48 protein-coding genes (1 of these 48 only partly in view) are annotated in these 50,855 nt (G+C 35.9%); 46 read left to right on the top strand and 2 right to left on the bottom strand.

The window, feature by feature from the left end; translation table 11 throughout:
• The 3 genes from HMPREF1140_RS02780 to HMPREF1140_RS13385 form a co-directional block, all read left to right on the top strand.
• Positions 1-230, top strand: a 230-nt coding sequence (locus HMPREF1140_RS02780; RefSeq protein ID WP_051000432.1) for a transposase, incomplete at its 5' end; no start/stop codon positions are given.
• A 171-nt stretch (positions 231-401) separates the two neighbouring features.
• The gene (locus tag HMPREF1140_RS02775; protein WP_035619774.1) at positions 402-1,256 is read left to right on the top strand and encodes a hypothetical protein; all 855 of its coding nucleotides are present in this window, start codon (positions 402-404) and stop codon (positions 1,254-1,256) included.
• Between the two features lie 67 nt (positions 1,257-1,323).
• Positions 1,324-1,476 (top strand): hypothetical protein, encoded by a 153-nt coding sequence (locus tag HMPREF1140_RS13385; protein WP_009662329.1) that lies wholly within the window; start codon positions 1,324-1,326, stop codon positions 1,474-1,476.
• A gap of 246 nt (positions 1,477-1,722) precedes the next feature.
• Here the strand turns inward: HMPREF1140_RS13385 and HMPREF1140_RS02770 are convergent, their stop codons facing one another.
• Positions 1,723-2,970, bottom strand: coding sequence for an immunity 26/phosphotriesterase HocA family protein (locus HMPREF1140_RS02770; protein WP_009662390.1), 1,248 nt, complete (start codon positions 2,968-2,970; stop codon positions 1,723-1,725).
• A 379-nt stretch (positions 2,971-3,349) separates the two neighbouring features.
• Here HMPREF1140_RS02770 and HMPREF1140_RS02765 point away from each other — a divergent pair, with 379 nt between their 5' ends.
• From HMPREF1140_RS02765 to HMPREF1140_RS02610, 32 genes are all read left to right on the top strand, one after another.
• Positions 3,350-4,588, top strand: coding sequence for a CpaF family protein (locus HMPREF1140_RS02765; RefSeq protein ID WP_009662315.1), 1,239 nt, complete (start codon positions 3,350-3,352; stop codon positions 4,586-4,588).
• Complete coding sequence (locus tag HMPREF1140_RS02760) at positions 4,588-5,391, top strand: type II secretion system F family protein (RefSeq protein ID WP_009662311.1); 804 nt, start codon at positions 4,588-4,590, stop codon at positions 5,389-5,391. Before HMPREF1140_RS02765 ends, HMPREF1140_RS02760 begins: the two co-directional genes overlap by 1 nt.
• A gap of 4 nt (positions 5,392-5,395) precedes the next feature.
• The gene (locus tag HMPREF1140_RS02755; protein ID WP_009662341.1) at positions 5,396-6,250 is read left to right on the top strand and encodes a type II secretion system F family protein; all 855 of its coding nucleotides are present in this window, start codon (positions 5,396-5,398) and stop codon (positions 6,248-6,250) included.
• A 66-nt stretch (positions 6,251-6,316) separates the two neighbouring features.
• On the top strand, positions 6,317-6,553 hold the full coding sequence (locus HMPREF1140_RS02750) for a Flp1 family type IVb pilin (protein WP_007593238.1): 237 nt from the start codon (positions 6,317-6,319) through the stop codon (positions 6,551-6,553).
• A gap of 22 nt (positions 6,554-6,575) precedes the next feature.
• A complete protein-coding gene (locus HMPREF1140_RS02745) occupies positions 6,576-7,262 on the top strand; it encodes a TadE/TadG family type IV pilus assembly protein (RefSeq protein WP_009662357.1) in 687 nt (228 codons plus the stop codon).
• Positions 7,263-7,266: 4 nt separating this feature from the next.
• Positions 7,267-11,100, top strand: coding sequence for a DUF5702 domain-containing protein (locus HMPREF1140_RS13675; RefSeq protein ID WP_009662342.1), 3,834 nt, complete (start codon positions 7,267-7,269; stop codon positions 11,098-11,100).
• Between the two features lie 29 nt (positions 11,101-11,129).
• Positions 11,130-11,963 carry a hypothetical protein gene (locus HMPREF1140_RS02735; RefSeq protein WP_035619768.1) on the top strand — a complete coding sequence of 278 codons (834 nt, stop codon included), beginning with the start codon at positions 11,130-11,132 and terminating at the stop codon, positions 11,961-11,963.
• A gap of 45 nt (positions 11,964-12,008) precedes the next feature.
• Positions 12,009-13,322, top strand: coding sequence for a hypothetical protein (locus HMPREF1140_RS02730; RefSeq protein ID WP_009662316.1), 1,314 nt, complete (start codon positions 12,009-12,011; stop codon positions 13,320-13,322).
• A 12-nt stretch (positions 13,323-13,334) separates the two neighbouring features.
• The gene (locus HMPREF1140_RS02725) at positions 13,335-13,964 is read left to right on the top strand and encodes a prepilin peptidase (protein ID WP_009662361.1); all 630 of its coding nucleotides are present in this window, start codon (positions 13,335-13,337) and stop codon (positions 13,962-13,964) included.
• A 9-nt stretch (positions 13,965-13,973) separates the two neighbouring features.
• Positions 13,974-15,266 (top strand): WG repeat-containing protein, encoded by a 1,293-nt coding sequence (locus HMPREF1140_RS02720; RefSeq protein ID WP_009662379.1) that lies wholly within the window; start codon positions 13,974-13,976, stop codon positions 15,264-15,266.
• A 10-nt stretch (positions 15,267-15,276) separates the two neighbouring features.
• Positions 15,277-16,335 (top strand): ATPase AAA, encoded by a 1,059-nt coding sequence (locus tag HMPREF1140_RS02715; RefSeq protein WP_009662393.1) that lies wholly within the window; start codon positions 15,277-15,279, stop codon positions 16,333-16,335.
• A 9-nt stretch (positions 16,336-16,344) separates the two neighbouring features.
• Positions 16,345-17,736: a DUF6382 domain-containing protein gene (locus tag HMPREF1140_RS02710; RefSeq protein WP_009662389.1), complete on the top strand. Its 1,392-nt coding sequence runs from the start codon at positions 16,345-16,347 to the stop codon at positions 17,734-17,736.
• 3 nt (positions 17,737-17,739) lie between these two features.
• Positions 17,740-18,498: a PP2C family protein-serine/threonine phosphatase gene (locus tag HMPREF1140_RS02705; RefSeq protein WP_009662314.1), complete on the top strand. Its 759-nt coding sequence runs from the start codon at positions 17,740-17,742 to the stop codon at positions 18,496-18,498.
• Positions 18,499-18,508: 10 nt separating this feature from the next.
• Positions 18,509-20,488, top strand: coding sequence for a protein kinase domain-containing protein (locus HMPREF1140_RS02700; RefSeq protein ID WP_009662368.1), 1,980 nt, complete (start codon positions 18,509-18,511; stop codon positions 20,486-20,488).
• Positions 20,488-20,844: a hypothetical protein gene (locus HMPREF1140_RS02695; protein ID WP_009662334.1), complete on the top strand. Its 357-nt coding sequence runs from the start codon at positions 20,488-20,490 to the stop codon at positions 20,842-20,844. The genes HMPREF1140_RS02700 and HMPREF1140_RS02695 overlap by 1 nt, the downstream gene beginning before the upstream one ends.
• A gap of 4 nt (positions 20,845-20,848) precedes the next feature.
• Positions 20,849-23,155: an Ig-like domain-containing protein gene (locus tag HMPREF1140_RS02690; protein ID WP_009662336.1), complete on the top strand. Its 2,307-nt coding sequence runs from the start codon at positions 20,849-20,851 to the stop codon at positions 23,153-23,155.
• A gap of 108 nt (positions 23,156-23,263) precedes the next feature.
• A complete protein-coding gene (locus HMPREF1140_RS02685; RefSeq protein WP_009662344.1) occupies positions 23,264-24,187 on the top strand; it encodes an Rpn family recombination-promoting nuclease/putative transposase in 924 nt (307 codons plus the stop codon).
• 75 nt (positions 24,188-24,262) lie between these two features.
• Positions 24,263-24,409, top strand: a complete 147-nt coding sequence (scfA, locus tag HMPREF1140_RS02680; RefSeq protein WP_007593215.1) for a six-cysteine ranthipeptide SCIFF — start codon at positions 24,263-24,265, stop codon at positions 24,407-24,409.
• A 94-nt stretch (positions 24,410-24,503) separates the two neighbouring features.
• Positions 24,504-25,895 (top strand): thioether cross-link-forming SCIFF peptide maturase, encoded by a 1,392-nt coding sequence (gene scfB, locus HMPREF1140_RS02675; protein WP_009662350.1) that lies wholly within the window; start codon positions 24,504-24,506, stop codon positions 25,893-25,895.
• A 14-nt stretch (positions 25,896-25,909) separates the two neighbouring features.
• The gene (locus HMPREF1140_RS02670) at positions 25,910-28,264 is read left to right on the top strand and encodes a protein translocase subunit SecDF (protein WP_009662375.1); all 2,355 of its coding nucleotides are present in this window, start codon (positions 25,910-25,912) and stop codon (positions 28,262-28,264) included.
• 7 nt (positions 28,265-28,271) lie between these two features.
• Complete coding sequence (tgt, locus tag HMPREF1140_RS02665) at positions 28,272-29,408, top strand: tRNA guanosine(34) transglycosylase Tgt (protein ID WP_009662303.1); 1,137 nt, start codon at positions 28,272-28,274, stop codon at positions 29,406-29,408.
• A gap of 7 nt (positions 29,409-29,415) precedes the next feature.
• Positions 29,416-29,724: a preprotein translocase subunit YajC gene (gene yajC / locus HMPREF1140_RS02660; protein WP_007593197.1), complete on the top strand. Its 309-nt coding sequence runs from the start codon at positions 29,416-29,418 to the stop codon at positions 29,722-29,724.
• A gap of 53 nt (positions 29,725-29,777) precedes the next feature.
• Entirely contained in the window at positions 29,778-30,773 is a 996-nt protein-coding gene (locus HMPREF1140_RS02655) for a 3'-5' exonuclease (RefSeq protein WP_242822855.1), read from the top strand.
• Positions 30,774-31,871: an L-threonylcarbamoyladenylate synthase gene (locus HMPREF1140_RS02650; RefSeq protein WP_009662394.1), complete on the top strand. Its 1,098-nt coding sequence runs from the start codon at positions 30,774-30,776 to the stop codon at positions 31,869-31,871.
• 7 nt (positions 31,872-31,878) lie between these two features.
• A complete protein-coding gene (locus tag HMPREF1140_RS02645; protein ID WP_007593190.1) occupies positions 31,879-32,373 on the top strand; it encodes a deoxycytidylate deaminase in 495 nt (164 codons plus the stop codon).
• Positions 32,370-32,999, top strand: a complete 630-nt coding sequence (nth, locus tag HMPREF1140_RS02640; protein WP_009662363.1) for an endonuclease III — start codon at positions 32,370-32,372, stop codon at positions 32,997-32,999. The genes HMPREF1140_RS02645 and nth overlap by 4 nt, the downstream gene beginning before the upstream one ends.
• A complete protein-coding gene (locus tag HMPREF1140_RS02635) occupies positions 32,996-33,700 on the top strand; it encodes a 3'-5' exonuclease (RefSeq protein WP_035619766.1) in 705 nt (234 codons plus the stop codon). Before nth ends, HMPREF1140_RS02635 begins: the two co-directional genes overlap by 4 nt.
• Positions 33,701-33,924: 224 nt before the next feature.
• A complete protein-coding gene (locus HMPREF1140_RS02630; protein WP_009662387.1) occupies positions 33,925-35,547 on the top strand; it encodes a VanW family protein in 1,623 nt (540 codons plus the stop codon).
• On the top strand, positions 35,547-36,149 hold the full coding sequence (locus HMPREF1140_RS02625) for an AIR synthase-related protein (RefSeq protein WP_009662371.1): 603 nt from the start codon (positions 35,547-35,549) through the stop codon (positions 36,147-36,149). Before HMPREF1140_RS02630 ends, HMPREF1140_RS02625 begins: the two co-directional genes overlap by 1 nt.
• Positions 36,121-36,603 (top strand): Lrp/AsnC family transcriptional regulator, encoded by a 483-nt coding sequence (locus HMPREF1140_RS02620; protein ID WP_009662310.1) that lies wholly within the window; start codon positions 36,121-36,123, stop codon positions 36,601-36,603. The genes HMPREF1140_RS02625 and HMPREF1140_RS02620 overlap by 29 nt, the downstream gene beginning before the upstream one ends.
• Positions 36,600-37,760, top strand: coding sequence for an aminotransferase class I/II-fold pyridoxal phosphate-dependent enzyme (locus tag HMPREF1140_RS02615; RefSeq protein WP_009662380.1), 1,161 nt, complete (start codon positions 36,600-36,602; stop codon positions 37,758-37,760). The genes HMPREF1140_RS02620 and HMPREF1140_RS02615 overlap by 4 nt, the downstream gene beginning before the upstream one ends.
• Positions 37,757-38,254, top strand: coding sequence for a tRNA (cytidine(34)-2'-O)-methyltransferase (locus HMPREF1140_RS02610; protein ID WP_009662392.1), 498 nt, complete (start codon positions 37,757-37,759; stop codon positions 38,252-38,254). The genes HMPREF1140_RS02615 and HMPREF1140_RS02610 overlap by 4 nt, the downstream gene beginning before the upstream one ends.
• A gap of 53 nt (positions 38,255-38,307) precedes the next feature.
• On the opposite strand, the gene HMPREF1140_RS02605 is transcribed toward HMPREF1140_RS02610, so the two are convergent.
• Positions 38,308-39,087 (bottom strand): hypothetical protein, encoded by a 780-nt coding sequence (locus tag HMPREF1140_RS02605; protein WP_009662365.1) that lies wholly within the window; start codon positions 39,085-39,087, stop codon positions 38,308-38,310.
• Positions 39,088-39,201: 114 nt separating this feature from the next.
• Here HMPREF1140_RS02605 and HMPREF1140_RS02600 point away from each other — a divergent pair, with 114 nt between their 5' ends.
• The 11 genes from HMPREF1140_RS02600 to HMPREF1140_RS02550 form a co-directional block, all read left to right on the top strand.
• Positions 39,202-39,750 carry an HD domain-containing protein gene (locus HMPREF1140_RS02600; protein WP_009662358.1) on the top strand — a complete coding sequence of 183 codons (549 nt, stop codon included), beginning with the start codon at positions 39,202-39,204 and terminating at the stop codon, positions 39,748-39,750.
• Entirely contained in the window at positions 39,747-41,684 is a 1,938-nt protein-coding gene (locus HMPREF1140_RS02595; protein ID WP_009662377.1) for an NAD(+) synthase, read from the top strand. Before HMPREF1140_RS02600 ends, HMPREF1140_RS02595 begins: the two co-directional genes overlap by 4 nt.
• 14 nt (positions 41,685-41,698) lie before the next feature.
• On the top strand, positions 41,699-42,481 hold the full coding sequence (locus HMPREF1140_RS02590; protein ID WP_009662366.1) for a TrmH family RNA methyltransferase: 783 nt from the start codon (positions 41,699-41,701) through the stop codon (positions 42,479-42,481).
• 70 nt (positions 42,482-42,551) lie between these two features.
• Positions 42,552-43,499 carry an ornithine carbamoyltransferase gene (argF, locus tag HMPREF1140_RS02585; protein ID WP_009662383.1) on the top strand — a complete coding sequence of 316 codons (948 nt, stop codon included), beginning with the start codon at positions 42,552-42,554 and terminating at the stop codon, positions 43,497-43,499.
• Positions 43,489-43,776, top strand: coding sequence for a hypothetical protein (locus HMPREF1140_RS02580; protein ID WP_034242966.1), 288 nt, complete (start codon positions 43,489-43,491; stop codon positions 43,774-43,776). The genes argF and HMPREF1140_RS02580 overlap by 11 nt, the downstream gene beginning before the upstream one ends.
• Before the next feature lie 156 nt (positions 43,777-43,932).
• Positions 43,933-44,868: a 16S rRNA (cytosine(1402)-N(4))-methyltransferase RsmH gene (gene rsmH / locus HMPREF1140_RS02575; protein WP_035619772.1), complete on the top strand. Its 936-nt coding sequence runs from the start codon at positions 43,933-43,935 to the stop codon at positions 44,866-44,868.
• On the top strand, positions 44,869-45,375 hold the full coding sequence (locus HMPREF1140_RS02570) for a hypothetical protein (RefSeq protein WP_009662312.1): 507 nt from the start codon (positions 44,869-44,871) through the stop codon (positions 45,373-45,375). It abuts the gene before it with no gap.
• Positions 45,344-47,377, top strand: coding sequence for a peptidoglycan D,D-transpeptidase FtsI family protein (locus HMPREF1140_RS02565; RefSeq protein ID WP_009662385.1), 2,034 nt, complete (start codon positions 45,344-45,346; stop codon positions 47,375-47,377). Before HMPREF1140_RS02570 ends, HMPREF1140_RS02565 begins: the two co-directional genes overlap by 32 nt.
• A gap of 15 nt (positions 47,378-47,392) precedes the next feature.
• Positions 47,393-48,361, top strand: a complete 969-nt coding sequence (mraY, locus tag HMPREF1140_RS02560; RefSeq protein WP_009662343.1) for a phospho-N-acetylmuramoyl-pentapeptide-transferase — start codon at positions 47,393-47,395, stop codon at positions 48,359-48,361.
• Between the two features lie 8 nt (positions 48,362-48,369).
• Positions 48,370-49,716: a UDP-N-acetylmuramoyl-L-alanine--D-glutamate ligase gene (murD, locus tag HMPREF1140_RS02555; RefSeq protein WP_009662370.1), complete on the top strand. Its 1,347-nt coding sequence runs from the start codon at positions 48,370-48,372 to the stop codon at positions 49,714-49,716.
• Between the two features lies 1 nt (position 49,717).
• Positions 49,718-50,855, top strand: partial view of an FtsW/RodA/SpoVE family cell cycle protein gene (locus HMPREF1140_RS02550; RefSeq protein ID WP_009662354.1) — the 5' portion only. It continues 209 nt past the right edge of the window; the window shows 1,138 of its 1,347 coding nt (coding positions 1-1,138); the start codon lies at positions 49,718-49,720; its stop codon lies off the right edge, out of view.

Raw genomic sequence — 50,855 nt, 5'->3', positions numbered from 1 at the left:
TGCATCAGGAAGTAATTGAAAACCTAGAAAGTATCCATGGTGCGTTATTACGAATGAACCGTTCGATACAAGCAGAAGGCACTTACGGAATTATGAAAAACGACCGTTGGTACAAGAGAATTGTCCGAAGAGGTATTCATTCAGTCAAACTGGAAGTTTTACTCGTGGCGATAGGCCATAATTTATATAAATATCAGAAAAAAAAGATGAGAAACAGAACTGCCGCATAGATTCAAAAAAAGAATTTCTATGGGATAGGGGAACTGCGCTTTTTTTGCGTATGATTTCAGCCATTTATACAAAATAAAGGCAAAAAGGAAGATGCGAAAAAACTCAATCGAGTTTTTTCACATCCCCTTTTAATGTAATTGGGAGGATGCCTTTTGGGCGAAATTAAGAAAATGAAGAATGTAAAAAAAATGTTGCTTATTGGTGTATTGGCTACAGCAAGTATTATCGGAACCGGATGTGGTAAGTCTGATACAAGTACAGGAAGTACAGGAAGTACCGCAAATAGTGAAACTACTGCAAAAGAAAGTAAGGTGGAAGAAACCACACAAAAGTCTGCAAAGAAAAAAGAGTTTGAATATGGTAAGACGCTTGGGACTATAGGCGGAATAGATCTTATGGCAGACCGTGAGTTTCCTAAGGCGGGTTATTTTCCTGCAGGTGCCGGTAGTATATTAGGCTTTGAAGAGAATAAGGGTGAACTTGCTTCCTGTTCTTATCAACGTGAATGTACTGATAAAACATCTGCGGAAGAAATATGGCATGTAGAATACAGTGAGGATTTGGAAAAAATACCCGGAATCTTAAAAGGGTTGAAGGGTGTATGGGAGGATTTTTTAGCTAATGGAAGAATGTTTTACATGTACTCTGCACAGCAATATGAAGTGATTGTAGATAATACTGAAAAGGTTACCTATAACGGTGTAGATTTTATAAAGGAGGAAGGCCATATAGATGTAACAAAAAAGGATCCTTCCGATACTGATCACCCTGAACTGGTAAGGGGCAGATATATAGCATATTATTATTTCAGTCCTGAAGGAGCCGGTTCAAATCCTGCCGATGACCTTAATGGCTATGGAATGGGAATGGCAATATGGTGTTTAAGACCTGTAGATATGTCGGATGAAGCTGAAGCAAAGACTATGGAAGAAAACTATGAAAAGCTGAAAAAATCAACAAAAGCTTCTATGGAGACATTGATAAGCTTGGATGATTACTGGAAGATTCATAAAAAAGCCTATTAAAATATCCGGGATAAATAGTCTTGATTTAAACAGTTTTATCTGACCACACTAAGGAGCAAACATACTTATGATTTTTATTGCGGCGTATATAGCACTCCTAAGTATGATTAATGTATATAGGGCATATACTTGTATACAGAATGCTATAGACCAGACTGCAAAGCAGGTGTCCGAATATGCTTATATAGCAAAGAAACTTGGAGTATATAGTACAAAATAAAAATATCCTGACAAATACAAGGCGTTTTAGCTTTGTGGTTTTGTCAGGATATTTTTTAAATAACATTTTGTAATATTCTCATAAATTGATAGTTTAGATTATAATTCAAAACTTTTCTTTTGAAATCTATATTATAGGATTTAATATAAATAAACAAATCAGTGGGTAATTGTAAATCAAAAGCAATATACTCAAAGTTTTCTCTCAAATCTCTGTCAGACTGTTTAGATAATTTTATTTCATATATCATAGACCATAATCTTTTCGAATATCTGCAAAGACTTCATTCACATTTTTCGTTCTTCCGGCTTTCATATCCGCATATCCTTTTTCCAATTCATCTTTAAATTTAGCTTCTTTCAAATTCTCCTCATAACTCTTATCCGCATCAAGTCCGAAAGCTTTAAAAACTTTTCTTTTGAGTTCTATATGATCAGGATTTTTCAAATCAGGCACATTCTTTTTATTGTATTTCTCCCAAAACGGAGAATTGGATTTTGCTTCGATACATTCTTTTAATTTATAAGTATCTATTACAAAACCGATGCCTTCTCTTCTAAGAGTCTGAGGACCTATGTTTAATTCCTTGATAAGCTTCAGATAATCGGACAGAGGAATTTCTTTATAGATAAGTCCATACTGCAAATATGCAATATCGGGATCTGTAGCGCTTATACTTTCGCTGACTGAAATAAACATATCATTTTCTTCCGGCCTCAAAGGTAAATTTCCTAAAATAACGGCTTCACCATAGTAAAAAATATTATCCATAACAGCCTGTGGAGGCAAAGCATGGCACCTTGATAATTCTTCCAAATCAATATTTTTAGTATCACTTATGTTATGATAGACTTTGATTATTAAAGGCTTTCCCATAAGATGTGCTAAGCCGTAATTTTTATTTTTCTTGAAATTTTCATCCTTGTGCAGCTTGGCGACATCAAGTAAGATTCTGCCAAATCCCCACTCTCTTCTTGAGAGCTTAAAAGCAAAGAAATCACCTTCTTTGAATTTGCAATGTTTTCTTTTTGTGTTTTTAAATTCTTCTATTTCTTTTAAATCTTCTTCAGTAGTTTCCTCTATCCATTTATCCAGCCATTTCTTTAGTTTATCAATTGTTATATTTTCATTTTCCGGAAAGCTTTCCGAATAATAAGTCCTCTGTGTGGTATAATTTGCAATAATTACCTGAGCTGTAGAAAAGGTAAAATAAGTTCCAAAAGGTGAAAAAGATTGAACTGCGGTATAATTAAACTTTTTGATTTTACCTCTTTTAGTTTTTGGAAGTATCATTGTACGGTTTTCTGCCGTCTTTTCATTTAGTTCAGATTCATGATAATAGTTTTCACTGACTGTTATCTCTTTTTTAATAGTATCACCTTCAAAATAGTGATAAATATTGTCATCAAACTTTACAAGTTCCCAGTGCTCTTCTACAGGATTAAGCCCCAGATATTTTCTTTGCTCATTAGTAAGTTCAAATATTAAATTCATTTCATCCTCCCTGTTTATCTGTATTATAGCATATTAATAGTTTGTAGAATGCAAAATAGGCAATATAAAAACGCTCAACAATGTAATTGTATAGCATAATTTACTGTACTAATCTAGTGTTACATGTCAAAAATTATTAAGGTTTTCTTACGCCGGAGCGTAGTTTTTTAGAAGTTAGCACCAAAATTTACAATATGTTTTTATACAGTATAGACAATGAATTAAGGTATGAGAAAAAAATATTCACAAAGATGAGTAAGCTATATTGACACTAAACCGTTAGGTCGATATAATCGTGGCATAAAGTTTTTTTGCAAATTGTAGTTATTACGTAGAATGGATTAGATATAATTGTATATTATGTTTAAAGGAGAGCAGCATGAACGATTTGGAACGAAAAGCTTTTTTATATCAAGCGAGAGAATACATATCTAAATATTTCGATTTAAGCAGGTTAAAGGACGAAGAGCTTTATTCAAAAATAGAAAAGCTGGTCAGTGAGCAATTGGGCGATGTCTATATTTCAATCAGAGAAAGAGTAAATTTAACAGATGAGCTTTATTCATCAATAAGAGGTCTGGGGCTTCTTGATATGATCATAAAGGATGATGATATTACGGAGGTCATGATAAACGGTACAGACGAGATTTTCATTGAGAGAAACGGAAAGATTGAAAGACTGAAACAAAGTTTTGACAGCCAAAGAAAACTGGAAGATATAATACAGCGTATTGTAGGAAGAGCCGGTAGAGAGGTAAATCAATCAAATCCTATTGTAGATACAAGGCTTCCGGACGGATCAAGAGTGAGCGTGGTTTTACCTCCGGTAGCATTAAAAGGGCCTACTTTAACTATTCGTAAATTCTCAAAGACACCTATGACGGTGGAGCAACTCATAAAATATAAATCCATTACACCACAAATAGCCAAGGTTTTAGAAACATTGGTAAAAGCAAAATACAATATATTTATAAGCGGAGGCACAGGAAGCGGTAAAACCACTTTCTTAAATGCCTTATCAAACTATATCCCGAAGACGGAAAGAGTAATCACTATAGAAGACTCTGCGGAACTTCAAATAGTCGGTATAGAAAATCTTGTAAAGCTTGAGACGAGGAATTCAAACTCTTCAGGAAAGGGAATGATCACAATCAGAGATCTTATAAAGACATCTTTAAGAATGAGACCTGAAAGGATAATAGTCGGTGAGGTAAGAGGTGCCGAGACACTTGATATGTTGCAGGCAATGAATACAGGACATGACGGTTCACTTTCCACGGGACATGCCAATTCTACAAAAGATATGCTTAGCAGAATGGAGACTATGGTACTTATGGGTGCTGAAGGTCTACCTCTTGAAGCTATAAGGCAGCAGATATCTTCGGCGGTGGATATAATTATACATCTTTCAAGGCTTAGAGATCATAGTAGAAAGACTATGGAAATATCGGAGGTTATGGGATTAAAGGACGGTGAGATAGAACTAAATCCCCTGTATGTATTTGAGGAAAGTGAAGAAAGCACCATGGATAAGGTGGTAGGTGAGCTTAAGAGAACAAAGAATCCTTTAAAGAATACATTCAAACTGAGGCTCATGGGATATAAAGGAGTTATTTAATGATAAAAAGAATACTGAAAAGTAAGTCGGATACTTATATAGAAAATCACGGTCTTATGGGAAATGCCGATGACTATCATATATATCACATGAGATTGGTAGATTATCTTGTCGGATTTTCAATTGGTTTTGCACTTGGTTTTGTAGTAATAATGGTCTTCTTTAGAATATTCAGTGTTTCTTTAATATCGGGAATTATCTGTGGAATCCCTGCGATACATTTTTTTAGAAAATACAGAAAAGAAAAAAGGCAAAGAGACTTGCTTGTTGAGTTTAGAGATCTGCTTGAGGCACTTACAACATCTTATTCTTCCGGAAAGAATACTATGGAGGCATTTGCGGAAAGTTATCAAGATTTACTAAGTCTTTACGGTGAAAAATCCGATATTGTAAATGAAACCAGAATAATAATAGCCGGAATGACAAACAATATAATTATTGAGGATTTGTTAAAGGACTTTGCGGACAGATGCGGACTTGATGATGTTGCAAGCTTTGCGGCTACATTTGAGTCGGGACTCAGACAGGGCGGAGATATCAAGCAGGTTGTATGGGACAGCAGAAAGATAATCAATGACAAGATAGAAATAGAGATGGAAATAAAGACCATTCTTACTGAAAAGGAAAATGAATTAAACATTATGATGGTAATGCCTATTGTAATAATGATTGCACTTAGCGGAATGGGAACTATGTCTGCGGCGGCAAATACGGCTTTTACAGTGATGGTAAAGATATTTGCAATAGGATTGTTTGCAGGAGCCTATATGATGGGAAGAAGAATAGTGAATATAAGGATGTAAAAATATGATAGTAATGATATTGGTAACAATATTTGCATTGTTTGTACTTTACTTACATTTCAGATTCAGTAAAAAGTTTAAAGATGTATTATCGGGAATACCTGAGGGTGAGTATCCGTTGTCTGACATATATTATATCGGATTTGGACTTATGGAGCTGATACATTTTGATATGAACAGTAAAAATTCAAGAGGAAAGATCAAGCTTATTTCGGAAATATACGGAAAACAATACGGACCTTATTATTTTTATATACTGCGAGGCGGACAGATTACATTCGGAATAGTGCTAACTCTACTTATGTTTATGATAACGGGAATAAGCGGAAATTTTAAACTGGTAATAGCCGGAGTGGCGGTAAGCGCAATGATGATATGGTATTTGGATGAATTGTTAAATGACAAGATAAACTCAAGAAGGGATGAGCTTTTAAGGGATTATCCGGGAATGCTCTCAAAGCTTACATTGCTTGTAAATGCAGGTGTGCCTATAAGAGAGGCATGGATGAAGGTGGCAGCTACAAATGAAGGTATTTTATATCAGGAAATGCGAAACACCGCCTTGGAGCTGAGTAACGGAATTCAGGAGGTGGAAGCTTATAAGACTTTCGGAGAGAGATGCTCTATAAAGTCTCTTAGAAAGTTTTCAACAATGATGATACAGAATCTGCAAAAAGGAAGCGGTGAAGTGGTTGTTTTTCTTAGAGATATGAGCAATGAAGCTTGGGAAGAGAAAAAGCATGAAGTAAAAAGAAAGGGTGAAAAGGCAAGCAGTAAATTGATAATGCCGATAGGTCTTATATTTTTAGGAGTACTCATTTTGATAATGGTGCCTATGTTTGCCGGTCTCAGATTTTGATGTTTGAGCTGAAAGTCGACTAAAGCTTTTACATAACTAAAAACTTTCAAAGAGAGGAGAAACAAGATGGAAAAAATGTTTGAACTTATTGATCTGTTTTTTATTACACAGACAATGAAACTTAACGGAGCTGTTGAGGCTTTTAAGAAAGAAGAGCGTGGAGCATCCGATATGGTTGCGGTTATGGTACTTATAGTTATCATAATAGCACTTGCAACTTTATTTCACGACAGGCTAAAGGATATAGTCGGTCAAATACTGGATAAACTTAGCGGTTTCGTCAGTACTAACAGTACACCATAAAATATTGAGCCAAGGAGGAGATATGCGAGGTGAAAACAATCGTGGTACTTTGATGGTAGAAGCGGCAATAATATATCCTTTATTCATATTTACTATAATTGCAATGCTTATCTTGGGGCTTTTAAAGCTTGAGCAGACTTTGGTACAGTTTGCCGGTGCAAAGATTGCTTCGCAAGCCGCAAGAGACGGAGCATATCCCGGATACGAAAAATATCTCGCACCGATAAGTGGTGGTATAGATATAGACGTAATGAGTTTTCCGGGTACGGACGGAGTTGACAGTTATTATAAGGATAGGGAACTCTACGCAGGTTTTTTCAGAAGTAAGGATGAAATCGGAGACGGTTTTGAAGAAAAACTGAATACGCTTTTATATAAATATACCATGGTTAGCGGTTTGAGTGTAGATTCCGATATAGAGTTCACGGGGATAATAACACCTACAGTAAAAGTCAATATCAAGTACGGAATTAAATTGCCTGCCGGATTGGGTAAGGCACTTAAAAGTGTAGGTGTTCCGGAAAAAATTGAGCTTAAGGAATCAAGTTATGCATTCTCCTCCAATGCAACGGAATTTGTCAGAGACATCGACCTGGGAGCGGATCTCATAGATTTCCTTTTAGAGAAATTTAATTTAAAGGAAAGGGTCGATGTCTATGTAAATAAATTAAAGACATTAAGAGATAAACTGGGTGGAACAGGCAGGTGACAATATGAAAATCTTTTATAACAAACATGGTTCACTGACCATATTTATGTCACTTATCTTAACAGTGGTTATAATATTTACCACTGTTTTGGTTGATGGCGGCAGAATAATACTTGCCGGAAATATAGTATCGGGTGCCGGAGATATGGCACTCAATGCAGGATTGACATATTATAATTCGGTATTACAGGATACATACGGACTGTTTGCTATTTCTAAGAATATGACTGAGTTACGAAATAATCTGGAAGTATATTTTGATGCTACATTAAAAAGCAACGGCCTGCATGATCAAGGCCTGGTAAAAGAGCTTGTTGATATTGCATTATCAGGAAGCGGTGGAAACGAGATTTCAGATATTATGCAAATGAAGCTGACTGACGGAAGTTTTGAGGTAAGTCAGGCGGCAGGAGCAAATCTTTCCAATGCAAACGTGCTTAGGGCACAGGTGCTTGATTATATGAAGTTTAGAGCACCGGCAGTGATAGGGTATGGATTTTTGGAGAAGATGAATATCTTAAAATCTTTACCTGATCAGCAAAAGGTATTGGAAAACAAAAGAGATTACGAAAAAAAGCTAAAGGACATTCAGGATCTTTGCTTAAGGATATATGCTCTTTCAAGAGAGTATGAGGATTATTTGATAAATCCGACCGGTAATTTTAAGACTCCAAAGGAGATAAAGGATGATATTTATGTCTTAGGAGACAATAATTTTCAATATGCCACAAGGGATGCACTGGCATATGTACAGGTGGAAAAGCTGTCAAAACTTGAGCAGGATAAATATTGGCGTAACAGTAACAATGATGCGCAAGGTGGAGATATTCATTATTCAATGGAAAATTTTGAAAATGATATAAGTGAATTAAAAACAGACTTTCATATGGTTACAAGTTCTTTATCATATGGAGACTGGATGTCAACGCCAAGAGGGAATGCTTCTTTAGAGTACAATAGATTCGGTGATTATGTGAATTATTATAATCTATATAAGACTGAGGTATATGAATTTCAAACTGTAGTTAAAAGATTTAATCTTGCACAGGATCATTATGAAAGCGAGAAAATAAGAATAAACGGTGAAATTGCAAGTTATATAAGTAAAAGTGATGAAGAAAACGACTACAGCTCGGAAATTGCAAGTTTAAAAGCGGAATTGAAAGCTTTGGAGGAAGATTGGAAAAACATTAAGGAATGGTATGATAAAAAATTTGTCGGTGATTGGGAACAAACAGGTGTAAATGAGGTTGTACCTGACAATTACGGCAGTTCGGAACTCTCAAGCGCTCCTTTAGGTCCAAATTATAATGTAAACAATCTTAGAGATAAGTACATGAACGACCTTAAAAATGATATTAAACTTCTTGCCACACCTCAAATGAGGACTGCAAGGGAGTACTATCTGTGGTTTACAGGACTTAAGGAGAAAGCGGAAGGTGTTCGAGGAGAACTCCTAAAACTTAAGACAGCGGCTAAGGAGTTGAAAGATATAGCTAATAATTGGGATATCAATATCGGTAATATGGCGGAGTCGGGTGTAAAAAATGATATGCGTCAGGATTATAACACCAAGACAAAGGCGGTTATTGAAGGCTATGTCAATGAAATGACAAAAATATTTGAGAGATCGATAGACTATTCAAATAAAGTAATAGCAAATCTGGAAAAATTTGAATACGCGGGGATACATCCGGCTACATCAGGTGATACGGATGACGGTTGGGTGAACAGCATAATATCATATGTATCCGGATTGACAAACACGGATACATTGGCTACAAACAGTGAAATTGAGTCAAAACAGGTAGCAATACATACATTGGGAGCTTATATTCCTACAGAGGACAGTAGACTTGTATTTCTGGATTTTGAGAACAGTATTCCTTCCAAGATACAAAAGGTAGTTGAAACTAATGAAGAGGATAAGGGATATAAAGTGGTGGACTCTGAATTTGGATACATAAATCCAAGACTGCGAAACTATATTGGGGTAGAGTGCTATGATATGGATTCCGTAACTTCCGGTATGACAGACACAGACGGAAAGTATTATGTAGATCCGCTTTTTGCATTCCTTGAAAGAAACAGTGTGGCGACAAAGCCGGAAGGTGATTCGGAGCAGAAAAACAAGAGAGATGAGATGATTAACGGATCACATGTTGATAATACTCCGGAACCTGTACAAATAAGTCCGGTAAGAATAGCTGATGTAATGAATATAGGTGCACAGGCGGCACAGATAATGAATTCAAATACAATGGAATCACTTCAAAGCGGTGGTGATAAGGAATTGGCTGACAATGCTTTGAAGGCCTCAAAAGAAGCTGTTTCCGGATTTGACAGAATCGGAGACATACTGGTAGGCGGAAGAGATAAGCTTTATCTGATGGCATATACTACGACAATGTTCAGCTGCTATACAACAAACAGGGAAGATGGCGGTATCACAAATGAAAAGACTTTGTCGGGAGTGCCTTTCAGTGAAAAAAACAATGAAGCTTACAGAGCTGAGCAGGAGTATATACTTCTTGGTAATCCTAAATTGAATGAAAATGTGTCCGGTGTACAAACAAGAATATTCGGTATAAGACTTTTATTAAATTTAATATATGCGTATACAAGTGACAGTGCTTTAAGAAATGAGACATTTGCAATGGCTACCGCCATTGCAGGTTGGACAGGGTTTGGAGTACCGATAGTTCAGAATGTATTACTGATTGCAGCAGCATTGACTGAAAGTGCGTTGGATATCAATGACTTGGTGTCGGGAAAATCGGTACCGCTTTATAAAAACCCGAATGTATGGAGATCAAGATTCAGCGGTATGGCTCAAGCCGTGGCACAGACGGCTGCAAGTCAGCTATATAAGAAGATGAATGAGTATACGGATGATATGAAAGAGGATTTCAATACTACTCTGGAAGATTATGTAGACAATATGGTGGATACGTCTACAGATACTATTATAACGTCGATACAGACACCTATACAGGAGAAAGTATTATGGTGTATGGCACAGGTTGGAGATGCAAGAGACGGGCTGGAAGAAAGACTTAAAGCTGCACTAAAGGAAAGCTTTGACCAGATACAGGCTGATTTGGAAGCTGAAGTTTCAACCGGAGGTTTGGTTGCACAGGCAAAGCTTAAGGCATTTAAGACTATTAATACAAATGACAGTCGAGATAAGCTCATAGAGGCTGTGATGCAGACATCAGGTATTACAAGTGAGAATGTAAATCAATTAACAGATAGTATAAATGAAAATATTAAAGATTATTTTAAGAAAAGAAAAAAAGGATTAATTGATACCATAAATTCTGTTATTGATAAAACTCAGCTTGAAGAAAAGCTTAAGAACAGTGTAGGAAGTGCTCTGGATGCAGCAAACAGCAATGCACAGGAAGCAATAAATAATAAAATAAATGAGTTCAATAAAGAATTTGAAGGTGCAGGTGGAGATGCCCTTAGTATAGGAGAAGGAAAGGATAAGCTTGAACTTAACGGTTTTGATAAGACAAAGGCAAGCACATTTAATATGAGCTATAAGGATTATCTTATGGTTTTTCTTGCTATACAGTACTTACTGGATGAGCCGAGCGTAATCTGCAGGATGGGAAATCTTATACAGACAAATGCAAGTAAGGAGGGATCACTCTACTATGCAGGAGAAGGATTTTCTATGCAGGAAGCTACAGTACTACTACAGGTAGAAGCTAAGACACAGATAAAACCTGTATTTATACACTTGGATGCATTTAATTTTAAAAATGAAAAATTCGATTTAAAAGGAGAATTTGGATACCCTATAGATTACAAAGGTGTATTGGGATATTAAAAGGAGGTTGGCTATAAGCCAAAAAGATTATGCAGAATATAAAAAGAATGTTACTTATAGGTGTATTGGCTACAACAAGTATTATCGGAAGCGGATGTAGTAAGTCGAATACAAGTATAGCTAATATTGAGACCGCTGAAAGTACAACAAAAGAAAGTCAAGTTGAAGAAACAGGAAAAAAACAGGTGAAGAAAAATAAGTTTGAATATCCTATAACTTTGGGAACTATAGGTGGCATAGATCTTATGGCAGACAGTGAGTTTCCTAAGGCAGGTTTTTTTGAAACAAATTGGCTTATATTCGGGTTTAATGAGAATAAAGGCGAACTAGCATCATGCTTTTTTCAACAGCAATGTGTAAGTAAAGAAGATACTGAAATAATTTGGGACATAGAATATAGCGAGAACTTAGAAAAAATACCACATATAATGAAAGGATTGACGACCCTATGGGATGCTTTTTTAGAAGATGGAAGAATGTACAAAATGTATTCAGAACAACAGTATGAAGTTATAGTAGATAACACAGAGAAGGTTACTTATAACGGTGTAGATTTTATAAAAGAGGAAGGTCATATAGATGTAACAAGAAAGGACGCTTCCAATACGAGATTTCCTGAACTTGTAAGAGCCGGATATATAGCATATTACTATTTCAGTCCGGAAGGAGCAGGTGCATATCCGGCTGATGATAATCAAGGCTATGGAATGGGAATGGCAATATGGGGTGTAAGACCTGTTGATATGTCAAATGAAGAAGAAGCAAAGACTATGGAAGAAAACTATGAAAAGCTGAAAAAATCAACAAAAGCTTCTATGGAAACACTTATAAGCTTGGATGATTATTGGAAACTGGATAAATAGTTTTAATTTGAGTAGCTTTATCCGGCCACACTAAGGAGCAAACTAATGGATAGATACAGGCAAAGAGGTTTTATTACGGTGGAAGCAAGCCTTATACTTATGATTTTTATTGCATCGTATATTGCAATTTTAAGTATGATTAATGTTTACAGGGCATATACAAGTATACAAAATGCTATAGACCAAACTGCGAAGCAGGTATCCGAGTATGCTTATATAGCAAAGAAACTTGGAGTACATAATATAGGACAGGGTGCATCAAGTGAGGCGGGTGAATTTACCGATAAAACAAAGAAAATGCTTAATACTGTACAGGTATTTTTCAATGCCAGTGCAAACGGTCTGGAAAATGCAACTGATGTGACTTCAAACATATTGGATGAAGGAACAGAGCAATATCCTGAAGATATTTTATCTCAAATGAACAGTGTGGGACAGAGTGCACAGGAGATATATGATACAGGACAGGCAATGCACACTTCCGTTACCAACTATTTTTCTGATGAAAAAGCTATTTTTAACGGAATATTGGCGGTTATAAAAGACGGTGCATATGATGCTGTAAAGCTGGCCGTTGCAATGCCTATAAGTAGAGCAGTGACCAATAAGTATTTACAGAGTTTTCCAAACGGATATTTGGAAAAGTTGGGAGTACAGGGTGGAAAAAACGGGATAAATTACTGGGGATCCAGCTTCTTTTTGGATATGCAAAGCATTGAAATAAGTGCCACATACAAGATAAGAATACCTTTACCGTTTATAGATAAATTTGATTTTATATTGAAAAATACGGCATCCACCAGAGCGTGGATTGGAGACGGAAGCTTTAATGAGCCTAATGAGGCAGGAGGAGCTGTTGCAGGTGCCGCACTTGAAGACGGTGCAGAGGATATACCGGGGGAAGCAGATGACTTCGATAATGTAACTCCGGTAGTAACACCAAGTAACAGGCTGAATATACCGGCTTCGGTATGGGATAAGAGCACCAAAGAGAGAGGCGAAGAGATAAGCAATTACAATAATACCGTTGTAAAGAGAAATCTTGATTCAAGTATATACAAAAGTATAAGTATATTTAATGAGGAAGAAGGATACATAGCCAGAACTCATAGCATGGATACAGATTTAATAGAGTATCAGGACGGTAAAAAATTTTTAAGTGCGATAAAAAAAGATATGAAAATACTTAAAAACTTCAGTTGGGAAGGTGACATTACATCTGATAAATACAATAAAAAATATTATTATCTTGTAGTAAGAAATAAGGAATTGAGTATTGATCAGCAAAAGGCAATAATTCTTGCAACGGAATATGCAAGAGAAAACGGCATGGAACTGAAACTATATACGACAGAATAGGAGATACATGTGATGGTGAACTTGATTTTTTGCGTAGTTTTTATGTTGATAACGTATGCTGTTACACTGTATATGTACAAGAAAAGGTATGGCAATATTTATTCAGGGCAAAATGTACTTTTGATAATTACATATTTGATGATAGGAATTACTATAGGTATCTTATATAGGATATACGCTTACGATATTTTTAAATCATTTAGAGCTTTGACAGTAATATCAGTCTCCTTAATAATTGCCGGAATTGATTACAGAGAAAAGATAATACCGAATGAGGCGGTTGTATTTATACTGAGTGTTTCCTGCATATTTATTTTGATAAATGTATTTACAAATACAATTGAGGCATTGGCAATATTTATAGATTCTGCTGTTGCAATGCTGATAGGTAGCGGTCTTTTTGTCATAAGTAAGGCAATCAGTAAAAACGGTGTCGGAATGGGGGATATAAAACTTGTAGGTGCACTGGGATTTTACTTACGAACTTATACTTTAATGGGCGTATTGATAGTATCACTTGTATCCATTGCATTATACGGTCTGTTTAAGGTGTTTACAAAAAAGGCAACTACAAAGGATGAAATACCTTTTGCACCTTTTATTGCTTTCGGTGTAACTGCATGTATGTTACTGGGATTTTAGGAGCTGTATATGACAATGAAAAAGATATTGGTACCTGCAATAATCTTACTGTTGGTACTTGGCTGGGGCAATATAATAGGCGGCAATGCAAGAGAACGTAAAAACTATAATGAACATATGTCAAATGCCAAAGCTTTTGATGAAAAAGAAATTTATATAGATGCACTAGATCAATATAAGAAGGCGCTGGAATTTACTAAGGATAAGCTGCCGGTAGAAGAGGCGATTCTTGATGATTATCTCAATTTAAAGAAATATAAAGAATTTGAGAAGCAGGGAAGTATGATTTTGGAAGATTATAATTATCCGAAAGAAATAACAAAAAAGGTCGTCGATTATTATATTGAAAGAAAGCAAAGTGCTAATGCTCTAAAAGTTGTAAATGCTTATCTTGAAAGACAACCGAATGATGATGAGTTTTTGGAATTGCAGGGAAAGCTTAGAGGCGTATATACGGAAATTTATTTTGCAGGAGCTTCTATAGATGAATTCTACAACGGATTTTATGTATTCACAAATAATGATAAAAAGGGACTGATGAAGTCGGATGGCAGTGAAAAGATAAAGTCTCAATATGATGATATATTACCATATGGTAAGGATCCAATTTATGCCCCTGTTTGTAAAGACGGTGAGTGGTATTACATAGAAAAAAACGGATATAAAAAGCTTTTACCTGACTTTAAAGTGGATTTACTTGGTGTATTTGGAAACAAGTTGGCTCCTTATAAGACGGGGGAAAAGTATTCTTATATGGATGAGTATGCAAAAAAAGCCATTGAGTTGACCTATGATTTTGCAGGAGGATTTGCAAATAAGAGGGCAGCGGTAAAAAAAGATGGTAAATGGGCTGTTATAAAAAATGATTTTTCACAGGTTACAGATTTTATATATGATGATGTGATAATGGATGATTTAGGTTTTGCTACTTCACAGAATGTATATATTGCAAAGCTTGACGGTAAGTATCATATTTTTGATTTGGACGGAAATATGAAGGGAAGCGAAGGTTTTGATGATGCAAAAGCCTTTGTATCTGATGACATTGCAGCGGTTAAAATGAATAATAAATGGTGTTTTGCAAATAAGAACGGTGAAATTGAGTTAATGACCGAATATAGGAACGCAAAATCTTTTTCAAACGGTTTTGCCGCTGTATATGACGGGAAAAAGTGGGGATATATAAATAAAAAAGCCACAGTAGTTATTGATTTCGGCTTTAGTGAAGCAGGCTGCTTTAACAGTAGCGGTGTAGCAGCTGTGAAAAAGGGAACTTGGAAATTTATTAAGCTTGTAGAATAGGAGGTTTTTAATGAAAATCAGACTGGCTTTAATAGACACAGATGAGGATTACAGAAAAAGATTGTCGGATTTTTATATTAAAAATTATCAGGACAGAATAGAAATTCTGACATTTTCTTCAATAATTTCATTTGAAAATAACAGAGGTAACAAGTCTATAGATGTAATGCTTGTATCGGAAAATATAGAAGATGACTTATCTTCATACAGTGAAAAGATGAGTCTGGCATATCTTTCGGATAGGGATTTGATAGAGAGAAAAAACAATATAAAGACAATCAACAAATTTAAAAAGCCTGAAAAGATATATAAGGAAATATTGAATGTATTGGCAGACGGTACAAATGGAGATATAGCATATAAATTTAATGACGGTAATAATACTTTGGTTGAGGTGTTTATGCCGGTAAACGGAGGTGCCGGAGCTACTTCTCTTGCTATAGCATATGCAAAGAGATTGGCAAGGAGAGGAATACCTACACTCTATTTAAATTTTGAAACACTTAATTCATCCGATATTTTCTTAAACGGAGATGGAAATATCGGATTTGATGAAATCATATATGCAATAAAGAGTAAAAAACAAAGTGTTTCATTAAAGATAGAAAGCAGTGTTTTAAAGACAAGTGAAGGGCTGAATTTCTTCAATAAATCAAGGACGGCTTTGGATATGCTTGAACTTAGTGATGAGGATATATCTGTACTTATTAAAGAAATAAAGGGAATGGGGAAGTACAGACATATAATTATAGACTGTAATTTCGATCCCGGAAGCAGATTGAATACTTTTTCAAAGTTTGCATATAAAATAGTGTTTGTTTTCGATGATACAAAGCAGGGAATCAAGAAAATGTCCGAGTTAAATGAGGCATTGCATATTATGGAAAATAATGGAGCTATTGATATAACAAATAAAATAACTCTTATATGCAATAAAGTAAAAGATCTTAATAATATTTCAATTCCACAAAACTTGTCTGTAAGAGACTTTGTAAAAAATTATAGTGCAGATGGCAAAGATTTACCTGAGATATTGTCACAGGTTTCATTTTTGGAAAATTTGAGATAGGAGGCCCATATGTTTAAGAGTAATGAGACTGAAAAGTATATTGAGCTTATATATAATGTTGATGAAAATGAAAAGATTGACAATGTAAGCATAGGTATAATGAGAAATAATGATATTAAAGGCTTGCTTCCTATAGATATAATCATGCATGATTCAATGACAGAGTTTAAGTATAAAACTGAAAAGTTAAAAAATCTGGATAAATATTTGAGTGAAGAACTTACAAAGGAAGATTTACTGAATGTATTTGAGAACATTTGTAAAGTTGTAACGGATATAGAAGAATATATGCTTGGTGAAGCACAGCTGATTTTAGAAAATAAATATATTTTTACAGATAACGGAAATATAAAAATGATGCTACTGCCTTTGTATAACAGAAGAAATAATCTAAGCATACATGAATTCTTTAAAAATTTACTGCTTTATATGATGGTTAAAAATAATAAGGCTGCAAATTTTGCAGCGGATATAAGCAGGCAACTCTCAGATGAAGAATCATTTTCCTGTGATAAATTCTTACAATTAATATCCCAAATAAAACAAAAAAAATATATTGAAAAATTCGATATCATAAAGCCGGAAAATAAATCCGATTTTAAAGAAAGAAGGGTAAACAATATTGAAGAATCACCCGGATCGTTAAAATCGGATTATAACGGATACAATAACAGAGCACAGACTCCGGCAAATATTCAATCTCCTGTAAATACTTTAAAATCTGTTAATAATAAACCCCTATCAAATATTGAATTGGATGTGAAACCGGTAAATTCAGAAAAGAAAAAGGGGTTGTTTAGCTTTGGAAAGGTTGAAAAGAAAGAGGAAATTTCAAAAACTCGGGAAAATGATTACCATAAACAAAGCAGTTTTCTTATTCCGGGTAGAGAAGAACCGGTAAATATAGCTACAGTCAGCCGTAAAGAATCCAATGAAAAAAAAGGATTTTCTCTTTTTGGGAAAAAGAAGGAAAAAGAAGTTTACGCTGTTGATAACAAGACAGAAGCATCTAAATTACATTCAAATAATTTTGCCGAAACCACTGTTTTACAAAATTCAGACCGCTTCGCAGAGACGACATTACTTGGACTGTCTGTAAACGTATTAAACGCATTTCTGATATGGAAGAGAACAGGTGAAAAAATTCTTATAGATAAGTCAAGCTTTAGAATCGGAAGAGAAAAAAGCTATGTTGATTTTTGCATAAATGACAATTCATCAGTCGGTAGGAATCATGCGGAAATTGTAAGAAAAGACGGTTCTTTTTTTATAAGAGATTTGAAGTCACTGAATTTTACGATGGTAAACGGTGAAAAAGTATCAACAAGTGTTGAAGTTGAACTTTTGGATAATGATATTATAAGTTTATCAAATGAAGAATTTGAATTTCACATGGTATAAAATATGAATTATTTTTTGGCGGCACAAACTGAAGTCGGATTAAAGAAGAGCTGTAATCAGGACAGTGTAATATTAAAGAGAGCCAAATTTAAGGGTGAGGAAGTCTGTATCGGAATAATTTGTGACGGAATGGGTGGACTTTCCTGTGGTGAGTTGGCCAGCAAGAGCATAGCGGAAGCATTTTCAGAATGGTTTTTATACAGTTACAGTAAATATGAAAGTATCTGGGATGAAAGCAAAATGAGGGAAGATATAGGAAGTATCATAAGTTCTGAAAATGAAGGTTTAATCCGATATGGCAAAGAGCACGGTATATATCTCGGCACCACAATAACGGCTTTTCTTTTGGCAGGAAAAAGATTTTTTGTATGGCATGTAGGAGACAGCAGACTATACAAAATATCATCATCTAAAATAGAGAGACTCACAAATGACCATACAGTTATTGCAAAAGAGGTGGCAGAGGGTAGACTTACAGAGAAAGAAGCAAAAAATGATCCGAAAAGAAATGTACTTTTGCAATGTATCGGGGCTACAGAACGGGTGAATCCTGATATGTTTTGTGGAGAAGTAAAAAAAGGTGATATTTTACTGCTTTGCAGCGACGGATTCAGGCATGAGATATCTGAAAAAGAGATGTTGAGTTTACTTGGAAGATGCGAAAGTAATAAACTTAATGAAATGATTAAGAGACTGATATCATTGAATCTTAGAAGAAACGAACAGGATAATATATCGGCAGCATTGGTCAAAGTTCAATAATAGGGGAAATATGTTGGAAATAGGCAGCCTTTTAGACGGAAAGTATAAGATTTTAAATAAGATTGGACAGGGTGGTATGAGTGTTGTTTATTTGGCAATGAATGAAAAGGCAAATAAACAATGGGCCATAAAGGAGATGCGAAAAGAGAAAAATAAAAATTATGAGATTATGAAACAAAGTCTTATAACAGAAACCAATCTCCTGAAAGAATTAAAGCATCCTTACCTGCCAAGTATCGCAGATATAATTGAAAGTGACGATACCATAATAATAGTAATGGATTATGTAGAGGGTAGGCCTTTATCCGATATTTTGACTGAAGAAGGAACTATAGAAGAAGATAAAGTGGCGGATTATGCAATACAGCTTTGTGATGTGCTTGACTATTTGCATTCGCAAAAACCCCCTATAATATACAGAGATTTGAAACCGGCAAATATAATGTTAAGACCGGACGGCAAAATTACTTTGATAGATTTCGGAACGGCAAGAAAATATAACTACGACAGTGTATCGGATACAACATGTCTTGGTACTATAGGATATGCCGCACCTGAGCAGTTTGCCGGAGAGACTTTAAGGCAAACAGATGCCAGGACGGATATATATAATCTTGGTGCCACTATGTATCATCTTCTTACCGGTGTTAATCCTTCAGAACCGCCGTATGAGCTTTATCCTATAAGAAGATGGGATGAGAGTTTGTCAAACGGTCTTGAAAAAATAATTCTCAGAGCTACAAGAAAAGACCCTGATAAAAGATTTAATGATTGTAAAGAAATGTCATATGCGTTGCAACATTTCAGAGATTTGGATGATTCATACATAGCAACACAAAAAAAGAAGATATTTTTGTTTGCAGCAAGTCTTATTCTGTCTTTTACATTTTTCTCTATGGCTATTGTTGTAAACGGAATGGAGAAAAGGGAAATATCAAAAGTCTATAACAATTATTTATCTGAAGCTGCTCTTAAAATTGCTTCCACAGGAAGTAAGAATGTAGTTGATACTGATATTTTAAAACTTTTCAAAGATGCGATAAATGTATCCCCAAACAGTACGGAAGCTTATATAAGGATGCTTGATTATTACTGTGATCTTGGGCAGACAAGGAACGGACTTATGGCGATTTCTGCAATGATTGCATCAGGAACAGGTGATTTGAGCAATAATGACGATCTTATGATGAGAATGGGACAGATTTATTTTCTCGGCAACAGTAAGGATACAGAGTTCAATATTGACTATGGGACAGCAGCAAGATATTTTGACAAAGTAAATATAAAGAAATATCCACAGGCAAAATATTATTCTTCATTGTCAAAATCTTTATCGGAAATAGGTATGGATTGGAACATTATAGTCAAAGATATGAAAAATGTTGATGAGTATCTGAATACAGAAGTAAATGAGGAAGAAAAAGCGGAAATATATATTACATTGTCAAAGATTTACAGAGCAAATGCTTTTGCCATACAGAAGGTGGGCGAAAAACCTTTTGATAAAGCGATGGAACTTTTAAATAAAGCAGGTGAGATATTAAACAGTTCCTATACAGATAAGAATTTGAAAGATAAATATTTACCGGAATTGTACTTCGGATTTGCTGATGCCTACTATAGAAGAGCGAATGTAGAACCGGATGAAAAAGAATCAAGAAATGATTTGTATGAAGCCGTATCATATTATGAAAGATACCTGATATTCGCTACGACTGCACAGACGGTTTTATTTAAAAACAGAATAGGAGATATTTACAGAGCTCTTGGGGAATATAAAAGGGCAGTTGAAGAGTACGAGGATATTATAGAAAAATATCCTGAAGATGCTACGGCTTATATAAGTCTTGCGACTATGTTATTGATAGATATGAAAGACGTGAATACATCAGCTATGATTTATATGAAGGCGAGGCAATTACCTGATATAGAATTTAATTCCAACTTTGTTTCCTTAAAGAATAAATTGAAAAATGTCGGAGGTATCTGATGCATAAAATACTATATTTTAGCGGAATTTTTTCAGGTGTCATCATGTTGTTTATAAGTATTTTATTATGGTTTAAAATGGGGGTAAGAAAAGCATTTATTGATATTTTAAGTTATGGTTCAAAGAAAAAATGGGCGGTGGATCAGAAGATGCAAAACACAACAATGCCTCTCAGGAAAACAAACTCGAGGAAATTACCGGCAAAAAGAAGTATATATGATATCGGTAAAAATAATAAAGATACGAACGAAACAATTCTTTTAAAAAATTATCATGGTCAGATTCTAAATAATAACAATGAAAATATAAATTTTGAAATTATCGAAGAGATTAATTTAATTGCAGGAGGCAAATAGTATTATGAATGTTAGAGGCATGGAAAGAAAGTTAATTGCAGTAGTCATTTGTTTTTGTTTTTTATTTCAAATTATTTTCAGATCTTTTATTTTTGATTCCGCAGCATCGTCTACAAACATTTTGATAGGATTGATTTTCAGAGACGGTGAAGGATACCATATCAGAAATGTTTCATCATTCTTAGATTCGGAAGGAAAGTTGACACTGCCTACACCAAGAGATTTGGGTGATACAAATGATGAGAGTTATTTTAACTGGAGTCCTGTTTTGGTAGAAAATTCTTTTGAAAATATAAAGAATATAATTTTAAACGGAGGAAATATTGAGATAGAGGATTATGATGTTTTGAGACCTCCGGTTCTTGCCACATCATCTGTTGCGACCTCTTCCATTGCAACATATTCAAATACAAATAGAGATGATTTGGTAATCAGAACAGGATTTTCAAATTTGAGCAATGCAGAAAGCGGCAATGCAAATATAATTCTGTATAGAAGTAATGTGTACTTTGATATTGGACGCAGTGTACAAATTACAAGGACAAACAGCTTAAACACAGTTAATGCAGATATGAGACGGTTTGTTTCAAAAAACGGTAATAAGAATCAGATATTCTTTTTGGCGACACAGCCTGTTATAGAGCCTGAAATACCTCATGAAGTACATGAAAATATACAGCTTATAGAAAGACCAAGGATTACAAACAGTACTACCGTAGATACTATAGTTGAGGGCGGCAATAATACGGAAGATACAGGTGCAGGAAGAACAGATAGTGTTGGAAGAGAAGATCACGTCGGCAGTAATGTAAATACTGAGAGAAATATATCCGGTTCAGTGATAAGAAATAATATTGCAAACAGAGATATTGTAGATAATAATACAAGTCAAACTACTGAGACGGAAATACAAAACAGTCCTCAACCTGTTCAAACAGGAGAAGTGACAGATGTATCAAATGAAGTACCACAATTTTTCCAACCTGTCGGAAATGGAAATTCCGTAAGCGAAAGAACGGATATCGACAGAAGTATAAATAATGTCAGACATACAGTAAGCATAAACAGAGATATAGTAAATAACAGATTGAATGGATTCTTGAACACAAGATCGACATATGTAAATGTTGACGACAACGACTTTAATGAGAACAATTATTCCGTATCGGTTTACAAAAATGTGGATGGAAAAGAAGTACTTTCAAATGCAAAATACACATGGAGCTCAGAGGGTGGAAATCACAGAGCCAATATAGTGTTTGATGATGACGGAGAGTACAGAATCGCAGTTGTCAAAAATAATCAGGGTTCAGGGGAGGAAAGAGTAAGATTTGAAGAAAAGTTTAATGTCGATGCTACAGCACCACATATTACTGTTACCGGAGTTGAAGACTTGACCGCAAATGCAAGAACAGTCTCACCTGTAGTGAAGTATAGTGATGTAAACATAGATTTATTAAAGTCAAAGATTACTCTTACGGCTGTTGCTGACGGAAAGTCAAGAGACCTTATATATAAGGCAAAGAAACAGGACGGCGGTTATATATTAAATCTTGATCCTATATATATTGATGATAATTATATACTTACTGTAACCATATATGATATGGCGGGGAATGTTACTGAGAAGAAGGTAAATTTCTCGGTGAATAAAAAAGGTGCTACATTTAAGTTTAAGCCTGAAGAACTTGTAGGACAGTATACAAATAAACCTTTTAAATCTAGTATTGAGGTATGGAACACTGATGAAATTTCTATTGTGTCGGCAACTGTAAACGGAATGGATGAGCCGTTTGAGTTTGTAAACGGTGAGTTGAAGTTTTTAAATTCAATAGATAAGGACGGAAAATATACTTTTAATCTTGAAGTAACAGATACGGCAGGAAATAAGTCTTCAATGAAGCCGGTGGAAGTTATATATGATGCCACAAAACCTGTAAGTATGATTCTGGGTGCCGAAGAAGGGCAAATCTATGAGGGCAATGTAAATATTATTTTAAGTACGGAACTTCCCGGAGATTTTATTGAATCGGTTTGGCTTAATGGTAAATTACTTGATAAGAGTGAGTATACGATTAAGGATGACGGTACAATAAACTTAAGTATTTATACAGAAGGTAAGCACACCGTAAAAGCACAGGGAAAAGATAAGGCGGGTAATTTAAGCGATATTGTGTCTGTAAGCTTTGAAATAAAAGCACCACAGGCAAAACTTTTATCAGCAGGTTATATTCCTTTAGCAGTTATAACTTTAGGTATTGCACTGGGCTTAGGATTAGTCTTTGTATACAAAAAAAGAAAAGAAGAATAAATTAGTGTATATTGGGGCTGTTACAAAAGTGACGGCCCTTTTACTTAAAAATTATAATCAAAAAACAACCTAATAATAATATTTTTGGTATAATAGGGGGAGGTAGGTATGAAAGATAAGGACATAACTCAAAAGATGCTTGAAAAGTACAATGATGTATTTGCTGATATTTTAAATGTACTTTTATTTGATGGCAAAGAAGTAGTTGATGAATCTTCATTGTCAGATGCGTTACCCATGAGTATGCTTAAGATAGGCAGTAGTGTCAGACTGCAGGAGAGAGATATTGCAAAATACTGGAAAAAAAGTAAAATAAATTTATCATTGTTTGGATTGGAGAATCAGACAAGACCTGATAAGTTAATGCCTCTTAGGGTATTTGGATATGACGGTACCGAGTATGTAAATCAGACCAGAAAAGAAAACAGGCATAAGGAAAAGTATCCTGTGATTACTTTGGTCTTATATCTTGGATATGATAAAAGATGGAATTATCCGACTACACTATTAGAAATATTGAATGTACATAAAGATATCAAATCTTATGTAAATGATTTTAAGATTAACCTTTTTGAGATCGCATATCTGGATAGAGTGAAAATTGATTTATTTAAAAGTGATTTTAAAATATTGGCGGATTATCTTTACCAAATGCGAACGAAGAGAGACTATACTGCTGATAAAACCACAATTGAGCATGTGGAGGAGCTGCTCTATCTGATGAGTGCAATGACCGGAGACAACAGATTTGAAGAAACTGTAAATGAGCTGAAGGGAAAGGAGAATGTTAACATGTGTGAAGTACTTGATAGAGTTGAAGCAAGGGGAGTAGAGAAAGGAAGAATTGAAGGAATAGAAAAAGGAAGACGTGAAGGAATAGAGAAAGGAAGACTTGAAGGTATACGTGAAGGCAAGCTCGAAGGTGCTGTAACTACTCTTGCATCCTTAGTAAAAGACGGGATATTGAGTATTGAAGACGCCGCAAAAAGAGCAAATATGAGTGTTGAGGTATTCAAAAAATATATTTATTGAAAAAGATATTTACTTATGCTAAAATGAGTTAGCATAAAGCTTGTTGTCGTAGTACGACATAGAAGGAGAATGTATATGAAGCATGTTGTTACTTTAAATGAGAAAACTCTTAAAGAGAGCTTAAAGCGTGGTGGTTGTGGCGAGTGCCAAACTTCTTGTCAGTCAGCTTGCAAGACTTCTTGCACAGTTGGAAACCAGGGTTGTGAGAATCCTAACAGATAAGACGCTTGTATCAAAAACCCCCCTTCGCGGTCATAGACTGTTAAGGGGGCTTTTCATGTTGTAATATTTGCTTCATGATAGAAAGAGGAATAATTTGTTACACCAATATAAGAATAACGGATACAATATAGTTTTAGATGTCAATTCAGGTTCTGTACATGTAGTTGATGAGCTTATGTATGATGCAATGGAACTTGGTGAAAAGCTTATAGGAGAGATTGATGCGCCTATAAAGCTTAGCGATGAGATTAAAGACAATATTAAATCAGGTTTAAAGAGTAAGTACAGTGAAGAAGAAATAGATGAGGTTATATCCGACATTCAGGAGCTTATAGATGCGGAAGAGCTTTATACTAAGGATACTTATGAGCTCTATATCAATGATTTTAAAGAGAGAGAAACAGTTGTAAAGGCACTCTGTCTTCATATTGCTCACGATTGTAATCTTGCATGTAAGTATTGCTTTGCCGAAGAGGGAGAGTACCATGGCAGAAGAGCTCTGATGAGCTATGATGTAGGAAAGAGAGCACTTGATTTTCTTGTAGCCAATTCCGGCAACAGAAGAAATTTGGAAGTAGATTTTTTTGGCGGAGAGCCGCTTATGAACTGGCAGGTGGTAAAGGACCTTGTAAAATATGGAAGAAGCCTGGAAGAGGCCAATAACAAGAAATTCAGATTTACAATTACTACAAACGGAATGCTTTTGAATGACGAAATTATGGAATTTTGCAATCAGGAGATGTCAAATGTAGTACTCAGTTTGGACGGTAGAAAAGAAGTTAATGATGCTATGCGTCCTACAAGAGGAGGCAAAGGCAGCTATGATGTTATAGTTCCTAAGTTTGTAAAATTTGCTGAATCAAGGGGTACAAAGGACTATTATATAAGAGGTACCTTTACAAGAAATAATCTGGAATTTTCAAAGGATGTGCTGCATTTTGCAGACCTTGGATTTAAGCAGACAAGTATGGAGCCGGTAGTAGGTGAAGACGGTGAAGCTTATGCAATCAGAGAAGAAGATATTCCAAAGATTATGGAAGAGTATGATAAACTTGCGGTAGAGTATATCAAGAGGAAGAAGGAGGGAAGAGGATTTAATTTCTTCCACTTCAATATAGATTTAACTCAGGGACCATGTGTTGCAAAGAGACTTTCAGGATGTGGTTCGGGAACGGAATACTTGGCGGTTACACCTTGGGGTGACCTCTATCCATGCCATCAATTTGTCGGAAAAGATGAGTTCTTACTTGGAAATGTATTCGACGGGTTAGAGAGAAAAGACATCAGTAATGAGTTTAAGCTGTGTAATGTTTATGCTAAGCCAAAGTGTAAGGATTGCTATGCAAGATTTTATTGTAGTGGAGGATGTGCGGCTAATTCTTATAGCTTTCACGGCTCTATTACGGATACTTATGATATCGGTTGCGAACTTCAAAAAAAGAGAATTGAGTGTGCAATAATGATAAAAGCAGCGTTAGCTGGGTAAAATAGGAGAAGATAATGAAGGACAATAAGCAAAAGGGCTTAGCCTCTCTCTTTATCACAGTTGTGGTTTTGGTATTTTTCGGTTTTCTTGCTTACAATGTTTTATCGGCAGGTAAGGGTAATACCGGTGCTGTAGCAACAAGTGAGACTACTATATCGAATGAGAGCGGTGAAGCGACTGAAGATGCGGCGACAGACAGTGATGTGGCTGATGAAACAGGTAAAACTTCCAAGTTCAGTACAGGTAAAATAAAACTTGGACTTGATTTGGCGGGTGGTGTAAGTATTACTTACCAAACAGTTGAGCCGAATCCGTCAGATGAGGATATGGCGGACACTATCTATAAGTTGCAGCAGAGAGTACAGAATTATTCAACAGAGGCGGAAGTTTACAGAGAGGGTGGAAACAGAATCAATATTGATATCCCAGGTGTATCAGATGCAAATGCAATACTTGACGAACTTGGAAAGCCTGGTTCATTGATCTTTGTGGATCCGCAGGGAAATACTGTACTTACAGGTGATCAGGTGGCAACAGCCAAAGCCGGTATTATTGATAATAACGGTAACAGTGAGTATGTTGTATCACTTACATTTACAGATGAGGGTTCAAAGGCTTTTGCAGAGGCTACTGCAAGACTTATCGGACAGAGAATTGCTATTATATATGACAATGTTATTTATTCAAATCCTACAGTCCAGACTGCTATAACAGGCGGAACAGCACAGATTACAGGTATGACTTCATACGATGAAGCAAAGAATCTTGCTTCTACTATCCGCATAGGTTCACTTTCACTTGAGCTTGAAGAGCTTAGAAGTAATGTGGTAGGAGCAAAGCTTGGACAGGAAGCCATATCTACAAGTATGAAGGCCGCTGCAGTTGGATTTGTTATCCTTGCAGTATTTATGGTGGCGGTTTTCTTACTTCCCGGATTTGCATCGGTACTTGCACTTTCATTATATGTTATACTTGAGATTTTACTCTTGTCCGCATTTGAAATTACACTGACATTGCCGGGTATTGCCGGTATCATACTCTCAATCGGTATGGCGGTGGATGCAAATGTTATTATCTTTACCAGAATCAAGGAAGAAATCGGACTTGGTAAGAGTGTAAATGAAGCTATTAATACAGGATTTAAGAAGGCTTTGTCGGCTATTGTTGACGGAAATGTTACTACACTTATAGCTGCAGCGGTGCTTTATCTTAGAGGTTCAGGTACTGTAAAGGGATTTGCACAGACACTTGCACTCGGTATTATACTGTCAATGTTTACAGCATTATTCGTTACAAGATTTATAATGAAGGCTTTCTACAATATAGGGCTTGATAATCCTAAATTATATGGTAAGAAGCTTGAAAGAAAGCCTATTAATTTCGTTGGAATGAAGAATATAACAATCGCCATATCTGTGATTATTATATTGGCAGGCGTTGTAGGTGCAGGTTACAATAAGGTAAAAATCGGTAATTTATTTAACTACGGTATAGACTTTAAGGGCGGTACATCAACAAATGTTACATTTAATGAGGATTATTCACTTGACAGAATTTCAAAAGAAGTTGTTCCTGTAGTAGAATCTATAACAGGTGAAGCCGGAACACAGACACAAAAGGTGGAAGGTTCAAATGAGGTTATCATAAAGACACGTACACTTTCAGTGGATGAGAGAGAGAAACTTAACAGTGCTCTTGCTGAAAAGTTCGGTGTGGATGCTGAGAAGATCACAGCAGAGTCAATATCAGGTGCTGTAAGTTCCGAGATGAAGAAAGATGCTGTTGTAGCTACAGTTATTGCTACAATACTTATGCTTCTTTATATCTGGTTCAGATTTAAAGATTTCAGATTTGCAACAAGTTCAGTGCTTGCACTTGTACATGACGTATTGATTGTTATTACATTCTATGCATTGCTTCGTTGGAGTGTAGGATCAACATTTATTGCATGTATCCTTACAATAGTCGGTTACTCTATCAATGCTACTATCGTAATATTTGACAGAATAAGAGAAAACAAGGAAATATTGCCAAGAGCTACTAAGGAAGAAATAATAAATACAAGTGTTACCGAAACACTTACAAGAAGTATTTATTCATCACTTACTACATTTATCATGATTTTCGTACTGTTCATAATGGGAGTTTCTTCTATTAGAGAATTTGCATTACCGATCATGGTAGGTATTGTGGCAGGTACATATTCTTCCGTATTCTTATCAAGTATCTTCTGGTACATCTTCAGCAACAGATTTGACAAAAAGATCGAGCAGAAGAAGGAAGAGGAGAAGGCACAAAAAGCTAAGAACAAGAAGAAAAAAGATAAAAAGGTTGAAATAAATAAAGACAGCAATGGTGCTGTAGTTTAGGTATTTTATGAAATATGAAATAAAGGCTGTGGACAATAGAGCAAAAAGTGCTACTATGGAAACAGTGCATGGTACCGTAGAGACACCCCTTTTTATGAATGTCGGCACTGTAGCCGCTATAAAAGGAGCTGTCTCAACGGATGACCTTAAGGAAATAGGTTGTCAGGTTGAGCTCTCAAACACCTATCATCTGCATGTAAGAACAGGTGACAAGCTTATAAAAGAGTTTGGCGGTTTACATGAGTTTATGCATTGGGACAGGCCGATACTGACAGATTCGGGCGGTTTTCAGGTGTTTTCATTGGCTAAACTCAGAAAAATCAAGGAAGAGGGCGTTGCTTTCAATTCACATATTGACGGAAGAAAGATTTTTATGGGACCTGAAGAGAGTATGCAAATACAGTCAAATTTAGGTTCTACAATAGCAATGGCTTTTGATGAATGTCCTCCGGCACTTGCGGAGAGAAAATACATAGAGGAATCTGTGGCACGTACTACCAGATGGCTGCAAAGATGTAAGGTAGAGATGGACAGGCTCAATTCCCTGGAGGATACTATAAATAAGGAGCAGTTGCTCTTCGGTATAAACCAAGGCGGAGTTATTGACGATATAAGAATCTCACATGCAAAAGCGATAAGTGAGATGAATCTTGACGGATATGCAATAGGCGGTCTGGCTGTCGGTGAGAGCCATGAGGAGATGTATCATATACTTGATGTAACGGTTGAACACTTGCCAAAGGATAAGCCTACATATCTTATGGGTGTAGGTACCCCTATAAATATTCTTGAAGCGGTAGACAGGGGAGTTGATTTCTTTGACTGTGTATATCCGAGCAGAAACGGTAGACATGGGCATGTATACACAAACTATGGAAAGTTGAACCTTTTCAACAAGAAATATGAGCTTGATAAAAGACCTATAGAAGAGGGATGCGACTGCCCGGCCTGTAGATCGTATTCAAGAGGTTATATCAGACATTTGCTGAAAGCAAATGAAATGCTTGGTATGCGTCTTTGTGTATTGCATAATCTATATTTCTATAATACAATGATGAGTGAGATTCGCACAGCTATACGCGAAAATAGATATACAGAATATAAAAATAACAAAATAAGAACCATGCTTGAAGGTTCTAAATAGGAGGACTATGAATATTTTGGCAACTGCAAATGCAGGTGGTGGTTTTGGAGTAGGTGCGATTGCAATGTATGTAGTGTTTATAGGAGCTATATTTTATTTTATGGCCTATAGACCTAATAAAAAAGAAAAAGCTAAGCAGGCTGAGCTTTTTGCAAGTCTGGAGGTTGGCGATACGGTAGAGACCGCATCAGGATTTTATGGTGTATTGATTGATATTACAGATGATACTGTAATAGTGGAGTTTGGAAACAATAAAAATTGCCGTATTCCGATGAGAAAAGATGCCATTGTAAAGAACGAAAAGATGACATTATAAAATAAGACAAAATCAAAGCACATCTTCGGATGTGCTTTTTTGGAAAGGTGGATATGGATAGTTATATAGTACTGGATTTGGAATGGAATCAGAGCCCAAACGGTAGAGAATATAGTAATAAAGATCTTCCCTTTGAAATAATAGAAATAGGAGCGGTAAAGCTTGATTCAAAACTTAAAAAAGTCGATGAATTTCATAGAGTAATAAAGCCCACAGTTTATAAAAAGATGCATTTTAAAGTGCATGAGGTGGTACAGATAGGTATCGGAGAGTTGAAGAAAAAAGGAGTTCCTTTTACAGAAGCTATAAAGGATTTCTTTGAGTTTTGTGAGCTTGACAATAAGGAAAAAAAGACCATACTGTGTACATGGGGAAATCTTGATTTGGTGGAACTTCAAAGAAATATGAAATTTTACGATGTGGAAAATAAATTTGAGTATCCTTTGTTTTACTATGATATTCAAAAGCTCTTTAATATAAGATATCCCAACGGAGAACAGGACAGGATACCTCTTGAAAGAGCTGTAAATATGCTTAATATTGAGAATAACAGACCTTTTCATCATGCTTTAGATGATGCCGTATATACAGCCAAAGTAATGCAAAATATGGATTTCGGACCTGTAAGTGAATATTATTCACTCGACTATTATCGTGTACCGAGAAGCAGCGAAGAGGAAATATATTTGCATTTTTCCGGATATTCAAAGTTTGTATCCACTTTGTTTCCTACAAAGGAAGATGCGATAGCCGATAAGCATAATTCAGATCTTATTTGTGACAGATGTAATAGAATGTTGAAGAAAAAAATAAAGTGGTTTTCAACAAATCAAAGAAACTATTATTGTATAGGAATTTGTCCGGAACATGGCTTTGTAAAGGGAAAGATAAGAGTCAGAAAAAGTGATGATGAATACTATGTAATAAAGACAACCAAGGTGGTAGATACGGCCACTTATGAAGAGTTGAAAGAAAAGCACGAAGAGAGCAAGAATAAAAGATTGATTAAGAGCAAAAGAAGGCTTTTAAGAGATACGGAAGAGGCATAATTGGAGCAGGAAATAAAAGAAACTATTGTAAAAAAGATAGATAAAAAAGATATTAATGAATTATATAGGGACGAAGATATTAAAGAGGCCGCACTTATAATAAAAAACGGAGGTCTGGTGGCGTTTCCGACGGAGACAGTATACGGACTTGGAGCAAATGCTCTGATGCCTGAAGCCGCAAAAAAGATTTATGCCGCAAAGGGCAGGCCGAGCGACAATCCGTTGATAGTGCATATTTCAAAAACGGAAGATGTGAAAGATATTGCAAATGATATACCGGAGTTGTTTTATACTTTGTCAAATAAGTTTTGGCCGGGACCTATGACTGTGGTATTGAAAAAGAAGAGCATTATACCGGATGCTACAAGCGGAGGTCTTGATACGGTTGCGATAAGACTTCCTGAGAGTAATATTGCAAGAGCTTTGATAGAAGTTTCAGGAGTGCCGATAGCAGCACCAAGTGCAAATACTTCAGGCAGACCTTCACCGACAAAAGCTTCTCATGTATTTGCAGATATGAATTCAAAGATAGAGATGATAATAGATGGGGGTGAAGTCGGAATAGGTGTGGAGTCTACAATAGTGGATCTGACAGAAAATACTCCGACATTATTAAGGCCGGGTGCAATTACTCTTGAGATGCTTAGGGATGTATGCGGTAATGTAAATATAGATCCGGCAATAGAACATCTTTTATCAACAGGAGAGGCTCCTAAGGCTCCTGGCATGAAATACAAGCATTATGCACCGAAGGCTGATATGAAGATGCTAAGAGGAAGTGAAAGTGCGGTATTGTATTATCTGAGGTCACAGATAATGGAATCGGAACCTGAGACGGCTATACTTACTGTGGATGAACATAAAAGTGATCTTTTATCGTTTATTAAAGAAAATAAAAAAGATAATGTGAAGCTTTTAAGCCTTGGAAGTTCAAAAGATATGAGCAGTATTGCCCATAATCTCTTTGACGTACTTAGAAAATGTGATGATCTTGGGGTAAAGAATATAATATCCGAGTCATTTGATGAGAGCGGTATCGGAAGAGCTGTAATGAACAGACTGAAGAAAGCTGCAGGCTTTAATATAATAGATTTATAGGTGGATTATGAGCGAAAAAAGAGAAGATTATATAAACTGGGATGAATATTTTATAGGTGTTGCAAAGCTCAGTGCAAGAAGATCAAAGGATCCAAACACTCAGGTAGGTGCCTGTATAGTAAGTGAAGATAACAAGATACTGTCTATGGGATACAACGGATTTCCGAGAGGATGCTCCGATGAAGATTTTCCATGGGGAAAAGAATTCGAACTTACAGATCCTTATAATGCAAAGTATCTGTATTCCACACATAGTGAATTGAATGCAATATTAAACTACAGAGGCGGTTCTTTAGAGGGAAGTAAAATATATGTGACCTTATTTCCATGTAATGAATGTGCAAAGGCGATAATTCAGGCAGGAATAAAGACTATAATATATGAGGAGGATAAATATGCCTCAAGCCCTTCCGTAAGAGCCAGTAAAAGAATGTTGAATGCGGCAGGCGTAAGATATTATGAATATCAGCCAAGCGGAAGAAAAATAGAGATAACGGTATGATTGATAAAAGACTTGAAAGAATTTTAAAAAAATTGGATGAAACATATGGTACGGAAAAAATAATTTATTTGGAGTATAATACTCCGTGGCAACTTCTGTTTGCCACCATACTCAGTGCTCAATGTACAGATGCCAGAGTAAATATGGTGACAAGAGATTTGTATAAAAAATATGACAGTCTTGAGAAGTTTGCCGATGCAGATTTGTCTGAAATGGAGAAAGATATACATTCCATAGGTTTTTATCATAATAAGGCTAAAAATTTAATTGCCTGTGCAAGAAAGCTTTTGACTGACTTTGGAGGAGAGGTGCCAAGCAATCTGGATGACCTTCTAACTCTTCCGGGAGTGGGCAGAAAGACCGCCAATGTAATCAGAGGAAATATATTTGATCTGCCAAGTATAGTGGTAGATACACATGTAAAAAGGATTACAAAAAAACTCGGGTTTACCGAAAGTGACGATCCTGTAAAAATAGAGTTTGAACTTATGGAAATACTTCCAAAAGATCATTGGATAGTCTGGAATACGGACTTGATAACTCTTGGCAGGACCATATGTATTGCAAGAAGAGAAAAATGTGATATTTGTTTTTTAAGAGACGATTGTCCGAGTGCCAAAGTATGATAATTTCCGATTATATAGCTATTGACCTTGAAACTACCGGAATAAGGTTGTCAAAAGATAAGATAATTGAAGTTGGACTTTTAAAAGTGAAAGATTCACATATAATTGATACTTTCTCCTGTGTTATAAACCCTGATATGCAGGTGGATGACAAAATACTTGAATTGACAAAAATAAGTAAAAACGAGCTTGAGAATGCAAAAAGGATACATGAGGTTATAAATCATATAGTGGACTTTTGTGAAGAATATGTTCTACTTGGACATAACACAATTTTTGATTACAGCTTTGTAAAAAAAGAAGCAAACAGAGCAGGCTTGGAATTTGAGAAAAGAGGTATTGATACATATAAATTATGTAAGAGGGTACTTCCCGAGAATGTGAGAAAAAATCTTACTGATGCATGCAATTACTTTGGTATTGAAAGAAAAAACTCTCACAGAGCATTTAGTGATGCATACTATACTCATGTTTTATTTCAGGAGATTATAAAAAATTTTAAAACTCTTGAAATAAGCTCGGAAGCTATGAAAGTTAAGATAAAAAAATTCGTTCCGATCAGAAAAAGAACAAAAGAGGACTTGCAGAAATTACTAAACTGTCATAGAATTGGATGCAAGGTAAATATTGACTTGCTTTCAGAATCCGAAGCTAAAAGGATGATGGATAAAATAAAATCAGGAAGCATGGATTTTACCTGATAAAGCGCAAATATTACAGTCTACATTCTGTAGACTGAAAACATTTCACTAAAATCATACAAGTATAGTTTATCCCATAAAGAAAAGAGGTTTATATGAAGAATAAGAAAAGACAGATTATATCAATAGTTATAGTTACAATTTTAGTTCTGGCTATGGTGGTACCTGTAGTAGTGTCAGCATTGTCAATATAGGTATGCCGGTCTAGAGAGGACAAGGGAAAGTTGAAGAAGAATATAGGAAATATAACTGCAGCAATGGCTGTGTTTATGGCTGTTGCAGGGTTTGGAATAGGTAGCAGAGCGGGAAGTTTTGAAGTCAAGGCCGAAAAGCAGGAGGCAAAAGCCGACGATAAGAAGTCTACAGACAGTGATGCTAAAGAAGAGGAGACAACCAAAGAACAGGAGAGCACACAGGAGGCTGTAACTGAAGATGAAGGAATAAAAGCTGAGAGAAGACTGCCTGAAGGATTCAGTGTAAGTGGCTTGGATGACGGTGTTAAGACAATGACTGCACTTAGTGAAGCTTTGGAAAAACTTCAGAATAAAGTTGATGAGAAGAAGTTTATATTATCTGTAAACAGAGAGCAGATAGAGAGCAGCTTTTCGGATCTTGGTGCAAGCATAGAAAATAAAGAGTATATACTCTCTGAAGCGGGCAAATATACATCGGGAAATATGATTGAACGATTTGCAAAAAGTGCAGGTCTTATAGAAAATCCTGAAAGCATTACTCCCGATATAGAATTTAATGAAGAAGCTTTAAATGCATTTTTTAAGAGAGCCAACAGTAAGAATCCTAATGCACCTGTTAATGCGACTATAAAAAGAGTCAACGGTGCATTTGAGATAACACCTGAACATGACGGATATGCAGTAGATAAGGAATCTACTGTAGACAAGCTTAAGGAAGCGATTCTAAAAAGCGGAGAAGATACCATAGAAGCACAGGTGACGAAGCAGGCAGCAACTGTTAAGGCTGAGGATTTGAAAGATATAAAGGATGTACTTGGTACATTTACAACAAATTATTCATCTTCCACATCTGAGAGAGCTACAAATATTGCTGTCGGAACCGAGAAGATGGACGGTGTGCTTTTGATGCCGGGTGAAACAATATCGGGTTATGAAAGAATGCAACCTTTCACAATCAAAAACGGATATAAGATGGCAAAGGCTTATCAAAACGGATTGGTTGTAGACAGTGTAGGCGGAGGCGCTTGTCAGATTGCAACAACATTATATCAGGCTGCGCTGAGAGCTGAAGTAAAAATAACAGAGAGAAAAAATCACTCAATGATTGTAGGTTATGTACAGCCAAGCGGTGATGCTGCAATTGCCGGAGATTATAAGGATATAAAGGTTACAAACAACAGAAGTACTCCTATATATGTAGAGGCTGTGACATCCGGAAGAAATGTTACATTCACTATTTGGGGTAAGGAAGACAGATCCGGAGACAGAACTATTGAATTTGTTTCTGAAGTAATCAATGAAACGCCTAAGGGAAAGACTTATAAAGACGATCCTTCAAAGCCGGTTGGATATGTCAGAAAGGAATCTGACGGACATAAGGGAAGAGTTTCAAAACTTTGGAAAGTTGTAAAGGAAAACGGAGTTGAGGTAAGCAGAGAATTGGTATCAAGTGATACTTACAGAATGGCTGACGATATTTATATCAGAGGTACCAGAGTGGATGCTCCTGCTCCTACAGCTGCACCTGTAGAAAATACTGAAGGTGGCGGAGAGACTGCAAATGATGCTCCTGCAGATAACGGACCTGCAGATAATTCTGTTGATGTCAGTCAGGGCCCGGGTTTTGATCCGAACATCAATGCAGGACAGTAATGAAAAAATATATAATTTTTTGCGGATATGCCGGACTTAAGGGCTCTTTAATACTGGCAAAAAAATACCGTGAAGATCTGAACAGGTATTTTAATAAAGTATATATAGAGAGTATAGAAAAGCATGTCAAAGAAAAAGGTTATTATGGGAGATATTCATCTCCCATAAATAATGACAGATCTGAATGTGCTCCTGTAGATATAGACAGTATATTTTCAGAGGTAAACGGTGAAACGGTAGATGTTTCGGAAGGTGGAATCCTAAAAGTATTATATAATTTGGCAAAGTCTCGTGGACTGGGTTTTGAGATAGAAATAAAAAAAATAAGTACCATACAGATTTGTATTGAGATTTGTGAATATTTCGGAATAAATATATATAGACTTTTAAGCGAAGGCAAGATAGTTTTGAGTGAGGACCCTATATCTGCCTGTAAATACTTGGAGGAAAGAGGGATTACTGCACAGGTAATAGGTTGTCTTACAGACGGCCTTGATAAAGTGATTACAGATAAGGAATCTGTAGAATATGTGAACAGGCCTTTGCAGGATGAAATTTTTAAGGTGATAAAAGATGAGAGAGAAGATATTATCGGTAATTGAAAAAAATTCCAGAATTGATATTGCGGAGTTGGCTGTTTTATTGGGTGAAGATGAGGTGGCCGTTGCAAATGAGATTTCCGATATGGAAAAAGAAGGTGTGATATGTGGTTATCATACATTAATCAATTGGGAAAAAACAGCCAATGAAAAGGTGAATGCACTTATTGAAGTAAGAGTTACACCTCAAAAGGGTATGGGCTTTGATAATATTGCTGAAAGAATTTACCAATTCTCTGAAGTAAATGCAATATATTTGATGAGTGGAGCGTTTGACTTTACTGTTTTTATTGAAGGAAGAACAATGAGAGAAGTGGCACAATTTGTCTCTGATAAATTGGCGCCTATGGATTCAGTGCTTTCAACCGCAACACATTTTGTATTGAAAAAATATAAAGACCATGGAACAATATTATCTGCAAAGAAAAAAGATGAGAGGCAGCTGATAACACCATGAGAAATCCATTATCAAAAACAATAACATCAATAAAACCCTCAGGTATCAGAAAGTTTTTTGACATAGTCAATACTATGGAAGATGCAATATCTTTGGGAGTTGGAGAGCCTGACTTTGATACACCTTATTTTATAAGAGATGCAGGTATATATTCTCTTGAAAAGGGAAGAACTTTTTATACATCAAACTCAGGCTTGCCGGAGCTTAGAGAAGAAATAAGAAAGTATCTTATAAGAAAGCTTAATGTAGGATATAATCCGAAAGACGAAATTATAATTACGGTAGGAGGCAGTGAAGGTATTGATATTGCGCTCAGAGCAATGCTTGATGCAGGCGATGAAGTTTTGATACCTCAGCCTTCATATGTTTCCTACGAGCCTTGCACAATTTTGGCAGGAGGAAAACCTGTAATAATTGAACTCAAAGCTGAAGACGGTTTTAAGTTAAAAGCAAGTCAAATCCTGGAAAAAGTAACAGATAAGACAAAGATACTTATTTTACCTTTTCCAAACAATCCTACAGGATCGATTCTTAATATAAACGAGTTAAAAGAGATAGCAAAAGTTTGCATAGAAAAAGATTTGTATGTAATATCCGATGAAATATACTGTGAACTTACATATGAAGGAGAACATGCCTCAATAGTTCAGGTAGAAGGAATGAAAGAAAGAACCATACTTATAAACGGTTTTTCGAAATCCTATGCCATGACGGGATGGAGACTTGGATATGCTACAGGTCCTAAGGAAATTATTGCTCAGATGACAAAGATTCATCAATATGCCATTATGTGTGCACCTACTACAAGTCAGTATGCCGCTGTTGAGGCTCTGGCACATGGAGATGAAGATGTGGCAAAAATGAGAGAGTCATACAATCAAAGAAGAAGATTTCTCTTACATAAATTTGATGAACTCGGAATGACCTGCTTTGAACCGCAGGGAGCATTTTATGTATTTCCGAGTATAAAAAGATTTAATATGACATCGGAAGAATTTGCAACAAGATTGTTGGAAGAGCAAAAGACCGCTATAGTTCCCGGCACGGCATTCGGTGCAAGCGGAGAGGGCTATGTCAGAGTATCATATGCATATTCTATGGAAAGACTTAAGGAAGCAATCTCAAGAATTGAGAAGTTTGTAAGGAGTCTTTCATGAATATAGTTTTACTTGAACCTGAAATACCTGCAAATACAGGAAATATAGGAAGAAGCTGTGTAGCAACGGGCACAAGGCTTCATCTGATAGAGCCTTTGGGCTTCAGAATCAATGAAAAAGAGATAAGGCGCGCAGGTATGGACTATTGGAAGAATCTTGATGTTACAATATATTCCGATATAAATGAATTTTATGAAAAGAATCCTGTGGCAAGAGAGCATATGTATTTTGCAACTACAAAGGCACATCATACTTACAAGGACGTAGAGTATAAGCCGGATGATTATATAATGTTCGGTAAAGAAAGTGCAGGAATACCTGAAGAGATACTTTCAGAAAATGAAGATACCTGTATAAGAATACCTATGTGGGGAGATATCAGAAGTCTGAATCTGTCAAATTCAGTGGCAATTATCTTGTACGAAGCATTATCACAAAACGGTTTTGAAAAAATGCAGCTTACAGGAGAATTACATAGACTGACATATAAATAATAAAAAAAACTCCGGTCCGTTTGGAATGGAGTTTTTTTATTATTTTAATTATATTAATGTTTTTCGTATAAATAGTCATCATTTTTCTTGGGCGGTTTTTCATTTAAATTTCCGACATCGAAAGTAGTCTGATCGGAGATATCATTTTCATTATTTCCGGATTCTTCAACAGGAATATCATTTACTTCTGTACCTTCAGCAGAAACAAGTTTTGTTTGGTTGACTTCGCTGTTGTTAAATTCAACTTCTCCTTCATTCCCCGCCGTATCGGAAACATACGCCTTTATAGAGTAAGTATCAAATTCAAATGTAGCTCTGCCCTCTTCTTCATCTATTTTTGAAGGCTTTAACTTTCTGTCATCACTGTCTATTGCGTAGATGCTGTCATAGTCAATATCTGAATGTCCGTCCTCAAATGTTATATTAAGAACGCCTTTTTTCACCAACTGTGCAAATATAGTAGGTGCGGTGGAGTCGATATTATCTATTCTTTCATATATAGTCTGAGACATTGTATTCAGATTTGTAGCAACTACTTCCAGAGTACCGTTCTTTGTTGCTGTAGCCACATATGTATTACCGTTCTTGGTATATGAGAGCGGAGAGTCGTCAAGAGTCATTGTAAAACTTTGCAATGGGAAAAAGCTCTTTTGAGTCACTCTTATTTCTACAGATTTGGAATCGGAATCCGCCACCGTGGAAATTTCGAAATGAGGCTGTGAGGTTACAGCAAAAAATATGATTACATTTAAGAATATAAATGCTATTATATATTTGAGTTTTGAAAACTTCCTTTTTTTGGGTTTTTCATTTACATTATTTTCATCTGCCATGGATTTTCCTCACTTTCAATTGTACAAGCAATCTTTGACTAGAATAACAGACTTAAAAAAAAACTTCAAGTTAAAAATTGACTTAAGAAAAATATAATAATTAAAGGAGTTGTTATGATAGAAAAAGCGGTGAAATTTGCAATTAAGGCACATGAGGGCCAGTTCAGAAAGGGGAGCACAATACCGTATATTACCCATCCTTTGGAGGTATGTACCATTGTATCCTTGATTACAGACAATGAAGAAGTAAGAGTAGCATCATTACTACATGATACAGTTGAAGATACTTCCGTTACCATAACCGAGATAGAAAAAAAATTCGGAAAAAAAGTGGCGGATCTTGTAGGGAGTGAATCTGAGGATAAGTCAAAGACATGGATTGAAAGAAAGATGCATACATTAAAAACTTTGAAAAATGAATCAATAGAAGTAAAGATAATAGCTCTTGGAGATAAACTGTCAAATATCAGAAACTCGGCAAGAGATTATCTAAGTCTTGGAAATGATTTTTTACTTAGGTTTAATGAGAAAGATAAGGTAAAGCAGGCAATGTACTATTACGGTATACTTGATGCATTGAAAGACCTGGAAGATAATGAGTTTTATAAGGAATATGAGAAACTCTGTGATTTTGTTTTTGGAGATGTGAAAGAGAAAATATGAGAGACGGTTTTATAAGAGTTGCAAGTGTATCACCTGATATCAGGGTATGTGATGTGGACTATAACAAGGAAAGTATAAAAAAGGCCATAGAAAAAGAATGGGAAAATAAAAGCAGTATCATAGTATTTCCGGAGCTTTGTCTGAGTGCATATACATGTAATGATTTATTTTTTCAGGATACACTGATAAGTGAAGCCAAGAAGGCGTTGAAAGAAATAGTTGATTTTACAAAGGGACATAAATCTATTATTTTTCTGGGGCTGCCTTGGGATTATAAAGGAAAGCTTTATAATGTTGTAGCGGTTATATCAAACGGATTGATGCTCGGACTTATAAATAAAATAAATCTGCCAAATTACGGTGAGTTTTACGAGGAGAGGTATTTTAATAAGGGATTTGAAAATGGGGTATGGGTAGACCTTTTTGATGATGTAATCCCTATGGGTTCAAAGATATTGTTTGAATGTACAAATATACCCGGACTTGTTTTGGCAGGTGAGATATGTGAGGATCTTTGGGTTGCCGATCCGCCAAGCATAGGACATGCACTTGCAGGTGCAAATGTTATTATCAATGCCTCGGCATCAAATGATATAGTAGGTAAAAAGGCATACCGTGACAGCTTGATAAGCAATCATTCAAAGAAACTCATATGCAGCTATATTTATGCAAATGCAGGAGAGGGAGAATCTACTCAGGATCTGGTATTTGGAGGACAGGGAATAATAGCGGAAAACGGTAAAATTCTGGCCGAAAGTACAAGGTTTAAAAATGAAGCCGTAAGAATAGAGATAGATGTAAACAGGCTTAATTTGGAAAGAAGAAAGCAGACTACATTTAAAATAGCAGAAGGCAAAGAGCGTGATCGTAAAGATTACCTGGTTATGGAGTTTGAGCTTGAGGATGAAGAGCTTGAACTTGAGAGAAACTTCGATCCGAAGCCTTTTGTACCTGATGATATGTCAAAGAGAAATGAAAGATGTGAGGAGATACTCACAATACAGGCACTTGGACTTAAGAAAAGACTCATGCACATCGGTGCAAAAAATGTTATCCTTGGAATTTCGGGAGGACTGGATTCCACTCTGGCACTTCTTGTATGTGCGAAGACTTATGATATGCTGGGACTTGATAAAAGCGGCATAAAGGCTGTTACAATGCCGGGATTCGGAACTACAGACAGAACATATAATAACGCCTGTGAACTTACAAAAAGCTTTGGTGCAACTTTGGAAGAAATCTCAATAGTTGAATCCATAAAGAGGCATTTTATTGATATCGGACATGATATAAATGTAAAAAATATTACGTATGAGAATGCACAGGCCAGAGAAAGAACACAGATTCTTATGGATATAGCAAACAGAGACAATGGAATTGTTGTAGGAACGGGTGATTTGTCTGAGCTGGTACTTGGATGGGCAACGTATAACGGTGATCATATGTCAATGTATGGTGTGAATGCATCCATACCGAAGACTTTGGTAAGACATTTGGTAAATTACTATGCTGATACCACAGAGGATAAGAAAATAGCGGATATATTGTATGATATTCTTGATACACCTGTATCCCCTGAGCTTTTACCGCCTGAGAACGGACAGATAGCACAAAAGACGGAAAATCTTGTGGGACCGTATGAATTACATGATTTCTTTTTATACAATGCACTTCGTTTCGGTTTTATGCCTTCAAAGATATACAGAATGGCAAAGAAAGCATTTAAGGATCTCTACGATGCAGAGACAATTTTAAAATGGTTGAATATTTTTTATTCAAGATTTTTCTCACAGCAGTTTAAGAGATCTGCACTGCCTGACGGCCCTAAGGTCGGAAGTATTGCAATATCTCCAAGAGGTGATCTTAGAATGCCAAGTGATGCAAGTAAGGCTTTGTGGATAAAAGATCTGGAAAATATAAAAACAGGTCGGTGATATGGGAGAAGCTAATGATTACTTCATCAGGAAATAAGAAGATAAAAGATCTGGCGGCACTTATAAAAAAGAGCAATGCCAGAAAAAAATATAATGCCTATATTATTGAGGGCATCAGAATGTTTAAAGAACTTAAAAAGGATGAGATATTGGACGTATTTGCAAGTGAAAGCTTTGAGGCTGAAAATGTGAAAATATTGTCTGAAATCTATCCGGAGTATGAGACGGTAAGTGACAGAATATTTGAGTCGGTATCCGATACAAAAACTCCACAGGGTGTAATGGCTGTTGTAAAAAGAAAAGAATATACGCTTGAAAAAATATTGGAAAAAAGAGATACTTCTCATAGTTTGCTTATTCTTGACAGCCTTCAGGATCCCGGAAATCTCGGTACATTGATTAGGGCCGGAGAGGGAGCGGGAATTTCAGGTATTATAATGAATGAAACTACGGTGGATATCTATAATCCTAAGGTTATACGCTCTACGATGGGATCGATTTTCAGAGTTCCTTTTATTTATGTAAAGGATCTTAAAGAAGTTATAGAAAAGCTTTATTCAAAAAATATTAATATTTATGCAACTAGTCTTGAAGGAGCAATTGAATACGATGCTCCGGATTATAAAAAAGATATTGCATTTATAATAGGTAATGAGGCTGCAGGAATCTCAAAGGAAGTTTTAGATATAGTGGAAGATAAGGTTAAAATACCTATGCTTGGTGAGGTGGAGTCTTTGAATGCCGCGGTTGCCGGAAGCATACTGATGTATGAGGCTGCAAGACAAAGAAGAAAATGAGTGAATTTTTATACAGACAAATTTATATTTATATGATATACTGTTAAAATATTGAGAAAGGAGTATATTTATGAATTTATTTGGAAGACATTTTCTTACACTGAAGGACTTTTCAAGAGATGAGATAGAATATTTGCTGGACTTGGCTGCAAAGCTTAAGGCGGAGAAGAAAAAAGGTATTACCGGAGACAGATTGAAAGGCAAAAATATAGCACTGCTGTTTGAAAAACCTTCAACAAGAACAAGATGTGCTTTTGTCGTAGGTGCAAGAGATGAAGGAGCATTTCCTGAATATCTGGGTAAGGATGATATACAACTTGGACATAAGGAAAGTGTTGCCGATACGGCAAGAGTTCTCGGAAGAATGTTTGACGGAATAGAGTTTAGAGGCTTTAAACATTCTACAGTGGAAGAGCTTGCAAAGTATGCAGGCGTACCGGTATGGAACGGCCTTACGGATGAGTATCATCCGACACAGATTCTGGCAGATCTGCTTACCATGAAGGAACATTTCGGAAATATTGAAGGATTAAATTTTGTTTATGTCGGTGACGGCAGAAACAATATGGCAAACTCTCTTATGATCGGAATGACAAAACTTGGAGTGAATATGACGGTTCTGGCTCCGAAATCACTACATCCGAATAAGGATCTGCTTAAAATATGTGAAGGATATGCGAACAGTTCAGGAGCAAAACTTATCATAAGTGAAAATGTAGATGTTGTTAAGGATGCGGATGTGATATATACAGATGTCTGGGCTTCAATGGGTGAGGAGGATAAAGCGAAGGAAAGAATCGAACTTTTAAGACCTTATCAGGTAAATAAGGAACTGATGAAAAAAACAGGAAAGGAAAGTACAATATTTATGCACTGTCTGCCTGCCGTAAAGGGATACGAGGTAACTGAGGATGTATTTGAAAGCGCAAAATCAGTGGTGTTTGATGAAGCTGAAAATCGTATGCACACTATTAAGGCGGTGATGGTGGCTACATTGGGTAAAGGAGATGACAGGTAGAAGGAAGCAGGGTTTTCTTTTGTTCAGGGATGTAATGCATGTGATACTTGCGATTGTTATCATAGTGATGGTGGTATTCGCATTTTTATCACCAAATAAGTATGCAATATTTTTCCCTTTGATATTTTTATTGTTTTCAGTTAGTTGTCTGTTGGATGCAATAAAATATTTCAAGAATGAGGAACATTTAAAGTACAGTTTTATAAAAGCAATAATAATGTTTATTTTATTTTTGTTTATGCTTTTAATGTCAACTATAGGATTTTTAAATATTTAAATGATATGCACCGGGAAATAAAGTTTATTTTCGGGTGCATATTAATTTTAAGAATATAAAAACTTGATTTTTTTACCGGAGTAGTCTAATATTCTTATAGTGGTGGAGTTGTGCTTAGGTATATCCTCCGCAGATATTATAGGGATGGGATTTATTATGACTTTCAATCACAAATCGGTGCTTTTGAATGAAGTGATAGAATCTTTGAATATAAAAGCCGACGGCTACTATGTTGACGGCACTTTAGGTGGTGGAGGACATGCCTTAGAAGTGGTTAAACGACTGGAAAGCGGTAAACTCATAGGAATTGACCGGGACTCGGATGCTATTAAGGCTGCTACTCAAAGATTGAATGATTACATTAATAATGTTATTATTATAAGAGACAACTATGTTAATATAGAAAATATATTAAAAAGAGAAAACATAGGCAAGGTTGACGGAATATACATTGACCTTGGGGTGTCTTCATATCAGCTTGATACTGCCGAAAGAGGTTTTACCTATAGATTTGATGCTCCGCTTGATATGAGAATGGATGACAGAAACGAGTTAAAGGCGTCTGATATTGTAAACGATTATTCGGAGTCGGAACTCTTTCATATCATCAGAGACTATGGTGAAGACAGATTTGCAAAGAATATTGCAAAACATATTGTTGAGTATAGGAATAAGAAGAGAATAGAAACCACATTTGAGCTGGTAGATATTATAAAAGCTTCTATTCCTATGAAAATACAGGTAACAGGAGGGCATCCTGCAAAGAGAACATTTCAGGCCATAAGGATTGAATTGAACAAAGAGCTTGAGGTTTTAACCGATTCATTAGATGTAATGATTGATTTATTGAAACCGGGCGGAAGGTTGTCTGTTATCACATTTCATTCTTTGGAGGACAGAATAGTAAAGCAGGCATTCAAAAAAGCCGAGTCACCATGTGTTTGTCCGAAAAAGTTTCCTGTCTGTGTTTGCGGGAATAAATCAAAGGGAAGAGTTATTACGAGAAAGGCGATACTGCCAAGTGAGGAGGAACTGGAGGAAAATTCCAGATCCAAAAGTGCAAAACTTAGAGTATTTGAAAAGGGAGTCTAAATGAAAGAAACTGTTAAGAGAAAAAGGCAAGGAACGAAGAAAAAGCAGGGTACAGAGATAGAATATTATGTAGACGGTAATGTTGTAAGAAAAGTGGAAACGGCCGTTCCGAAAAAAGCACCTAAGTCTTCAGAAGGTGAAGCAACAAAAAAAGGCAGAATGATAAGAAAAAACAGGGAAAGAGCAATATCCATGGACTTCCCCTATCTTATTGTGTTTTCAGCAGCTATGATAGCCATGTTGTTTTTGTGTGCAAATTACATTGCAATACAGTCAAAGTTGACTTCCACTATAAAGCAGACACAAAAAAATGAGTCAAATCTTGAAAAGTTGAGAAATGAAAATGATTCGCTGGAGAATATGATTGCGACTTACGTTGATTTGGATCATATATATGATGTAGCTACAAATAAGTTGGGTATGATTTATGCTAAGAAGAATCAGGTTATAACATACGAAAAAACGGAAAGTGAATATGTCAGACAATTTGAAGATATCCCGAGATAAAAAGGGAAATAATAACAAAGGTAAGGACGGAGGTACTTCCAATCCTTTAGATAATTTGCAGGGAAGGCTTGTAATCATCCTGTTTATGATTATACTTGCTTTCGCTGCATTGTTTTTTAAGATTTTTATGTTACAAAAAAGTAAGGCTAAGGAATACAATCAGAAGATTTTGTCACAGCAAAAATATGATTCAAGAGATATACCTTACAAAAGAGGCGATATACTTGATAGAAACGGAACATATATTGCCACAAGTGAAAAGGTTTATAATTTGATAATCGATCCGAAACAAATAAACGGCAATCAGGAAGATTACCTAAATGCTACAGTATCTATATTGAGTGAAGTTTTCGGATACAGCGCCGATGATTTGAGAAGTACTATTGCAGAAAAGTCGGACAGCTCATATGTAAAATATGCTAAAGATATAAGTTATGAGCAAAAAACGGCTTTTGACGAAAAAAAAGAAGAGTACAATAAGTCTTACAAAGAGAGTAAAAGCTCTGAAAGAGTATACGGTATCTGGTTTGAAGAAAGTTATGTAAGAAGATATCCTTACGGTTCAAGTGCATGTAATGTTATAGGCTTTGCAAATAATGAAGATTTGAGCGGTAATTCCGGAATAGAGCAGTATTACAATGATCAATTAATCGGGGTATCGGGCAGAGAATACGGATATTTAAATGATGAATCGTCTCTTGAAAGAGTGATTAAAAATCCTACAGACGGAAATAAGGTGGTTTCGACCATCGATTTGAATATCCAAAAGATTGTAGAAAAACATATTGCCGAATGGCAAAGTTCTACAGGTTCAAATATGACTGCGGCTATAGTGATGAATCCTAATAACGGTGAAATTCTTGCTTTGGCTACCAGCAGAACATTTGATTTGAATAATCCCAGAGATTTGAATAATTATTACTCACCTGAACAGCAGGCCGAGATGGATGATAAGGCAAAGGTGGACGCGCTCAGTAATATATGGAGAAACTACGCTGTCAGCGATACATATGAGCCGGGCTCGCCGTCAAAGGTATTTACGGTAGCTTCCGCCATGGAAGAGGGGGTTATAACAGGCAATGAAAGCTATGACTGTAAGGGATTTGAAGAAGTCGGCGGATGGAAGATAAGATGCGCCAACAGAAACGGTCACGGTGTATTGAATGTTACCGAGGCTATTATGGAGTCATGTAATGTGGCCATGATGGATATTTCAAGAGCTGAAGGAAGTCAGAAATTTTATGAGTATCAAAAGGTATTCGGATTCGGTTCAAAGACAGCAATAGATTTGCCGGGAGAAGCGGATACAAGCGGACTTATACATACTGCAGATAATGCAAGCGCAACGGATCTTGCAACAAACTCTTTTGGACAGAATTATAATACAACTATGATTCAACTTGCGGCTGCGTATTCATCCGTTGTAAACGGAGGTTCATATTATCAACCTCATGTTGTAAAACAGATTTTGAATTCAAAAGGTGCAATAATAGAAAATATTGAGCCTGAGCTTGTAAGAGAGACGGTTTCTGCACATACCACTGCATTTATAAATGAAGCGCTTAGAAGAACTGTGGCTGAAGGAACAGGTAGTGCCGCAGCGGTTGCGGGTTATGATGTCGGTGGAAAGACCGGTACTGCAGAGAAGTATCCCAGAGGAAACGGAAATTATTTGGTTTCATTTATAGGAAGCGTACCTGCACAGGCACCGGAAGTTGTATGCTATGTTCTTGTGGATACTCCTCATGTGGCGGATCAGGCAAGATCTGCATATGCAAGCTCTTTGTTCTCAAAAATCATGACTGAAGTATTGCCATATATGAATATATATTCAAAGGTAGACGAAAGTATAGATGTAAGTGCATTCCCGACAGCAGAGGGTATTACAGACGGTAATACTCAAAAGCAAGAGGAGTCAAAGAACTATTCTACAGAAGAAGTAATACCTAACGACGGCGGAAACGGACTTCCCGGAGTACCTGCCGGAGAGGGAGAAGAATAAAATTTTGGAGATATTATGTTAAGAGATACATTGATTGCATTATTGATAGGTTTTGTTGTTACTGCAATTGCATGTCCTTTGTTTATTCCTGTTTTGCACAGGCTTAAATTCGGACAGATGGTAAGAGATGACGGCCCTAAGGAACATTTGAAGAAGACAGGTACTCCCACGATGGGCGGAATTTCATTTTTGGCCGGCATATTGGCTGCAAGCCTGTTTTTGATACCTAAGTATAAAGAAGTGGCGGTAGTATTCTTATTTACTATATCCTATGGTATAATAGGTTTTTTGGATGATATGCTGAAGATAAAGAAAAAACAGTCTGAAGGACTGAAGTCATCACAAAAATTTATACTTCAGCTTGCAGTCAGTGTGATTTTTATAATATATCTGTATAAAATATACGGACTTGATTACGGTGTTCTTATACCTTTTACAGGTTCATTTGATAAAGGTATAATATTAAAGCTTGGTGTTATATGGATACCTTTTGCCTTGTTTGTAATACTGGGAACGGATAACGGTGTGAATTTTACCGACGGACTTGACGGATTATGCTCAAGCGTTACAGTTATAGTAGCATTATTCTTTATGCTTATAGGATTAAAAGGCGGTTTTTCGGTTACACCTGTTACCGGTGCGGTTATAGGCAGTCTTATGGGATTTTTGATATTTAACGCTTACCCTGCCAAGGTATTTATGGGAGACACAGGTTCTTTGGCACTTGGAGGTTTTGTAGCATCATATGCACTTATGTGCAGGATACCTGTATTTATTGCAGTTATCGGATTTATATATATGATAGAGGTAATATCAGTAATCATTCAGGTTGGATATTTTAAAGCCACAAAAGGCAAAAGATTTTTTAAGATGGCACCTATACATCACCATTTTGAACTCTGTGGCTGGTCTGAGACAAGGACTGTAACAGTATTTGGTATAGTTACCGTAATACTTGGTATTTTAGTTTATCTGTTTATGTAGGAGGCAATATGATTGGAGTTGCGGGCTTAGGAAAGAGCGGTATATCAGCCGCCACATTACTTTTAAAAAATAATGAGGCGGTAGTACTCTTTGACAGTAATAAAGAACTTAATAAAGAAGAAATACTTGCAAAGTTTGATAAGGCATATCACAAAAACATAGATATTATTCTCGGGGAATTAAAAAAGTCGGATTTAGAGGATATGTCATATCTTGTTATAAGTCCGGGAATAGATCTGGAGACTGATTTTGTACAGGTACTTAAAGAAAATAACATTCCTATATGGAGCGAAATTGAGCTTGGGTTTAAATACGATAGAGGCGGATTGATAGCTATAACAGGTACAAACGGTAAGACAACTACAACATCACTTGTCGGCGAGATAATGTCAAATTTTGCAAAAAGCAGCTTTACGGTTGGAAATATAGGAATACCGTATACAGATATTGCAGATAAAACGGATGAAGATTCGGTTACGGTACTTGAGACATCATCATTCCAATTGGAAACGATTATTGACTTCAGACCGAATATATCGGCTATTTTGAATATAACTCCGGACCATTTAAACAGACATCATACTATGGAAAACTATATCAAAGTAAAAGAATATATAAGCAAAAATCAAACTGAAGATGATTTTTGTATTTTAAACTATGAAGATGAGGCTTTAAGAGAATTTGCAGACAGGGTAAAAGCTAAAGTCGTATTCTTTTCAAGCAAGAGAAAGCTTGAAAACGGATTTTATCTGGATAAAGATATTATTATGCAGAGTAAAGACGGTGTTGCAAAAGAAATTTTGGATACAAAGAAGTTAAATATACTTGGCAGACATAATTATGAGAATGTTATGGCCGCAATAGCGATATCATCTTCATACGGTGTACCTATAGACAGTATTGTAAATTCATGTTATGCATTTCATGCCGTTGAGCACAGAATAGAATTTGTAAAAGAAGTTAACGGAGTCAGATATTATAACGACTCAAAGGGTACAAATCCGGATGCGGCTATTCAAGCCGTACTTGCAATGCCTGCGGCAACATATATTATTGCCGGAGGTTATGATAAGGGCTCAGAGTATGATGAGTGGATAGAGAGCTTCGGTACAAAGGTTAAAAAACTTGTACTTATGGGAGCTACAGCAGGGAAGATAGAAGAGTGTGCAAAAAAACACGGCTTTAATGATATAGTTACGGTCGACAGCATGCAGGAGGCTGTAAAAATATGTGCCAATGAAGCAAAAACGGGAGAATATGTACTTCTTTCACCTGCCTGTGCAAGTTGGGGAATGTTCAAAAACTATGAGGAGCGTGGAAGAATATTTAAGGACTGTGTTAGGGAATTAGGATAATATGGCTGATGATATAAAGAAGAATAAAGCCAAAATTAAAAATGTAGCAAAAAAAGAATTGCAAAACCAAGCCGTGAAAAGAAAGATAAAGGTAGAAAAAGGCGGACAGAAAAAAACAAAAGTTGATACTGCTAAAGAAAATAAAATAAGAAAAGTCGGAGTTAAGAAACCGGTTGTTAATGACGGTAAAAAAAATGAAACTAAAAAAAATGAAATTAAGAAAAGAAGGTTTTATGATTACAGTCTTGTATTTATTATTTTGTTTCTGCTCATGTTGGGCTTGATAATGATTTATTCGGCAAGTTCATATACTGCAGATTTGAAATTTAAAAACTCCGCTTATTTTGTAAATAAACAGCTTGTCTTTGTTGGAGGGGGTCTCGTTTTGATGATAATTGTATCATTAACACCTTACCAACTTTGGATAAAATTGTCGAAGCCTATTTATGTGGTTGCGACCGGGCTTGTCGGAGCTGTTTTAGTTATCGGTAGGGATGCAAACGGAGCAAGAAGATGGATTAATCTGTTCGGTATAAAATTCCAGCCTTCAGAGTTTGTAAAGGTGGCAATTATTATTTTTACATCTTACTATTTGGTAAAATATAAAAATGATTTACATTCGACAGACAGAAAGGTGGCTGAAAAGAAGCTTTGGATTTTACTCATAGTGGTATTTGTTCCGACAGTATTGGTTATGGTTGAAAATTTGAGCACATCCATAATTATATTTTTAATTGCGTTTTGTATGAGCTTTTTAGGCACATCAAATAAGAGACTTCATACAGTAGGTGCAATCGCAATGGGTGTGATTTTGTTTTTCTCAAAACCTTTTGTAAAATTTATATATGAAAGAGGAGCAAGAGACTATCATTTGACAAGACTGCTTGTTTGGGCGGAGCCTGAGAAGTTCAGCAGAGACGGAGGATATCAGGTAATACAGGGACTTTATGCTATAGGTTCAGGAAGCTACTTCGGAAAGGGGCTTGGACAGGGAATGCAAAAATTTTTCCTTCCTGAGTCACAAAATGATATGATTTTTGCTATAATAGTGGAAGAACTTGGACTTTTCGGTGCGGGACTTATAATGGGTGCATTCGTATTTTTAATATATAGAATGATAAAAATAGCATTTTCTGTAA

The sequence above is a fragment of the Lachnoanaerobaculum sp. ICM7 genome (genome assembly GCF_000287675.1).
In the GTDB taxonomy this organism is placed as follows: Bacteria; Bacillota; Clostridia; order Lachnospirales; family Lachnospiraceae; genus Lachnoanaerobaculum.
Note: the sequence above shows the minus strand (reverse complement) of the source record. Positions and strands in the feature narration are given on the sequence as shown.

Coding starts and splice junctions, on each gene's coding strand:
- HMPREF1140_RS02755 (WP_009662341.1), top strand. CDS start 5,396: ATGATAGTAATGATATTGGTAACAATATTTGCATTGTTTGTACTTTAC.
- HMPREF1140_RS13675 (WP_009662342.1), top strand. CDS start 7,267: ATGAAAATCTTTTATAACAAACATGGTTCACTGACCATATTTATGTCA.
- HMPREF1140_RS02745 (WP_009662357.1), top strand. CDS start 6,576: ATGCGAGGTGAAAACAATCGTGGTACTTTGATGGTAGAAGCGGCAATA.
- HMPREF1140_RS02695 (WP_009662334.1), top strand. CDS start 20,488: ATGCATAAAATACTATATTTTAGCGGAATTTTTTCAGGTGTCATCATG.
- nth (WP_009662363.1), top strand. CDS start 32,370: ATGATTGATAAAAGACTTGAAAGAATTTTAAAAAAATTGGATGAAACA.
- mraY (WP_009662343.1), top strand. CDS start 47,393: ATGTTAAGAGATACATTGATTGCATTATTGATAGGTTTTGTTGTTACT.
- HMPREF1140_RS02725 (WP_009662361.1), top strand. CDS start 13,335: ATGGTGAACTTGATTTTTTGCGTAGTTTTTATGTTGATAACGTATGCT.
- HMPREF1140_RS02765 (WP_009662315.1), top strand. CDS start 3,350: ATGAACGATTTGGAACGAAAAGCTTTTTTATATCAAGCGAGAGAATAC.
- argF (WP_009662383.1), top strand. CDS start 42,552: ATGAATTTATTTGGAAGACATTTTCTTACACTGAAGGACTTTTCAAGA.
- HMPREF1140_RS02590 (WP_009662366.1), top strand. CDS start 41,699: ATGATTACTTCATCAGGAAATAAGAAGATAAAAGATCTGGCGGCACTT.
- HMPREF1140_RS02580 (WP_034242966.1), top strand. CDS start 43,489: ATGACAGGTAGAAGGAAGCAGGGTTTTCTTTTGTTCAGGGATGTAATG.
- HMPREF1140_RS02670 (WP_009662375.1), top strand. CDS start 25,910: ATGAAGGACAATAAGCAAAAGGGCTTAGCCTCTCTCTTTATCACAGTT.
- HMPREF1140_RS02595 (WP_009662377.1), top strand. CDS start 39,747: ATGAGAGACGGTTTTATAAGAGTTGCAAGTGTATCACCTGATATCAGG.
- HMPREF1140_RS02625 (WP_009662371.1), top strand. CDS start 35,547: ATGAAAAAATATATAATTTTTTGCGGATATGCCGGACTTAAGGGCTCT.
- HMPREF1140_RS02700 (WP_009662368.1), top strand. CDS start 18,509: ATGTTGGAAATAGGCAGCCTTTTAGACGGAAAGTATAAGATTTTAAAT.
- HMPREF1140_RS02685 (WP_009662344.1), top strand. CDS start 23,264: ATGAAAGATAAGGACATAACTCAAAAGATGCTTGAAAAGTACAATGAT.
- HMPREF1140_RS02750 (WP_007593238.1), top strand. CDS start 6,317: ATGGAAAAAATGTTTGAACTTATTGATCTGTTTTTTATTACACAGACA.
- rsmH (WP_035619772.1), top strand. CDS start 43,933: ATGACTTTCAATCACAAATCGGTGCTTTTGAATGAAGTGATAGAATCT.
- yajC (WP_007593197.1), top strand. CDS start 29,416: ATGAATATTTTGGCAACTGCAAATGCAGGTGGTGGTTTTGGAGTAGGT.
- HMPREF1140_RS02565 (WP_009662385.1), top strand. CDS start 45,344: ATGTCAGACAATTTGAAGATATCCCGAGATAAAAAGGGAAATAATAAC.
- HMPREF1140_RS02770 (WP_009662390.1), bottom strand. CDS start 2,970: ATGAATTTAATATTTGAACTTACTAATGAGCAAAGAAAATATCTGGGG.
- HMPREF1140_RS02655 (WP_242822855.1), top strand. CDS start 29,778: ATGGATAGTTATATAGTACTGGATTTGGAATGGAATCAGAGCCCAAAC.
- HMPREF1140_RS02760 (WP_009662311.1), top strand. CDS start 4,588: ATGATAAAAAGAATACTGAAAAGTAAGTCGGATACTTATATAGAAAAT.
- HMPREF1140_RS02615 (WP_009662380.1), top strand. CDS start 36,600: ATGAGAAATCCATTATCAAAAACAATAACATCAATAAAACCCTCAGGT.
- HMPREF1140_RS02605 (WP_009662365.1), bottom strand. CDS start 39,087: ATGGCAGATGAAAATAATGTAAATGAAAAACCCAAAAAAAGGAAGTTT.
- HMPREF1140_RS02775 (WP_035619774.1), top strand. CDS start 402: ATGAAGAATGTAAAAAAAATGTTGCTTATTGGTGTATTGGCTACAGCA.
- HMPREF1140_RS02705 (WP_009662314.1), top strand. CDS start 17,740: ATGAATTATTTTTTGGCGGCACAAACTGAAGTCGGATTAAAGAAGAGC.
- HMPREF1140_RS02600 (WP_009662358.1), top strand. CDS start 39,202: ATGATAGAAAAAGCGGTGAAATTTGCAATTAAGGCACATGAGGGCCAG.
- HMPREF1140_RS02645 (WP_007593190.1), top strand. CDS start 31,879: ATGAGCGAAAAAAGAGAAGATTATATAAACTGGGATGAATATTTTATA.
- tgt (WP_009662303.1), top strand. CDS start 28,272: ATGAAATATGAAATAAAGGCTGTGGACAATAGAGCAAAAAGTGCTACT.
- HMPREF1140_RS02730 (WP_009662316.1), top strand. CDS start 12,009: ATGGATAGATACAGGCAAAGAGGTTTTATTACGGTGGAAGCAAGCCTT.
- HMPREF1140_RS02610 (WP_009662392.1), top strand. CDS start 37,757: ATGAATATAGTTTTACTTGAACCTGAAATACCTGCAAATACAGGAAAT.
- scfA (WP_007593215.1), top strand. CDS start 24,263: ATGAAGCATGTTGTTACTTTAAATGAGAAAACTCTTAAAGAGAGCTTA.
- HMPREF1140_RS02635 (WP_035619766.1), top strand. CDS start 32,996: ATGATAATTTCCGATTATATAGCTATTGACCTTGAAACTACCGGAATA.
- HMPREF1140_RS02570 (WP_009662312.1), top strand. CDS start 44,869: ATGAAAGAAACTGTTAAGAGAAAAAGGCAAGGAACGAAGAAAAAGCAG.
- HMPREF1140_RS02620 (WP_009662310.1), top strand. CDS start 36,121: ATGAGAGAGAAGATATTATCGGTAATTGAAAAAAATTCCAGAATTGAT.
- murD (WP_009662370.1), top strand. CDS start 48,370: ATGATTGGAGTTGCGGGCTTAGGAAAGAGCGGTATATCAGCCGCCACA.
- HMPREF1140_RS02690 (WP_009662336.1), top strand. CDS start 20,849: ATGAATGTTAGAGGCATGGAAAGAAAGTTAATTGCAGTAGTCATTTGT.
- HMPREF1140_RS02735 (WP_035619768.1), top strand. CDS start 11,130: ATGCAGAATATAAAAAGAATGTTACTTATAGGTGTATTGGCTACAACA.
- HMPREF1140_RS02710 (WP_009662389.1), top strand. CDS start 16,345: ATGTTTAAGAGTAATGAGACTGAAAAGTATATTGAGCTTATATATAAT.
- HMPREF1140_RS02715 (WP_009662393.1), top strand. CDS start 15,277: ATGAAAATCAGACTGGCTTTAATAGACACAGATGAGGATTACAGAAAA.
- HMPREF1140_RS02720 (WP_009662379.1), top strand. CDS start 13,974: ATGACAATGAAAAAGATATTGGTACCTGCAATAATCTTACTGTTGGTA.
- HMPREF1140_RS13385 (WP_009662329.1), top strand. CDS start 1,324: ATGATTTTTATTGCGGCGTATATAGCACTCCTAAGTATGATTAATGTA.